The sequence below is a fragment of the Mesorhizobium sp. M0800 genome, assembly GCF_040320095.1.
Taxonomy (GTDB): Bacteria; Pseudomonadota; Alphaproteobacteria; order Rhizobiales; family Rhizobiaceae; genus Mesorhizobium.
This window is the reverse complement of the sequence record NZ_JAMYOZ010000036.1, coordinates 1-55,507: the sequence shown is the minus strand read 5'-3', so window position 1 is coordinate 55,507 and position 55,507 is coordinate 1. Positions and strand designations below refer to the sequence as shown.

Genomic DNA, 55,507 nt, shown 5'->3' with positions numbered 1-55,507 from the left:
CTCCCAAGCATTTTGCACGCATTGCCATTTTGCACGGCAATTGGTGCAACTTACTCAACGCGCCTCGGATTGCAAGCCTGATCTGACGCGATAACATCACTGTTGACGTAACTTACTCGCATCTGCGATACCAGCGTCGGTCTTCGTCCCGGCACCGGGACGTCCAAAGCCGTGGCCACGCGGCAGGTTTGTGGAGGAATTTCGATGACGATCAGTGCGGATGCGCAGGAACTGGCAGCGCTGCGGTCGCTTTCGGCCGCCATCGGCAGCGACCCGCATCTGACCCAGGCCGCCGGCGGCAACACCTCGCTGAAAGCCGGCGACACGCTCTGGATCAAGGCCTCCGGCACCTGGCTGAAGGACGCGCTCATCGCGGACATCATGGTGCCGGTCGGCATCCCGCCATTGCTCGACGCCATCGAACGGCGCGACCCGGCCGCCGAACAGCCGCAGGCCTTCACTGTCGGCGCCCTCAACGCGCGCGGCTTGCGCCCGTCGATCGAGACCACCGTGCATGCGCTGATGCCGCAGCGCATCGTTCTGCATGTTCACTGCGTCGAGACCATTTCGCTGGCCGTGCAGGCCGACTGCGAGGCCGAGGCCGCCAGGCGGCTCGACGGCCATCAATGGGCGTATGTTCCCTATCGCCGGCCGGGACTGCCGCTCGCGCAGGGTATCGCCGAGCGCCTTCGGCCAGGCGTGGATATGCTGATCCTCGGCAATCACGGCCTGGTCGTTGCAGCCGAGACCGTCGCCGCGGCCGACATGCTGCTGCGGCGCGTGACACGACTGTTGGCGCGGCCGCCGCGCCAGGTGGCGGAACCGGACATCGCGGCATTGACGGCGCGCGCCGGCGACAGCGACTACAGATTGCCGGCGGACGTTGAGGCCCACGCGGTGGCGATCGACCACGAAAGCTGCCGCATGGCTTCGGGTGGCAGCCTCTACCCCGACCACGTCATCTTTCTCGGCGAAGGCTCGGTCGTGGCGAGACCGGACGAGGGTGTGAAGCGCGTCATCGAGCGCTGCGGCGCCGCACCCGTGGCGATCTTGTTTCCTGGACTCGGCGTGTTGATGCGCGGCGACGCCGGCGCCGGTGCCGAAGCCATGCAGCGCTGCCTTTCCGACGTGACAGCGCGGATCGATGTCTCGGCGAAGCTGAATTATCTGACAGCGGCGGAGAATGACGAGCTGATCAACTGGGACGCCGAAAAATATCGCCAGAAACTCAATGCCGGAGGCAGCTGACATGCCGCGTTCGTCTGGTCCGCTTGCCATCGGCATCGACATCGGCACATCCGGCGCGCGCGCCGTCGCCATGCGTTCGGATTTTTCCGTTGCCGCGCATTCCGCTATTGCCCTCGAGCGATTTGGGCCGAACGGCCGCGACCCCGCCATATGGTGGGAGGCGGTCGGCGCGACGTTGGCGGAACTGCTCAAATGTATCGATCGCGCGGCAGTGCGCTCGATCGCCGTCGACGGTACGTCGGGCACGCTGCTGCCGGTCGACGGCGCCGGGCGGCCGCTGGCCGAACCGCTGATGTACAACGACAAGGTCGCTGACGACACGATTCTGACAGCAATAGCCGGCGCGGCACCGGCAACGAGCGCTGCACTTGGGGCGACCTCCGGTCTCGCCAAGGCGCTGTCTTTCCAGCACCTGCCCGGCGTCGCCACTGTGCTGCACCAGGCAGACTGGATCGCCGGACAGTTTTCCGGCCGCTTCGATGTCAGCGACGAGAACAACGCCCTGAAGACCGGCTACGACGTCGAGGCCCGGCGCTGGCCGGACTGGATCGCGGCGACCGGCGTGCGCATGGAATTCCTGCCCCGCGTCGTCCGGCCGGGCGATGTCACGGACACGCTCACCGCCAGCGCTGCGAAAATGTTCGGCCTGCCGCGCGACGTGGTTATCGTTGCCGGCACGACGGATGGCTGCGCCTCATTCCTGGCGACCGGCGCGAGTGCCGCGGGCGACGGCGTTACCGCGCTCGGCTCGTCGCTGACCATCAAGATCCTCTGCGACCGGCCGATCTCGGCGCCGCAATTCGGCATCTACAGCCATCGGCTGGGTGACACCTATCTGGCGGGCGGCGCCTCGAACTCCGGCGGCAAGGTGCTGGCCCAGCATTTCCCCGTCGCCCGCATTGTCGAACTCAGCAAAAAAATCGACCCGGCGACGAAGACCGGCCTCGATTATTACCCGCTGCCGGCGCCGGGCGAACGCTTCCCCATAGCCGATCCGGCGCTGCCGCCGCGCCTCGAGCCGCGGCCCGCCGACGATGCCGACTATCTGAAAGCGATGTTCGAGGGTATTGCGGCGATCGAAGCGCTCGGCTATCGCCGGCTTGCCGAACTCGGCGCCCCCCGGCTGACATCGGTCAGGAGCGTCGGCGGCGGTGCGGCCAATCCGGCCTGGACAGCGATCCGGCAGCGCAAGCTTGGCGTCGCTCTCGTGCCGGCTCTTTCGGAGGAGGCCGCTGCCGGCACGGCGCGGCTGGCGCTGATGGGCGCAAGCGCAGCGGGGCTTTTATGACGGCCAAGGCAATTCAACACCTCGACGGCATCGCCGCGCTGACCGACCGCTATCAGGTGTTCCTGCTCGACCAATTTGGTGTGCTGCACGACGGCACCAGCGCCTATCCAGGTGCTGTCGAAGCGTTGTCGGCACTCAAGCGCGCCGGCAAGACCATCGTACTGATCTCGAATTCCGGCAAGCGGGCGCAACCCAATGAGCGCCGCCTGCTGAAGCTCGGCTTCGAACCGGGAAGCTGGGATCACTTTGTCTCCTCCGGCGAGGTGGCGTGGCGCTCCTTCCACCAAATGGCAGCATCCGGAGCCCTGCGCCCGCAGACAAAATGCCTGCTGATCCGCCGCGACAATGACCGTTCGGCTGTCGACGGCCTGCCCTTCGTCCTGGCCAAGGACGGCGACGATGCCGAACTGGTGCTGATTTCCGCCAGCGAGGGCGATCGCTACGACCTCGACCATTATCGCCGGCTTCTTGGTCCGGCGGCGGCGCGGCGGGTGCCATGCTTCTGCACCAATCCCGACAAGATCATGTTGACTGCCGTCGGCCCTCGCTTCGGCGCCGGCCGGCTCGCCGATCTCTATGAGCGCCTCGGCGGCAGCGTGGCGCGCATTGGCAAGCCCAATCCGCAGATATTCGAGGCAGCGCTGGCACTGGCGGGCCACCCGGAGCGCGACAGCGTGGTCTGCGTCGGCGACAGCGTCGAGCACGACATCGCCGGCGGCAACGGCGTCGGCGTCGCGACGACGCTGGTCCTGTCGGGCATATTGGCGGGGGCGCCTGACCTGGAGGACGTTTTCGCCACGCTGAATGCCCGTCCCGACTACATCGCGGATAGCTTCAGGATTCGCTGAGTTGTTAAGGCGAGACAAAGCTAATCCAGGTTGAAACGCCCGATCACCGGCACATGGTCCGAGGGCCGTTCCCAGCCGCGCGCCGGCCGCAGGATTTCATAGCCGGCAAAATGCGGCACCAGGTTTGGCGACGACCAGACATGGTCGAGGCGGCGGCCGCGATTTGAGGCCTGCCAATCCTGGGCGCGATAGCTCCACCAGGTGTAGAGTTTCTCCTCGTAAGGCACATTGAGCCGCATCAGGTCGATCCAGTCGCCGGCGAGCCGCATTGCCTCGAAGTTTTCCGTCTCGACCGGCGTATGGCTGACGACATTGAGGAGCTGCTTGTGCGACCAGACATCGTGCTCGAGCGGCGCGATGTTGAGGTCGCCGACCAGGATCGAGCCGGAGTGCTCGTCATGCTCGGCGCGGACGGCGTTCATCTCGGCAACGAAATCGAGCTTGTGCTTGAACTTGCGGTTGACGGCCGCGTCGGGCTCGTCGCCGCCGGCCGGAACGTAGAAATTGTGCAGCAGGATCGTTTTGCCGCCGGCGTTGACGGTGACCGACAGATGCCGGCTGTCGTCGATCTCGCAGAAGCGGCGCTTTTCGACCACCTCGATCGGCCGCCGCGCTATGGTGGCAACGCCGTGATAGCCCTTCTGGCCATGGAAGGCGATGTGCTCGTAGCCGAGCTTGCGGAACGCCTTCTCCGGAAACAATTCGTCCGGAACCTTGGTTTCCTGCAGGCAGAGCACGTCCGGCGCCTGCTCGACCAGCAGGCGTTCGACGATCGGCATACGCAGCCGGACGGAGTTGATGTTCCAGGTAGCGACGGAGAACGGCATGTGGGGTTCCGGACAACGCAAGATCCGCCGGATGGCTCCGACGGAAGTCAATCGCGGAAACTACTGCCAGCCGCGCACCGCAAAAACAAGCCGCCCGCACCAACGCGGAAAAGCCATCCCGCAGCAGTAGCAAGTTACCGCGTCTTGGTGTTCAGCTCGCGGTTCGCCGTATAGTCGATGGCGAAGGTGTCGGGGGCGAAGCTGACGCCCTCCTTGGTGTTGAAGATCATCACCGTCGTGTCCTTGCCTTGCGCATCGGTGATGGTCCACTGCCGCAATTCATAAGATTTCGGATCGAACATCATGGTGATCTTCGAATTGCCGAACACCGATTTGTCGGCAAGCTGGATGGTGGTGAGATCGTCCTCTTCCTTGACGCTTCTGACGCGCCCGCCCGACAGATCGATCTTGTCGTCGAGCAGCAGCTTCAGCGGCGTCTTCGACAGCGGATAGAGGTCGGAGGTCTGCAGCTTCTTGTTGAGGATGACCACCGACTTGCCGTCGGAAATCACCCTGAAATTCGAGGCGCCGTCGTAATTGAAGCGGATCTTGCCCGGCCGTTCCAGAAAGAACTTGCCGCCGGTCTGCTCGCCCTTGGGTCCGAACTGCACGAACTCGCCGCTCATCGATTTGACCGAGGAGAAATGATCGGCGATCTTCTGCGCCGTCGCCGGAACCGCTGCTTGCGCCGACGCCAGTAACTGGAAGCCGGGCACGAGGTTGGCGGCCGCCGCACCGGCCAGGACCAGGCCGAGGCCGAGCACCTGCCGGCGGGTTGGGGCGAAATCCCTGCTTGGGGCGAGAGTTGCGTTTTTCATGCCGGTCACCATCATCTGATTGCTTGCTCGTTATATTGGTCTGGCCCCCCAGTTGGGCTTAAGTTTGGCGGGCCGCACGGCGCCCGCCCGCTGCAACGCGCCAAAAGGTTCAAAGTTGCCGGCGCGGACGCGCTCTAGAACTTGTCGTCCTCCGTCGGCACCAGGATTTCGCGTTTTCCGGCATGGTTGGCCGGGCCGACAATGCCTTCCTTCTCCATCTTCTCGATGATCGAGGCGGCGCGGTTGTAGCCGATGCCGAGCCGGCGCTGGATGTAGCTGGTCGAGGCCTTGCCGTCGCGCAGCACCACCGCGACCGCCTGGTCGTAGGGATCGTCGGAATCCTCGAAATTACCGCCGTCGCCGCCGCCACTGCCTTTGCCCGTCGGCTCATCGTCATCCTTGTCGTCGTCCTCGGTGATGGCGTCGAGATATTCCGGCACGCCCTGCAGCTTCAGATGCGCGACAATTTTCTCCACCTCGTCGTCGGAGACGAAGGGACCGTGCACGCGCTGGATGCGGCCGCCGCCGGCCATGTAGAGCATGTCGCCCATGCCGAGCAGCTGTTCGGCTCCCTGCTCGCCCAGGATGGTGCGGCTGTCGATCTTCGATGTCACCTGGAAGGAGATGCGGGTCGGGAAATTCGCCTTGATGGTGCCGGTGATGACGTCGACCGACGGCCGCTGCGTCGCCATGATGACATGGATGCCGGCGGCGCGCGCCATCTGCGCCAGGCGCTGCACCGCGCCTTCGATGTCCTTGCCGGCGACCATCATCAAATCGGCCATCTCGTCGATGATGACGACGATGTAGGGCATCGGCTCGAGGTCGAGGTTCTCCGTCTCGTAGATCGCCTCGCCGGTTTGGCGGTCGAAGCCGGTCTGCACGGTGCGCGAGATCCTTTCGCCCTTTTTCTCGGCCTGCTGCACGCGCGCGTTGAAGCCGTCGATGTTGCGGACGCCGACCTTGGACATCTTGCGGTAGCGGTCCTCCATCTCCCGCACGGTCCATTTCAGCGCCACCACCGCCTTCTTCGGATCGGTGACGACCGGCGTCAGAAGATGCGGAATGCCGTCATAGACCGAGAGCTCCAGCATCTTTGGATCGATCATGATCAGCCGGCAGTCCTGCGGCGTCAGCCGGTAGAGCAGCGACAGGATCATGGTGTTGATGGCGACGGACTTGCCCGAGCCGGTGGTGCCGGCGACCAGCACGTGCGGCATTTTGGCGATGTCGACGATCACCGCCTCGCCATTGATGGTCTTGCCCAGCGCCAGCGCCAGCTTGGCCTTGGTGGTTTCGAAATCGCGGCTGGCCATGATCTCGCGCAAATAGACCGTCTCGCGCCTGGCGTTCGGCAATTCGATGCCGATCGCGTTGCGGCCGGGCACCACGGCGACACGGCAGGCGATGGCGCTCATCGAGCGGGCGATGTCGTCGGACAGGCCGATGACCCGCGACGATTTGATGCCGGGCGCGGGTTCCAGCTCGTAAAGCGTGACGACCGGACCCGGACGGACATGGATGATTTCGCCCTTGACGCCGAAATCCTCCAGCACGCCCTCGAGCAGGCGGGCGTTCTGCTCCAGCGCGTCCTTGGACAGGCTGGCGTCGCGCACCACGTTCTTTGGTTCCGACAGGAAGTGCAGCGACGGCATCTCGAATTTCTCCGAGCCGATCAGCGAAGTCTGCGCCTCGCGCTGGACGCGGGCGCCGGGGGCCGGCCGCGGCGCCGGCGCCTCGACGCGTGTCGCCGCGTCGGAACGGAAGTTCTGCACCTTGGCCGTTGGCGCGGCGCGGCGCTGGCCGGCCGGCTCGGGCGCGAAATCCATGTCGTCGTCATTGTCGTCGTTATCGAAGACGTCGGCATCGTCAGGGTCGATCGAGGCACTGCGGTCGTTGACCATGGCGGCGAAGAATTCCGGCTCGACGCGGGCGCGCCCGCCCGGGCTCATCCGCGCCTCGGCGAACTCGGCCGATTCGACCCGTTCGGCCGCCCGCCGCCAGGCGCTGGGGCGCGGTTCTATCTCCGGCTCGAAATCGTCGCGCTCGCGCCGGCGCGCGGCGCGGCGGCGCAGATAGGCCCGCAGCGACAGCCACCAGTGGGTGATGGCGCCAAGCGCCAATATACCTTCGTCGCCCTCGTCCTCTTCATTGTCGAAAAGCAGGTCGTCCTGCGGATCGGGCACTGCAGGCTGTTCGAGTACCGCAAAGCCGTTCTTGCGCGAAATCAGCGCCGAGCCATACAAGAATACCCACAGCGCCGGCGCTGCCAGGAGCACGGCGAGCACGCTGGCGACGAGGCCGGTCGGATAGCCGCCGATGACCAGGCCCGGGATATTGAGCACCATGTCGCCGAAGACGCCGCCGAGGCCGGTCGGCAGCGGCCAGGTCTTGGGCGGCACCACGCAGCCGGCAATTGCCGCGCCAAGCAGCGAAAACCCGAACCAGGCCAGCGCCCGTTTCGGCAGCCGGTCGACGCCGCGCGCGGTAAACAGCAGAAATCCCCAGATCACCGCCGGCACCAGCGCCGCAACGGCGGCAAGTCCGAAGAACTGCATGGCAATGTCGGAAAAGACGGCGCCGGCATAACCCATTGCATTGGTGACGATATTGTCGGTGGCGTGCGAAAAGCTCGGATCGGCGACGTTCCAGGTGGCAAGGGCGGCGACGCCGAAGCCAACCAGAGCAAACAGCCCGGCACCGACCAGGCGCCCGACCTGGCGCCTCGCGAACGCCCGGATGCCGTGCCCCGTATCGGCCAGCGCAAGCGGTGCTGAAGCCCCTGAACGCATGCTCTTCCTCGTCTGTCGTTGCCCGGCCGGGCGCGGACGCGCAACACGGCAGATTCGGCTGTCAGACTAGCGGCGGGAAGGTTAAGGGCGCATTAACCATGGGCATTCTGCGTCACCGGAACGGGCGACCGCCACCACAGTTCGGAGCCGCTGCGGCCGCTGTTTCACGCCGCCGGCGGATCGAGCACCTTGATCAAGCGATTGTGATCGAGCCATAACGGCCGACTGCGCACAAAAAAGAGGCCCGGAAGGTTTCCGGGCCTCAAGGCGTGAGCCCTTTCGGGAGCATCACGACGGGATCTTCCCGGCACCGGCAAAACGCCGGTGCCAGCCAATAAACCTCACGGCACCACTTCGCCGTGCTGGCTGATGTCGAGGCCTTCGACCTCTTCCTGGGTGGAAGGACGCAGGCCGACCAGCGCCTTGACGATATAGAGGATCACGAAGCTCGCGATCGCCGTCCACAGGATGGTGAAGACGATACCGTAGAGCTGCTTGCCGACAGAGGCACCCGAGCCAAGGCTGTTGATCGCCGGATCGGCGAGCACGCCGGTCAGCAATGCACCGATGATGCCGCCGATGCCGTGCACGCCGAATGCATCGAGCGAGTCGTCATAGCCGAACGCGTGCTTGAGCTTGACGGCCGAGACGTAGCAGAGCACGCCGGCGACGATGCCGACGATGAAGGCGCCGGTCGGATTGACGAAACCGGAAGCCGGCGTCACCGCGACCAGGCCGGCGACGGCGCCCGAGATGATGCCAAGAATGCTCGGCTTCTTGGCGACGATCCATTCGGCGAACATCCAGGCGAGCGCCGCAGCGGCAGCGGCAACCTGGGTGTTCAGCATCGCGGCACCGGCAAGGCCGTCGGCGGCCAGTTCCGAGCCGGCGTTGAAGCCGAACCAGCCGACCCACAGCAGCGAAGCGCCGATGACGGAGTAGACGAGGTTGTGCGGCGCCATGTTGGTGGTGCCGTAGCCTTCACGTTTGCCGAGAACCAGCGCGCAGACCAGGCCGGCAACACCGGCATTGATGTGAACGACCGTGCCGCCGGCGAAATCGAGAACGCCGGCTGTGCCGAGGAAGCCGCCGCCCCACACCCAGTGCGCGATCGGGGCGTAGACCACCAGCAGCCACGCGCCCATGAAGATGAGCAGCGCCGAGAACTTCATGCGTTCGGCGAAGGCGCCGGCAATCAGCGCCGGCGTGATGATGGCGAAGGTCATCTGGAACATCGAGAAGACGAACTCAGGAATGTTCGCCACGCCCGGCAGCCACAGCGAGGAGGTGGTGATGCCGTTGTGGAAGAACTTCGAGAAGCCGCCGAGATAGGCATTCATGCCGCCGCCATCCGAGAAGGCCAGCGAGTAGCCGAACATGAACCACAGCACCGTCACCAGACAGGTGATGGCAAAGCTCTGCATGATGGTGGCGAGCACGTTCTTTTTGCGCACCATGCCGCCATAAAACAGCGCCAGGCCCGGTACGGTCATCATCAGCACCAGCGCCGTCGAGGTCAGCATCCAGGCTGTGTTGCCGGTGTCGAGCGCGGGCGCAGGGGCAGCCGGTGCCGCCGGTGCCGCTTCCTGCGCGAACGCAGCAACCGTGCCCAGTGCAGCGAGAGCGAGCGAACCTAAAACGGCCGCGCGTCCCGTTATCTTCAAGGTGGAAGGAATATTCATTGAACTCTCCATTGGAATACGTATCCGCAGCTCAAAGCGCGTCGGTGTCTGTTTCGCCGGTGCGAATGCGCACCGCCTGGTCGATGCCGAAAACGAAGATCTTGCCGTCGCCGATCTGGCCGGTCTTGGCCGCCGCGGTGATGGCTTCGACGGCCTTGTCGACCATGTCGACAGCGACCGCGACTTCGATCTTGATCTTCGGCAGGAAGCTGACCGCGTATTCCGCCCCGCGATAGATTTCCGTGTGCCCCTTCTGACGTCCGTAGCCTTTTACTTCGGTGACGGTCAGGCCCTGGATGCCGACTGCGGTGAGCGCCTCGCGCACCTCGTCGAGCTTGAACGGCTTTATGATTGCCATCACGATCTTCATAAGGTTTCACCCTTTGCTGTTGCGGGTCCCCGCGTTTGCACGACTTCGCCGATCCCCATGAGAGCCGGAGAGTGCCCGCTAGGATTCAAGCTCCGTGCCAATTGCCGAAGCAGGGTGTTAAGCTGTTGTTAAACAAGGAAATCGGGAAGGTTTGTCGACTGCCTGTTCACAGGCGCGGCAGTGCATATGCTTAAAAAATAGGCAAATTTCGAAAAATGCCTACTCCGCAGGCGGCCGCTTCAGCCGGATGAGTCCTTCTTGGGCAACCGAGGCGATCAAGGTGCCGTCGCGGGCAAACAGCGAGCCGCGGGTAAAGCCACGCGATCCTTGCGTCGACGGGCTGTCTTGCGTGTACAGCATCCAGTCGTCGAGCGGATGGCTGCGGTGGAACCACATGGCGTGGTCGAGGCTGGCTGCCTGGATATCACGATCGAAAATGGCGCGGCCATGGGCAAAGGTCGAGGTGTCGAGCAGCGTCATATCCGAGAGGTAAGCGAGCACGGCCGCCTGCGTGGCGCGGTCGGCCGGCACCGGGCCGGTGGTGCGGATCCAGATGTTCTGCTTCGGCTCGAGCTTTTCCCGGCTGGTATAATGCTTCAGCATCACCGGCTTCATCTCGATCGGCCGGTCGCGCTCCCAATAGCGCTTGATGCCGTCGGGCACGGCTTCGCCGAACTTGCCCAGCAATTCGCGCTGCGACAGCAACGTGTCGGGCGCCGGCACGTCCTGCGGCATCGGCACCTGATGTTCCAGGCCGACCTCATCCTGCTGGAACGAGGCTTCCAGCGAAAAGATCGCCTGGCCGTGCTGGATCGCCACGACGCGGCGCGTGGTGAAGGAGCCGCCGTCACGGATGCGGTCGACCTCGTAAATGATAGGCACCTTGGTGTCGCCCGGCCGCATGAAATAGCCATGCAGCGAATGCACGTGGCGCTCGGGCTCGACCGTTCGCTGCGCGGCGACCAGCGCCTGGGCGATGGTCTGGCCGCCGAAGATGCGCTGCCAATCGAGCTTGGGGCTGCGACCACGATACAGGTTGTGTTCCAGCTGCTCGAGGTCGAGAATGCCGAGAAGCTCGTCCATGGCTGCCGTCATCTTGACCTCGCCGCAAAATTACCATGGCGGTTTCCGACAGGAACAGCGGGCAGTCAAGGGCGGAATGCCCGGCGACAGTCAGGCTGCGAAAGGAATTGCCCATGGTCGACAGCAAGAATTCGCTCGACGTTCTGGTCGCCGGCGCCGGTTATATCGGCTTGGCCGCCGCCGTGTCGCTGAAGCAGGCGCGGCCGAGCCTCGCCGTCGCCATCGTCGATGCAGCACCCGCCGGCGTCTGGCAGCAGGACGGCCGCGCCTCGGCGATTGCCGCCGCCGCGTGCCGCATGCTCGACCAGCTCGGCGTCTGGAACGAGATCGCGCCGGAGGCGCAGGCAATCACCGAAATGATTGTCACCGATTCGCGCACATCCGATCCGGTCCGCCCGGTGTTCCTCACCTTCGACGGCGAGGTCGCGCCCGGCGAACCCTTTGCGCATATGGTCGCCAACAAGGATTTGAACGGCGCCTTGCGCCGGCGCGCCGAACAACTCGGCATCGGCATCATCGAAGGCGTCGCCGTCAGCGCCTTCGACATCAACGGCGCCGGCATAACCGTGCATCTTGCCGACGGCGCGACGCTGAAGGCGCGGCTGCTGGTTGCCGCCGACGGCGTCAATTCGAAGCTGCGCGACATGGCCGGCATCAAGACGGTGAAATGGGAGTATGGCCAGTCCGGCATCGTCTGCACGGTGGCGCACGAGCGGCCGCACAACGGCCGCGCCGAAGAGCATTTCCTTCCCGCAGGCCCGTTTGCCACGCTGCCGCTCAAGCCGGGCAAGGACGGCACCAACCGCTCGTCGATCGTCTGGGTCGAACGGTCGCAGGATGCCGAGAAACTGGTCAGTGGCGACGCGCTGGTCCTGGAATATGAGCTCGAGCAGCGCTTTGGCCTGAAACTCGGAGAAATCCATATCGCCGACAAGCCGCGTGCCTGGCCGCTCGGGCTGATCATTGCGCGCGCCTTCGTCGCGCCGCGCATCGCCTTGGCCGGCGACGCCGCCCACGGCATCCACCCGATCGCCGGCCAGGGTCTCAATCTCGGCTTCAAGGACGTGGCGGCGCTGGCCGAAGTGGTGGTCGAGGCCGACCGGCTCGGCCAGGACATCGGCGCGCTCGACGTGCTCGAGCGCTACCAGCAATGGCGGCGTTTCGACACGGTGCAGATGGGCATCACCACCGATGTGCTGAACCGGATGTTTTCCAACGATTTCGGCCCGCTGCGCACTTTGCGCGACATCGGCCTCGGCCTCGTCGAGCGCATGCCCCGGCTGAAGGGGTTTTTCATCCGCCAGGCGTCGGGTCTGTCCGGCGACACGCCGAAACTGTTGAAGGGCGAGGCGATCTAAACAGGCCCTGAAGCTTCCCAACTTCGTCATCCTTGGGCGTAGCGACGCGAAGCGAAGCGGAGAGAAGACCCCAGGATGACGAAGCGATCAGGCGTCTCGGCTTAATCGCCATGCGGTCTGCCAAATTTCCGTGTCAGGGAACTTAGTTGACCTCGAAGCCCAGCTTCTGGCGCAGCCGCAGCATGCGCTGGTCGGGAATCTGCAGGTTTTGTCCGCCGGCTTCCGCCGCACGGCTGACCATCCGCAGCAGATCGCTCCTTTCGGCCGCGTCGAGCCGTTCGCGCAGGAACGGCGCCAGCTTGTCGATGACGATCGTGGCATCATCGATCTGTGACGCCGCCCATTTGGCGTAGATCACGGCTTCATCGGTCTGCTTTTTGTCGGCGATCTCCGAGATCACCGATCGAATGGCGGCTTCGCGTTGCGGCAGCACAGGACCATGCTCGGAAACAATCGCGGTGATCAGCGTCGCAGCGGCGACGACCGGATCGTCGATCGCCGTCAGCGGCGAGAGCGCCGCCTGCTTGCGCAGTTTCTTGCGGCGGACATTGCCCTGGACGCGGCCAACGACGTCGGCAACCTCACGCGCCGCGTCGTTCATGGTCTTCAGCCGGTACCACCAGAACGCCGCTGCCCCCAGCAGGCCGATAGCAGCAATCAATATATGCATGCCCAAGATCCCCCAATCTCGGGCGACGATAGGAGAAGTATTGCTTCGCTTCAACACGCAAAAGTTGCGTCGATCTGCGCCAGTCATCGGCCGCCATCACTTTGCTAAGGATCTTATCGGGACATCCCTACGACCCCGGCACGTTGTAGATCGCCCGCACCTCGATCGTGCCGATTTCGGCGAGCGGAATCTCGCCCGCGATCTCCAGCGCCTCGTCGAGGCTCTCGGCCTCGATCATGAAGAAACCGAGCAACTGCTCCTTGGTTTCGGCGAAGGGGCCGTCGGTGACCAGCCGCTTGCCCTTGCGCCTGCGAACGGTTTTCGACGTTTTCACCGATTGCAGCGCCTGCGCGATGATTAGCATCCCGCGTTGGTCCAATGACCGGTCATGAGCCATCGAATCGGCGTCGAGCTTGGCCAGCGTCTCGGGCGTCATTGCGTAGAGATCTTTTTCTTCACCATAGACCAGGCAAACATACTTCATTTTTATCTCCATTCCTGGCTTGAAGCCGAAGACGAGGCTACGGAAATCTCCGCGGAGCCCTTGCCTGCCGCAGAATCGAGACCGGCCGCAGCATAGTCGAGAAGAGATACCGCAATCCCGATAATGGCAATCGCCGCAAGCAATCGGCCGAAGCCGGAAGGCTGCAGGCGCGACCAGTCGGCTTGTTGTTCACCGGCCCTGTGGCCGGTGCTTGTCCAGTGAGCAGAAAACAGATTGTTCATTTGATCCTCCATCCGGCCACCAAGTCCATGGCCGCCCGCAGGACGGCCGGGACAGATGGAAGTCGACATTTTGCACGCGTATTTTTTTCGAATTTTTTTTCGCTCGACATGATGTGTCACGCTGCCGCCGATACGAAAGCGTGGGTGGCCTTCGCCCCGGCGCGCGCTATAGTCGACTGGATGCCGATCACGGGCTCAATCACGACAATCAAGGAGGAATTGATGGACCGCACCGCCAACGCCGTTTGGAAAGGCAGTTTCAAGGAAGGCAAAGGCACGCTCGATACACAGAGCGGGACGCTGAAGGGCACGCCCTATTCCGCCAAGATGCGTTTCGAGGACGAGAGCGGCAAATCCGGCACCAACCCGGAAGAGCTGATCGCCGCCGCCCATGCCGGCTGCTACGCCATGCAGCTTTCGCATTTTCTCGCCGAGAACGGCACTCCGGCCGCCGAACTCGACGCCAAGGCCGTGGTAACGCTGGTTCCCGGCACCGGCATCACCGGCAGCGCGATCACCCTGGTCGGCAAGGTACCGGGCATCGATGCCGCCAAGTTCAAGGAATTGGCCGAGAAGGCCAAGGCCGAATGCCCGGTCTCGAAAGCGCTCGGCGCCATCAAAGTATCGCTCGACGCCAGGCTCGGCTGAGAGCTGGTCTGCGGAAAGCGGGCGATCCTTCGCGCCCCCCTCTGCCCTGCCGGGCATCTCCCCCACGAGTGGGGAGATTGGCCGTCATCCTGGCTTTCGCCAATCTCCAACGCTGAATGAGAGGCGGGACGGCGAAGCTGCCAATCTCCCCCCTCGTGGGGGAGATGTCCGGCAGGACAGAGGGGGGCGCTGTCCCGCCAACCTCTCGAATGATTATTGGCTTTTTTCGTCAACGAGTGCGTCGAGACGGGCGCGCAATGCCGCGACCTCCTCCTCGAGGGCCTGCACGCGCGTCTCCAGATCCGACGCCGGCGGGGACGACTGCAGGGGCGCTGCGGCAGCCGGCAGCTGCGGCGGCCCGCTGAGCAGATGGACATAGCGATCCTCGCGCTGGCCTGGGCCGCGATCGATCGGCTGCACCAGCGGTGGCCGGCGGCCGATCAGCAGATCGAGATTGCCGCGAAGCTCGTCGATCGATGGCAGCCGCGCCATGCGCTCGCTTCGCGCCAGCAATTCATAGGCCGTCTGCGGGCCGCGCAGCAGCAACAGGCCGAGCAGCGCGATCTGCGCCGAGGTCAGGGAAAAGCGCTGCGCCACCACATGCTCGTAGCGCTCGACGCGCGACGCGAACACCTGCCTGACTAGGCCCTTCTGCTCGAGCTGGCCAAGCGCTCTTCTGACCTCGCCAAGTTCGACCGACATCACCGGCTCGCGCGCCGTCTTCTGGTTGGCCGCCGCATGTGCCGCATTGAGCGTCAGCGGATAGACGTCCGGCGTCAGCTCCTTCTTCTCGATAAGGCAGCCGAGCACGCGGGCTTCGATGGGAGAGAGGATGGGAAGGTCGATATCGGTCATAAGTTTGCTATCCTTTCGAACTCGGCGGGACAGCGCCCCCCTCTGTCCTGCCGGACATCTCCCCCTCTAGTGGGGAGATTGGCTGTCATCACCGCTTCGCCACTTTTCAAGGCTGCAGAAAGGGCGCTGTCCTCCACGCTGCTAATCTCCCCCCTTGAGGGGGAGATGTCCGGCAGGACAGAGGGGGCGCGAAGGATCGCTACGGACGAGACGATCTCGGCTGCAACCCGCCCGCCGCCTAAACCCGTCGCTCCACCATCATCTTCTTGATCTCGGCGATCGCCTTGGCCGGGTTGAGCCCTTTGGGGCAAGTCTGGGCGCAGTTCATGATGGTGTGGCAGCGATAGAGCCGGAACGGGTCTTCGAGATTGTCGAGCCGCTCGCCCGTCGCCTCGTCCCTGGAATCGATCAGCCAGCGATAGGCCTGCAGCAGCGTCGCCGGGCCGAGATAGCGCTCGCCGTTCCACCAGTAGCTCGGGCAGGAGGTCGAGCAGCAGGCGCACAATATGCACTCGTAGAGCCCGTCGAGCTTTTCGCGGTCCTCATGGCTCTGCAGCCATTCCTTGGCCGGCTCGGGCGACACCGTCTTCAGCCACGGCTCGATCGAGGCGTGCTGGGCGTAGAAATTGGTGAGGTCGGGCACCAGGTCCTTGACCACAGCCATGTGCGGTAGCGGATAGACCTTGATCGCGCCGGAAATGTCGTCGCAGCCCTTGGTGCAGGCCAGCGTGTTCGACCCGTCGATGTTCATGGCGCACGAGCCGCAAATGCCTTCGCGGCAGGAGCGGCGCAGCGTCAGCGTCGGATCGATCTTGTTCTTGATCCAGAGCAGCGCGTCGAGCACCATCGGCCCGCAATCGTCCATGTCGACGAAATACGTATCCATGCGCGGGTTCTCGTCATCGTCCGGCGACCAGCGGTAGATGCGGTATTCGCGCAGGTTGGTCGCGCCCTCCGGCTTCGGCCAGGATTTTCCGGCCATGATCTTCGAGTTTTTCGGAAGCGTGAGTTCGACCATTACCTCAGGTCCTTTCGGATGACGAGCTTCAGCCCGGACCAGATCTCGTTCACGGCGGCGACCTTGACGTCGACGAGGTCGAGCTTCAGCGCCTCTGTGCGGATAACGTCCTCGGTGACGTCGGTCGGCACTTTCGATGCCTTCTTCGGCCAAGAGACCCAGACCATGCCGTCCCGCTTGATCGCCGCTTCGACGTCGCCAAGACGGTCCTCGATCTCGATGCGCTGCATGGTGAAGGCGTGAACGGCATCATATTTCTGGCGAATGCCCGAAATCGCCGACCAGTCGGCCAGTCGGTCGACACCGGCAAAATCGACGGCGTCGGCCAGATCGTCCAGTTCCGCCGGCAGCGCGATGAAGGCCGCAGTCATCCCGTCCTTCAGGCCGAGCTTGGCCGGAAGAGGCGTGCCGGAATATCCCGCAACCGCCAGCGCCATCGTCAATACACCCTGGCCTTTGGCGCGATCTTGGCCGGGTTGATGCCGCCGTCTGCTTCCTTAAGCAGCGTTTCGGTGTGCACCGGCCGGTAGGTGAGCGCCACCTCGCCGGCCTCGTTGAGCCGAGCCAGCGTATGCTTGCGCCAGTTGGCGTCGTCGCGGACCGAAAAGTCCTCCCGCGCGTGCGCGCCGCGGCTTTCCTTGCGCGCCTCGGCGCCGTAGACGGTGGTGATGGCGTTGGCCATCAGGTTTTCCAGCTCCAGCGTCTCGACCAGGTCGGAGTTCCAGATCATCGAGCGGTCAAACACCTTGACGTCGCCGAGTTCACCCCAGATCTGCGAAATGCGCCTGCAGCCGCTTTCCAGCGATTCCTGGGTGCGGAACACCGCCGCGTCCTCCTGCATCGCCTTCTGCATCTTTTCGCGCAAAACCGCTGTCGGCGTCGAGCCGTTGGCGTGACGCAGCCGGTCGAAGCGGTCCATGATCTTTTCGACGGCGGCCTCGTTGGGCGAAGGGATCGCCGATGTGCGGTCGATCACCTGGCCGGCCCGGATTGCCGCCGCACGGCCGAACACCACCAGGTCGATCAGCGAGTTGGAGCCCAGCCGGTTAGCACCGTGCACCGAGGCGCAGCCGGCTTCGCCGACCGCCATCAGCCCGGGCGACACCTGGTCCGGATTCGACGCCGTCGGGTTCAGCACCTCGCCCCAGTAATTGGTCGGCACGCCGCCCATATTGTAGTGGACCGTCGGCAGCACCGGGATCGGCTCCTTGGTCAGGTCGACGCCGGCAAAGATCTTTGCCGATTCCGAAATACCCGGAAGCCTCTCGTGCAGAACGGCCGGGTCGAGATGGTCGAGATGCAGGAAAATGTGATCCTTTTTCGGGCCGACGCCGCGGCCCTCGCGGATTTCCAGCGTCATGCAGCGCGAGACCACGTCGCGCGAAGCCAGATCCTTGGCCGACGGCGCGTAGCGTTCCATGAAGCGCTCGCCCTCGGAATTGACGAGATAGCCGCCCTCGCCGCGCGCGCCCTCGGTGATCAGGCAGCCGGCGCCGTATATGCCGGTCGGGTGGAACTGCACGAACTCCATATCCTGCAGCGGCAGGCCTGCGCGTGCGGCCATGCCGCCGCCATCGCCGGTGCAGGTATGCGCCGAGGTGGCCGAGAAATAGGCGCGGCCATAGCCGCCGGTCGCCAGCACCACCATCTTGGCCGAAAAGCGGTGGATGGTGCCGTCGTCGAGGTTCCAGGCGACGACGCCGGCGCAGGTGCCGTCCGGCTCCATGATCAGGTCGAGCGCGAAATACTCGATGAAGAACTGCGCATTGTGCTTCAGCGACTGGCCGTAGAGCGTGTGCAGCATGGCGTGGCCGGTGCGGTCGGCGGCCGCACAGGTGCGCTGCACTGGCGGCCCCTCGCCGAAATTCATCATCATGCCGCCGAACGGCCGCTGGTAGATTTTCCCGTCCTCGGTGCGGCTGAAGGGAACGCCGTAGTGCTCGAGCTCGTAGACCGCCGCCGGCGCTTCGCGCACCATGTATTCTTGAGCGTCGGTGTCGCCCAGCCAATCTGAGCCTTTGACGGTGTCGAAGAGATGCCACTGCCAGTTGTCGGGACCCATATTGGCGAGCGAGGCGGCGATGCCGCCCTGCGCCGCAACAGTATGCGAGCGCGTCGGGAACACTTTGGTGATGCAGGCGGTGCGCAGGCCCTGTTCGGCCATGCCGAGCGCGGCGCGCAGGCCGGCGCCGCCGGCGCCGACGACCACGACGTCGAATTTGTGATCGACATAGCTATAGGCGGAAGCCGTGTTGGCGTTCTTCGCGTCCTTGGCCAAAAAATCAGCCTCCAAATGCCAGTTTAAGCAGGGCGAAGACCGAAGCGACGCCGACGACTACGGGAAAGAATGTGTTGAGGGCGAGCAGCGCCAGCCTGGTGCCTTCGCCATGCACATAGTCTTCGATGATCGCCTGCATGCCGAGCCGCATGTGGTAGAGCACCGACAACAGCACCAGCGCCAGCACCAGTGCAACGAACGGATTGGCAAGTGCGGCGCGCACCTCGAGATAGCTGGCGCCGTTGAGTGCGATCAGGAAGCCGACGAAGAACAGGACCAGCGGGATGTTGGAGATCGCCGTCAGCCGCTGGCGCCAGAAATGGCCGGTGCCCTCGCGGGCGGAACCGAGGCCGCGGACCTTGGCTAGCGGCGTGCGCATGTCGGTGTTCTTGCCGTTCATGTCAGGCTCCCCGCGCCATGTAGCCGGCGATCCAGATCAGCAGCGTCAGCGTGACCGAGCCGGCAAGCGTCGCCCAGGCGATCTTCGATGCCGTATGCTTTTCCAGCCCTGCCCCAGTGTCCCAGATAAGATGGCGCACACCGCCCAGCATGTGGTGCATCAGCGCCCAGCTGTAGCCGAACAGCACCAGCCGTCCCAGCCACGAGCCGAAGGCCCAGTTGACGGCATTGAAGGTCGCCTCCGAGCTCGCCGCCGCCATCAGCCACAGCGCGACCAGCAGCGTGCCGAAATAGAGCGCCCCGCCGGTGATGCGGTGGACGATCGACATCGTCATGGTGATCGGCGGCCGATAGACGGTCAGATGCGGCGAAAGCGGCCGTTCACGTCTGGCAAATTCGCGGGTGGCTGGTGATTTGCTCATGGCTCCCCCAGTTCGGCGTCTCTGGAGCCTCAGGTAGGAATGCGGCATTACCGCTTCCGGTTGCGACTTCGGACAGCCGGTTTCTAATGCTCTTTTTGCACCGCGTCAAAGCCGGAAAACCGTTTCGAAAACGTAATTTAGTCTGATGAAAGCGAGGCTTTCAGCTTCAATCGATTAGCGCTGTCGCTTTGCGCCGGCACAATGTCGCCGCACTGCAAAATATGGCTGGCGTAACGGGCGCATCAGCGCTTGCAGGCCAGCGGTGATGCACCGCCCTTCATCACCAGCGCCTCACGCCCATCGATCACGATTGCGTCATGCGCCTCGCCGTAACGGCTGGTCTGATTGGCCGGTGACGCCGGCAGCTCGGCGCTGGCGCCGTTCTGGCCGAGGACGCGCACCGACGTGCCGAGATTCTCGATGGTCATCACGCTACCGTCGGCGCAGTTGTAAGTAGCTGTGCGCGGCTGCGGTGCCGTCGGTTCACTAGCGGCGGGAGCAAGCGACACGGAAGCGGCGGCCGTGTTGCCGAGCTTGGGCGCGCTGGTCTGCGGCGCGCAGGCGGCTGCAGCCAGCAGCGGCGGAATGGCCAGCGCCATCCGAAACGTGCGGCGTAATCTCATTTGCTGCTTTCCCCACCGCGTATCGAGCCCGCCGCGATGCTCCGGCAAGCCACCGGATTTCATGCTTTTTGAGTCGCGCCCGATGCCGGGGATGGTGGGAACAAGGCATGGCCGAATGATGGCCGGTGGGCGATCGAGTATTAACCATATTTTCCGAGACCTCGCCCCTGCTGCGGTTGCCCTCTTAACAAAGGTTAATAAAAGGTTAATTTCTGATTCGAGGAGGCTTGCCTCTCAGCAATGGAGCAGCACGCCATGCATTCGAATTCAGCAGGATCGCGCCTTCCCTGGTTCCTATTGGCGGCGCTCGCCGTCGGCGTCGTCGCACCGGCATTCGCCGGGACGCGCCATCATGACCGCGTCTATGCCGATTCCTTCGGCAATCTCGTCATCGACAGCGCCGCCGGCTACAAGCGTATCATCGTTGGCGAGGGCAAGCTGGCCAAGGAATTGTCCGACTACACCAGCGCCGGCCAGCCCGACGTGATCTACGAAGACGAATCGGACGATGTCCGCGGCGGCGACTGCTATAGGCCGCCGGTTTTCGTCAAGGGCCGCAGCTATATGTACGGCCTCTCCGACGGCGAAATGCCGGAGCTCAGCCCCTGCCGCTGACGGCCACGCCGCCCTTGGTTGACGGCGCCGGCAGGGCAACAGCCGGCCCCACCGAGACACGCACGCAATCGCGACCGCTGCCCTTCGCCTGATAGAGCGCTTTGTCGGCGCGCCGCAGCAGGTCGGAAAAGCTTTCGCCCGGACCAAGCTCGGCAACGCCGAAGCTGGCGCTGCAGCGGTGATCCGTGGGCAGGCAGTCGATCGGCGTGGCACCGAAGGCGCTACGCGTGCCCTCGGCAAAGAGCCGGGCGGCGGCTAGATTGGTCCCCGGCAGGAAAATAGCGAATTCCTCGCCGCCGATGCGGCCGGCGACATGATGGTCGGCCGCGGCATCGCGGAGAAAACCGGCAAAGGTCTCGATGACCCGATCGCCCGACGCGTGGCCGTAAGTATCGTTGATGCGCTTGAAATGGTCGAGATCGGCAATGACCAGTGCCGCCGGAACGGCGCGCCGCATGGCGTCACGCAGTGCGATCTCGGCATGGCGCTCGAAGCCGCCACGGTTGAGCAGCCGCGAAAGCGTGTCGGTTTCCGATTTCGACGTCGCCTCGGCGAGCACGTCGCGGACCAGGATAGCCAATGTCACCAGCGCAAGCGCCAGGCCGAACACGGTGCCGACCGACTGCGACACCAACGCATAGCTGGTCTGCGCATAAGATTGCGGGTTGGCGCCCCAGCCACCAAGCGCATGGGCGATGAAGGGTTTGCTGGCGAACTGCAAGGTGCTGGCCGCCAGGACAGCCATCAGCATATAGTCGAGCCGCTCGCGTCTTTGCCTGGACGACAAGACGATCGCCAGCCCGGTGAACTGCATGGCCGCATAGGGAAGCTGGTAGGCCGCCATTCGCACAAAGGATTGGCGTGGCAGGTCCTGCACGAAGTAGACCGCGAGGGTGGCGAAGACCAGGAAGAACAGCATCGGCGGCCAAGGCGGCGAAACGCGGTATTTATGGGCAAGCCCGCCATTGAAGGCGACGGTAGCGCCAAGGAAGGCGGCAAAGGCGGCGACAACCACGGGGCGCGCATTGTCGAAGGCAGGAATGCTGAACTCGATCGCGAAATAAGCCGTGCCGAGCACATAGCCGAACGCCAGCCAGCGTGCCGACACCCGGCCGGCGTCATAGACCGCGATCGTCATGAAGGCCGCCGCCAGCAGCCCGGCAACGAACAGGTTGATCATCAGGATGAAATTAGCGCTGCCCATGGCGTTTTGGCACTCCCCCCGAACAGCAAATCACCAACGCGCGAAAAAGACGTTAATTCGAAGCCGCCGCTGACGCTCAGCCAGCACTGGTCCGATTGGGAAGGACGACCGTTTCAGGCCGCTGATAGGACAGGTATACGCTGTCGCGGCCACTCCTTTTGGCTTTGTAGAGCGCTTCGTCGGCGCGGCGCATCAGCGGGTCCAGCCCTTCGTCGCTGGTGCGGGCGGCCACGCCGAAGCTCGCGGTCACTCTTGTGTGGGCGGAAGTCCGTCGATTCTGCCCGCCGAATAGACCGTGCGAATGGCTTCGGCAAACAGTCTTGCCGCGCCAAGGTCGCTGAGCGGCAACAGCACGGCGAACTCTTCGCCGCCGATACGGCCGGCAACGCCGCGCGTACCTGCAGCCGACAGAAGCTTGGCAGCGAAGTCGGCGATGACGCGATCGCCGGCCGCGTGGCCATGCTGATCGTTGAGCGCCTTGAAATGATCGAGATCGGCAAGCACCAGCGCAACCGGCAATTGCGCCGTGGCACAGTGCTGCAGGACAAGCATGGCGCGCTCCTCGAAGCCGCGGCGGTTGAGCAGGCCCGACAGCGGGTCTGTCAGGGTTTCGGTCTTCAGGGCCTTCATCACATCGAGCGCGGCGGCGCCGAACAGGCAAAGCGCAATAAGCAGCGACAGCAATGCATGCGACAGCAGAGCCGTCGTCCAGTAGGACGAGGAGTAAAGCCCTTCATAGCTGGTGAACGGCCCATGCGCGATGACGACGGCAAGCGTCCGCGCCAGGAAGTTCAGGCCGGAAAGCAGCGACAGCACGAACAGGATCATTTCTGTCGGGCCGTTGTTGCGCACCACGCGCAACTCGGCGGCGACAACCAGGCTGATGCCGCCGAAGCTGAAATTGATGGCAAGGATGCGCCAGGTGAGATCCGGCCGGGCAAAAAGAAACCACGAGAACGCGGCCAGGCCGCCGCAGGCCAGAATGCCGACCGCCGGGTAAGGCACGCGCCGCCCATAGCGCGCAATGACCGCGCCGGCGAGACAGCAGGTGGCGAAGGTGAAGCACAGGATCGAGATGAGCTTGGTCGGCACCATGCCGACCGGCAGCGTGAAATACTGGAGCAGGAAGCCTGCGGCCGAGGCCGAGTAGCCCGCCGCCAGCACAGCCAGATAGGGACGGTGGCGCTGATAGAACCACAGCACGAGAAATGCCGCGCCGAGTGTGAGGGCGATGCCTGGATTGAGCAGCGCTATGAGCAGGCCGGTGTCCAAGCGCTGTAATTTCCCCTCGCTTCCTCTTGGAGGACCTTAGAGCGGAAGCCCAAACAAGCGGTTAAGCGAGAGCGAATATACGACAGGTGCGTCGACAAAGCCGCTGGGCGGAACCGCGAACGGCGAGCGGCGTTTCACGACGGCAACCAGGAGACGCTCCGATGGCCGACACGATCATGCTGACCGATCACGATGCAATTCGCTCATGGGCCGCGGCACGCGCCGGCTTTCCGGCGATCGTCGACGTGTCGCCCGAAGCCGGAACGCAGCCCATGCTGAGGCTGGTCTTCGGCCAGCATGCCTACCAGGACCAGGATGAGGCCGAACGCCCGGTCAATGCCGGCGGCTACGAACTGGTCGAATGGGACGAATGGTTCAAACTCTTCGACGAGCGCCAATTGGCGCTGGTCGTCGCAAAGGACCAACCCGGCCGCCGTGAGGGATTCCACGAATTCGTCAGGCGGCCCGACTGAAGAATGCCCGAACCGCATTGCGGCTCGGGCTCCTCGTATCCGACTGCGCGCGCCTGCCCTATTTCCACTCGCGGATGTCGACGAAATGGCCGGCGATCGCCGCCGCCGCGGCCATTGCCGGCGACACCAGATGCGTCCGGCCCTTGAAGCCTTGGCGCCCCTCGAAATTGCGATTCGAGGTCGAGGCGCAGCGCTCATGCGGCTTCAGCCGGTCGTCGTTCATGGCAAGGCACATCGAGCAGCCCGGCTCACGCCAGTCAAAGCCGGCGGCGACAAAGATCTTGTCGAGGCCTTCGGCCTCTGCCTGTTCCTTGACCAGGCCGGAGCCCGGCACGATCATCGCACTGACCCGCGGATTGACCTTCTTGCCCTCGATCACCTTGGCGGCGGCGCGCAGATCCTCGATGCGGCCATTGGTGCAGGAGCCGATGAAGACGCGATCGAGTTCGATATCGGTGATCTTGGTGCCCGGCTTCAGGCCCATATAGTCGAGTGCGCGCTGCTTGGAGGTGCGCTTGTTCTCATCAGTGATGTCGTCCGGGTTCGGCACGATGCCTTGCACCGAGACCACGTCCTCGGGCGAGGAGCCCCAGGAGACGATCGGCGGCAGCTTTGCCGCGTCGAGCACGACCACCTTGTCGAAATGCGCGCCTTCGTCGGACTGCAGCGTCTTCCAGTAGGCGAGCGCGGCGTCCCAGGCTTCGCCCTTGGGGGCGCGCGGCTTGTCCTTGACATAGGCGAAGGTGGTTTCGTCGGACGCGATCAGGCCGGCGCGCGCGCCGGCTTCGATCGACATGTTGCAGATCGTCATGCGGCCTTCCATCGACAGCGCACGGATTGCCTCGCCGGCATATTCGATGACATAGCCGGTGCCGCCGGCCGTGCCGATCTCGCCGATAATGGCGAGGATGATGTCCTTGGCGGTGACGCCTTCCGGCAGTGCGCCGTCGACGCGCACCAGCATGTTCTTGGCCTTGCGCTGGATCAGCGTCTGCGTCGCCAGCACATGCTCGACTTCCGAGGTGCCGATGCCATGCGCCAGCGCCCCGAACGCGCCATGCGTCGAGGTGTGGCTGTCGCCGCAGACGATGGTCATGCCGGGCAGCGTAAAGCCTTGTTCGGGACCGATGATGTGGACGATGCCCTGGCGGATATCCTTCTCGGAATAATATTCGATACCGAAATCCTTGGCGTTTTTGGCCAGCGCCTCGACCTGGATGCGGCTTTCCTCGTTCTTGATGCCGAACTTTCGCTCCGGCGAAGTCGACACATTGTGGTCGACCACGGCCAGCGTCTTTTCCGGATGCCGAACCTTGCGGCCGGTCATGCGCAGGCCTTCGAAAGCCTGCGGGCTGGTGACTTCGTGGACGAGGTGGCGGTCGATATAGAGCAGGCAGGTGCCGTCGTCCTGGCGGTCGACGACATGGTCGTCGAAAATCTTGTCGTAGAGGGTGCGCGGTGCGCTCATTTGCGTAAATCCGTCGGTATGAAATGGGAGGGGGCAGGCGCCGGGTCGGCCCGGCGAAAACGGTTCAGCGAAGTCGGCTGGTCAGCGCGCCGGAAACGCGCGCAGAGAATCGCGACGGCAGGCGTTTTCTGTCCTGCAGCACGAAACCCTTGTAGGCCGGATCGCCAAAAAGCTCTTCCATGGCGTGGCTCATACCAATGTTTTGGCTTTTCAGCAATCGCGTCTGCCTTCGCAGGCGCTTCACAGCACCTCGAACACGAAGGTCTTCACCAGCGCGTCGGGCTCGGCGATTGCGTAGCAGCGGAACCACGGGCTCTCCTCGACCGGCCGCCACTTTTTCGCCTGCTCCAGTTCGCCAAATACGGCTTGAAACCCGCCGCTTTCAAAAACCTGGTCGCGGACCGTGAAGATGGCGTGGCCGCCCGTCCTGGTGATGCGTACCAGTTCATGCAGGCCCGACGCCGGTGCGTGGCTGATGGTGAACACGCCGGTCGAGAAAAAGGCGCGGAAATACCCGTCCGCCCAAGGCAATGGCCCGCCGAGCATCGCCTGTTTCAGCTCGCTATAGGCCTGCCGGCTGCCGGCGATTTTCAGCATGTCCTGCGACAGGTCGAGCCCGGCAATATCGTGGTAGCCGAGTGCCTTCAGGGACGGCCCCGACAGGCCGGTGCCGCAACCGGCGTCGAGCAGCGGCCCTTCGCCCGGCGGCGCATGGCGCGCCACCCAGGCGGTTATCAGGAACGGCAGGAGATAGCCGAGCGCCGCGGTTTCGCCGTCATAGGTCGCGGCCCATTGCGCATAGGCCTTGGCGAGCGTCTCAGGCGTGTCGGCCGTATAGACCGCTTCCAGCGCCGCATTGGCCTTGTCGATGATCATGGGTCCTCCCCGGTCGCGTCCGCTCGATGGTAGCGCCGTTTTCGCCTGCCTTCTATTCCCCATGCTGGTTGCGGAGCCGCTTCTCCAGCGCCCGCAAGGCCAACGACAGGCCGACGGTCAGGATGAGATAGATATAGGCGACGATCGAATAGGTTTCGAAGAAGCGGAACGAGCCGGCGGCGTAGATCTTGCCCATCTGGGTGATGTCGGCGACGCCGAGCACCGAGACCAGCGAGGAATCCTTGACCATGGCGACGAAATCATTGCCGAGCGGCGGCAGGATGGTGCGGATCGCCTGCGGAAAGATGACCAGCCGGAAGCGCTGGGTGCGCGTCAGCCCGAGCGCCTTGGCCGCCTCGATCTGCCCCTTCTCGACCGCCTGGATACCGGCGCGGAACACCTCCGAGATGAAGGCGGAATAGCCGATGGTCAGCGCCATGACGGCGCGCCAAAGCAACGACACGTCGCGTACCAGCAGCTCACCGAAGAGGCCGGCGCTTTGCAGCGGCGCCGTCAGCGCGTTCCATGCCGCGACGAAGGCCGGCGCCCCGGCAAAGGCGATCCAGAACAACAGCACCAGCATCGGCACGCCGCGGATGATCTCGACGTAGAAGCGGCCGATCTGGCTGAGCCAGCGTGAGCCCGACAGGCCCATCAGCGCGACGCCGAGGCCGATCGCGCAAGCCAGCGCGAAGGCGACCACTGTGACGAAGATGGTGACGCCGATGCCCTTGGCGACGGTTGCGAAGACCTGGGCATAGAGATCGCTGGCAGCGATGAAGATGGCGGCGGCCAAGGCGATCGCCACGGCCACGGCAAGCCACCAGGGGAAGTCGGATTTGGCTGAGGCGAGAGGCGCCGACGGCATCAAGCGGTACCGGTGACAGAGTCACGAAGGCAGCGTTCTGTCACACCCCTCTCTGGCCTGCCGGCCATCTCCCCCTCAAGGGGGGAGATTGGCAGCTTTGACCTCGCGGCCCGTTCTGCAACACTGAAAATTGGCGAAAGCCGATGCGAAATCAGATCTCCCCCCTTGAGGGGGACATGTCCGGCAGGACAGAGGGGGGTGTACGAGCGCAGAGTCAGCGCGAGTTCCCGCGCACAATCGTCATGAAATGCGCGCAACAAGCGGGCCTACTGCCCCATCTTGTAATCAAGGAACCACTTCTTGTTGAGCGCGTCGAGCGTACCGTCGGCCTTGAGCGCGGCGATTGCGGCGTTGACCGGCTTCACCAGGTCGGAGCCCTTGGGGAAGATGAAGCCGAAATCCTCGGTGCCGAGCGGGCCGCCGATCAGCTTCAGCCCGCCATTGGACGCATCGACATAGCCCTTGCCGGCAGTGCCGTCGGTGAGCACGACGTCGACGTCGCCGGCCTTCAGCGCCTGCACCGTCGCGCCGAATGTCTCGAACAACTTGATGCGCGGGTTCTGCTCGTTACCGTCGAGCACGCTGTAGACGGCGGTGTAGAAGGGCGTGGTGCCGGCCTGCGCGCCGATCAGCCCGTCCTTGAAGGCGGCGAACGTCTTTGCGTCGGTGAAGCGCTTCTCGTCGCCGCGCACCAGCATGAACTGTTCCGAGCGCATATACGGATCGGAGAAATCGACCTTCTGCTTGCGGTCGTCCTTGATGGTGATGCCGGTCATGCCGATGTTGTACTGATTGTCGGAAACCGCCTGGATCATCGCGTCCCAAGAGGTATTCTGGTACTCGACCTCGAAATTCAGCCGTTTGGCGATCTCGTTCATCGCGTCATATTCCCAACCGATCTGCTTGCCGGTCTTGGCATCGATGAACTGCAGCGGCGGATAGGCGTTTTCGGTCACCACCACCACCTTCTTGCCGCCGAGGTCGGGCAGCGCCTGCGCCAGAGCCGCGACCGGCACGAGAAGGCAAGCCAGCAGGCCGGCCAGCAGCAGTTTCGAATTGATCATGACTATGCTCCCCAGGAACTGAACCGCCTCGATCGACCGAGGCATGCAGGAAATCCGGCGCCGACTTTAGCTTTCCGCAGGCGCCTTGCAAGCCGCTCCGATGCGGCGTTCGGCACGAAAATGGATTCCAATGCTTTCAACGGCGGCATTACGCAACGATCCGTATCGATTGCGGCCGCCGACGCAGCCCGGCAAAATAGAATCCGCCTCGCGAAACAAAAAGGCGGCCGAAGCCGCCTTTCCGAAAATACGTTCTTGAAGAGCCTTATTCGGCGGCAGCTGCTTCCGCGGCCTTGGCGGCCTCGTCGGCGGCCTTCTTCTCGGCAGCGTCCTGCGCGGCCTTCTCGGCGGCCAGCGCCTGGGCGGCGGCCACTTTCTCGGCCTCGATGCGCCCCTTCTCGGCGTTCAGCGCATCGCGCTCTTCGTCGTTGAGCTTGCGGGCGCGCACGCCGGTGTTTTCCGAAATGCGGGCCGATTTGCCGCGACGGTCACGCAAATAGTACAGCTTGGCGCGACGCACCTTGCCGCGGCGCACGATCTCGACGCCTTCGACCATCGGCGAATAGACCGGGAACACCCGCTCCACGCCTTCGCCGTAGGAGATCTTGCGGACGGTGAAGTTTTCCTGGAAGCCGGCGCCGGCGCGGGCGATGACGACGCCCTCATAGGCCTGAACGCGGGTGCGGGTGCCTTCGGTCACACGGACCTGGACGCGCACGGTATCGCCGGGCTGGAATTCGGGGAGCTTGCGCTTGGCTTCGATCTTGGCGGCCTGCTCGGCCTCGAGCTGACGGAGGATGTCCATCTCAATAATCCACTTCTTGTTCTTCCGACAGTCAGAGCGTCCGACACTCGCCTTGCAGTCGCATCGACCGCTCGGCTATGCCCTTCGTTCGAGAACTTCTGTTCGAGAACATCGGGCAGGGGCGACTACACCGTCATTGTTGACGGGCCAGAAGATCGCTCTTGGCATATTCTCTTCCGGTTCGGCGCGCACATACAGCTATTTCGGCGCTTTGTCACGCCTTCGCTGTTTCTTTTTTGGCGCTGCTTCTTTTTGGCTGAGGCCGCTGTGGCAATCCCGTGATCGCTTGTGGTCCAGGGGGTTGCGCCCGCGCGTCAAGCTTCCTAAGCCGGAAGATAAGCATTTTCCTCCAGCGACGACACCCCTCATGCCAATCTTGGACGCGGTCCTGCTCTTTCTCGCCGGCTTTGTATCAGGCGCGGTCAATGCCGTTGCCGGCGGCGGCACGTTCATAACCTTTGGCGCCATGACCCTGGCCGGCCTGCCGCCGATCGTCGCCAATGCGACATCGTCGGTGACGCAGTTCCCCGGCTACATCACCTCGACGCTCGCTTATTGGCACGACATCAAGCATTTTTGGCGCGGCGCACTGCTGCTCAGCCTCATTTCGGCTCTCGGTGCGCTGTCTGGCGCGCTCATCCTTCTAGGGCTCGACAACCCGTCGTTCCGCGCCTTGGTGCCGTGGCTGCTGCTGGCGGCAACCGCATTGTTCGCTGCCGGGCCATGGCTGAAGCCGGCGCCCAAGCCGGAGCATGAGGCCGCGGTAGGTTCGCTGGTCGGGTCGCTGGCGCAGTTCGCCACCGCCGTCTATGGCGGCTTTTTCGGCGCCGGCATGGGCGTCATGATGCTGGCGACGCTCGGTCTCACCCAGTCCGGCGACTATCACCGGCTGAACGCACTGAAGAACATGCTGGCCGTGGTCATCGCTGCTGTTGCCATCCTCGTCTTCGTCTCGGGCGGCGTCATTGCCTGGCTGCAGGCGATCATCATGATCCCGGGTGGCGCGCTGGGCGGCTATGCCGGTGTCTGGATCGCCAGGCGCGTGCCGCAGAACGCGGTGCGCGGCTTCGTCATCGCCGTCGGCCTGTTCCTGGCTTTCTACTATTTCGATAAGGGCTGAGAGGCTGAAAGATCCGGCCGTCGCTCCTTCGTCAGCCTCTCCGCTTCGGCCCGCCGCCACGCCGCGATCTTCCTGTGATTGCCCGAAATCAGCACTTCGGGAATCGGCCGGCCCTCGAACTCCTGCGGCCGCGTATAATGCGGATGTTCGAGCAGGCCGTTTTCAAAACTCTCTTCCTCGCCCGATACCGCATTGCCCATGACGCCGGGCAGCAGGCGCACCACGGCGTCGAGCAGCACGAGTGCCGCCGGCTCGCCGCCGGACAGGATGAAATCGCCGATCGAGACTTCCTCGAGGCCTCGCGATTCAATGACCCGCTGGTCGACGCCTTCGAAGCGGCCGCAGACGATCACCGCACCCGGCCCAGCGGCGAGTTCGCGCACGCGTGCCTGGTTCAGCGGCTTGCCGCGCGGGCTCATCAGCAGGCGCGGACGTGGATCGGCTGCCGGCGAGGCATGGTCAATGGCGCTCGCCAGTACGTCTGCCCGCATCACCATGCCGGCGCCGCCGCCGGCCGGCGTGTCATCGACGGTACGGTGACGATCGCTGGCAAAGTCGCGGATCTGGATCGTTTCGAGCGACCAAATGCCGGTCTCGAGCGCGCGACCGGCCAGCGACAGGCCAAGCGCGCCGGGAAACATCTCGGGATAGAGCGTCAGCACCGAAGCCGAAAAACTCACCGGTTGCCTCCGGCGTCCCTCGGCCCGCGCGGCCTGCCCTTGGGGTCGAAGCTGTCGCGGTCGGCAGACTCTCCGTCCTCGTCCTCGACCAACCCTGCGGCGGCTGGATCAACGCGGACAAAGCGGCCGGCGATCGACACTTCCGGAACGGCGGCCTGCGTGAACGGGATGAGCACGCCTTTGCGCCCCGCCAGCGTCACGTCGAGAATGTCGCCGCCGCCGAAATTGTGCACGGCGACGACCTTGCCGATGATGGCACCGATATCATCCTTGACCTCCAGCCCGACGAGATCGGCGTGGTAGAATTCGTCCTCTTCGCCCTCATCAGGCAACACCGAACGGTCGACGAACAATTCGGTGCCGGCCAGCGCCTCGGCGGCATTGCGGTCGTTGACGCCTTTGAACCGCACCACCACCACGGTGTTGGCGGGCCTGATGTCGACGATCTGGAAGGCGCGGCCATCCCTGGCGTAGAGCGGACCGTAATCGGCCAGCGCCAGCGGGTCGCCGGTAAAGCTCTTGACGCGCAATTCGCCCTTGATGCCATGCGCGGCACCGATCACGGCCATCTGGACGGGGTTTTGCGGCTTGATCATCTGCGGAAAATCCTTTGCCTTGCTCTAACCCCAGCCCGTCGTCATTTCAATGACGCCGCTCTTCACCGCTTCCTAACCCGCGTGCCGGAAGATGGCGGGGAACTGGAAGAGTGCAATGCAGGAATTCCTCATACCGGCAAAACCCGACCTGCAGGCGGCGCGCGAGGCCTGGCTGAAGATGCTGGCGCGCGAACGCCGGCTGTCGCCCGAAACCGTCGAGGCCTATGAGCGCGACACACGCCAGTTCCTGCATTTCCTGACCGGCCATTGCGGCGGCTCGCCCGGCATTTCCGACATCGCCGATCTGCGCCCCGCCGATCTGCGCGGCTTTCTCGCTGCCCGCCGTGCCGAGGGCGCCGGCGCCCGCACGCTCGGGCGCGGGCTGGCCGGCATCCGCTCGCTGCTGCGTTTCCTGGAACGGCGCGGCCTCGCCAATGCGGCAGGTGCGACAGCCTTGCGCGCGCCGCGGCAGCCGAAATCGCTGCCCAAGCCGCTGACCGCAAGCGATGCAAAACACGTCGTCTCGGTGGAAGGCCAACTGGCGGAGGAGCCGTGGATTGCCGCGCGCAACGCCGCCGTGCTGACCCTGCTCTATGGGTCCGGCTTGCGGATCTCCGAGGCGCTCGGCCTGTCGGGCGCCGATCTTTCCTCACCTGGTGATACCGTGCTGCGCGTCACCGGCAAGGGTGGCAAGACCCGGCTGGTGCCGGTGCTGCCGGTAGCGCTGCGGGCGATTGCCGAATACCGCCGCTTGTGTCCCTGGCATCTCGATCCCAAGGGCCTGCTGTTCCGCGGTGCCCGCGGCGGCCCGCTGAACCCGGCAATCGTCCAGCGCGACATGGCCAAGCTGCGCTCGGCGCTCAACCTGCCCGACACGGCGACGCCGCATGCGCTGCGCCATTCCTTCGCCACGCATCTGCTAGGGCGGGGCGGCGACCTGCGCACCATCCAGGAGTTGCTCGGCCACGCCAGCCTGTCGACAACCCAGATATACACCGGCGTCGACACCGCCAGGCTGCTCGAGATTTACGAAGCAGCTCATCCTCGTGCGTGATCGATGCATGTGTCGGTGGCCATCTCGCAAAAATTTTGATGCGCCGGTTAACCGTTTTGCCGCTTTTTGCGCCTAGAACCGCAGCATGAAACGCCTCATCGCCATCGCCGACCGCGCGACCCATATGTCGCTGAAGCTGCTCGTCGCGCTCAACGCCCTGTTTTTCCTCTCTTTCCTCATCGTCGCGCTGCTCGCCGCGGGCAAGGCACGCGCCGAGACTTCGGCCTGCGCCGGTAGCGATATGCTGAGCGCGCTGCAAAAGGACGACCCGGCTGCCTACCGCAAGATCGAGGCAGACGCGGCAGCGACGCCGAACGGCAAGGGCCTGCTGTGGAAGCTCGAAAAATCGGGCGAAAAACCGTCCTTCCTGTTCGGCACCATGCACGTTACCGACCCGCGCGTCACCACGCTGCCACCCGCCGCGCAGAAGGCATTCGATGCGGCTGGCACTGTCATCATCGAGACCACCGAAGTGCTCGACAAGCAGAAGATGATGGCAGCACTGCTGAAAGAGCCGGATCTGATGATGTTCACCGACAAGACGACGCTTTCGTCGCTGCTGTCGCCGGAGGATGCGGCGGTGGTCAACAAGGCGCTCGATGCGCGTGGCATCCCGCCAGCGACCGTCGCCAAGATGAAACCTTGGTTGCTGTCGGCGATGGTGGCGCTACCTGCATGCGAAGTCGCCCGCCAGGCTGGCGGTGCGCCGGTGCTCGACGTCAAGCTTGCCAAGGACGCCGAGGCTTCGGGCAAATCGGTCGAGGGGCTGGAGACAATCGCCGACCAGCTGCGCGCCATGGCTTCGCTGCCGATCGCCTTTCACCTGAAGGGGCTGGTCGATACGCTGAAGCTTGGCGACAAGGTGAACGACGTCAACGAAACCATGATCGTGCTTTACCGGCGTGGCGACACTGGCATGTATGTACCGCTGTTTCGGGCCGTCATCCCCGAACAGGTCGACGACCAATCGGGTTACGCCGAATTCGAGCAGACCATGATCACCAGCCGCAACAAGGTGATGGTCGATCGTGCAGCGCCGATCCTCGCCCACGGCAATGTCTTCATGGCGGTCGGCGCCATGCACCTTCCCGGAGCGCAAGGCTTGGTCGAGGGTTTCCGCAAGACCGGCTATACGGTGACCGCCGTCAACTGAACGACACGGCGGAGTTGCACACCGAATCATTGCCGAGGCGGGACCAGCCCTTACTCGTGGCGCGACGGCGGACCAGCCGCGCTTCGTGCCAAGAAACTGAAAAAGGTTCGGTTTGGCTCGATCGAAACCCATTTTGCGGTGGAAATGCATGCCTGCAAGCGATTCCGGATCAGAATTGCCCTGTTTTCGGCGTTTTCAACGCCTAATGTGAAACCGATTCAACGATTGTACGTTGATGGCTATTACTTGATGTTTTTCATCCACGGAGGACACTTTTATGGCGAACACACCCAATCCGAACGACCCATTCACCTCACCGGGTACCGCACGGCCACGCGGCGGCGGCAGCGGCTGGCTGATTGCACTGGTCGTCGTTATCCTGGCAATTGTCGCCTATTATGTTTTTGGAAGACGTAGCGAGGCACCTGCGCCTGCCGAACCGCCCGCAGCCAGCACACCGGCTCCGGCCCCAGCACCTGCCGAGCCGATGAAGCCAGCCGAACCGGCTCCTGCGCCAGCTCCGGCGACACCCGCTCCGGCTCCGGCTCCGGCAGAACCTGCACCCGCTCCGGCCCCTGCGCCAGCCCCGGCTCCCGCACCAGCACCGGCCCCGGCTCAGTGATCAGACTGCTCATTTAATATATGAACGGCCCGCTGAAAGGCGGGCCGTTTTGTTTTTGGGAGCAGCCGTCGATGGTCTGAGCTGCGATTAGCCATGGGCTAACTTCATCTTCGTCATCCAGCGCGGAGCAGGAGCGAAGCGACATCGCGGAGACCCTGGAATCCATCTGCGGTTCAGAATGGAAGCCGTCTGTGGTGATCCTTCGCGCCCCTCTCTGTCCTGCCGGACATCTCCCCCACTTGGGGGGAGATTGGCTATCAGCCCCGCTTTCGCCAATCGCCACCGTCGCCTGCGATTCAACCGCTCAGATATGGATCGGCTTGAAGAACGTCGCCAATGCCGCCTCCTTTACCGCTTCCGACATTGTCGGATGGGCGTGACAGGTGCGGGCTAGGTCTTCCGACGAGCCGCCAAATTCCATCAGCACGGCCGCCTCGTGGATCATCTCGCCGGCGCCGAAGCCGACGATGTGGACGCCGAGCACACGGTCGCTGGCCTTGTCGGCCAGGATTTTCACAAAGCCGTCGGTGTGCAGCATGGCGCGCGCGCGGCCATTGGCGCTGAACGGGAATTTTCCGGCCTTGTAGTCGATGCCGGCCTTCTTCAATTCTTCTTCGGTCTTGCCGACCGAGGCGATTTCCGGCGTGGTGTAGACGACGCTCGGAATCACGTCATAGTTCACATGGCCGGCCTGGCCGGCGATGGTTTCGGCTACCGCCACGCCCTCGTCTTCGGCCTTGTGGGCAAGCATCGGCCCGGCGATGACATCGCCGATGGCGTAGATGCCGGGCACGTTGGTCCTGAGATGACCGTCGGTCTTGACCCGGCCGCGCTCATCGACATCGACGCCGGCATCCTTCAGCCCGAGAGCGTCCGAATAGGCCCGTCGTCCCGTCGAAATCAGCACCGCGTCCGCCTCGATCGTCTCGGCCGCACCGCCTTTGACCGGTTCGAAGGTGACCGTCGCCCCCTTCTTGGCCTTGGCGACGCCGGTCACCTTGGCGCCCAGCCTGAACTCAAAGCCCTGCTTCGACAGCAGGCGCTGGAATTGCTTGGCGACCTCGCCGTCCATGCCGCCCAGGATGGTGTCGAGGAACTCGACAACGGTGACCTTGGCGCCGAGCCTCGCCCATACCGAGCCGAGCTCCAGACCGATGACACCGCCGCCGACCACCACCAGATGGCCCGGCACTTTGTCCAGCGACAGCGCGCCGGTCGACGAGATGATCACCTTCTCGTCGAAATCGACCTTGACGCCGGGAATGCCGGCGACGTCGGAGCCGGTGGCGATGACGATGTTCTTGGCCTCGATCTCCTCGACCTTGCCGTCATCGGAGGTCGCCGACACCTTGCCGGCCGCAACCACCTTGCCGGTGCCACGAAAACTGTCGATCTTGTTCTTCTTGAACAGGAAGGCGACGCCATTGACGTTGGCCGTCACCGTCGCATCCTTGTGTGCCATCATCTTCCCAAGATTGAGCTTGGGCGCGCCGATCTCGACGCCGAGCGCCTCGAAGGAATGGCCGGCCTCGGCAAACATCTCGGACGCATGCAGCAGCGCCTTTGACGGGATGCAGCCGATGTTGAGGCAGGTACCGCCGAAGGTCGGGTTCTTTTCGACTACCGCCGTCTTCAGACCGAGCTGCGCCGCCTTGATGGCGCAGACGTAGCCGCCTGGTCCCGATCCGATGATAACGACGTCATAGGCCATGATACTGTCCCTTTTGCTTTAGCGGCCGCCGCCGATTTCCAGACTGGCGCCTGTTGTGTAGGACGCCTCGTCCGACAGCAGCCAGAGAATTGCGGCTGCGACTTCCTCGGCGGTGCCGACGCGCTGCATGGGCACCACCCTGCGCATTCTCTCGACGCGATCCGGCTGCCCGCCGGAGGCATGAATTTCGGTGTCGATGATGCCCGGGCTGACCGCGTTGACACGAATGCCTTCGCCGGCCACTTCGCGGGCAAGCCCGATGGTGAAGGAATCGACCGCGCCCTTCGAGGCGGCGTAGTCGACATATTGACCCGGCCCGCCAAGCCTTGCCGCGATCGAAGAAACATTGACGATGGCGCCGCCCTTGCCGCCATGCCTGGTCGACATCCGCTTCACCGCCTCACGGGCGCAAAGCATCGGCGCGATCACATTGATGCGCATCATGCGCTCCAGCCTTGCAGCGCTAAGCTCGTCGACGCGCGCGCTCTGGTCGACCACGCCGGCATTGTTGACGAGCGCGTCGAGCCGACCGAAACGGCCATCGACAGCCTCGAACATGGCCAATACGTCCGTCTCGCTGCCGACATCGGCCTTGACTGTGAAGGCTTCTCCGCCAGCGGCCTCGATGTCGGCGACCACCGCTTCGGCGGCTTTTGCATTCGACGCGTAATTGACCGCAATGCGATAGCCGGCCTTGGCGGCAAGCCTGCATGTAGCGGCACCAATGCCGCGGCTGCCGCCGGTCACCAGCAGGATCTTTCCGCTCGCGCTCATTCCTGACATCCCTTCAGGGCAAAGACGTCCCAGGGCACCTTGGAAAAGCCGTTGGCGCCATAGGCCGCCGACATCTGCAGCGACGCTCCCAGATCAGGCAAGATCAGCTTCTTCGGCGCATCCTTTCCTTCGCCCGGCAGCAACGCGATATTGCCCTGGTCGTCGGCAGTGTAGATGACGCCCTCCCACACAGTGCAGGCGGCGAGCTCGTCGCCGGTGACGTCGCCGGCCGGGCATTTGTACATCAGCGAGCCATGCGGCCGCGCCGCGCCCTCCGTCCACATGACGATGCCGTCGAGCACGACGCCGTTGTCGAGCACCATCTTGAAGCTGTTGGTGATGGCAGCCGACTCCATGGTCGGCCTGAAATCGATCTCGGCGGCGTTTTCAGGATCGCCATAGACGGCGAGCTCGAGCGGGCAGGCGGCGAGGGCCGCGGAGACCGTCTGCACGCCGAGTGCGCAGATTGTGACAAACAAACCGGACCGGAAACGAGACGAACTCATCCGGCGGCGCAGATCCATGCTCCGGCTCACGTCGGCCGCCCCTAGAGGTCGAGCACTAGCCGTTCCGGATCCTCGAGGCTTTCCTTGACCCGCACCAGAAACGTCACCGCTTCCTTGCCGTCGACGATGCGGTGGTCGTAGGACAGCGCCAGGTACATCATCGGCCGGATGACGATCTGGCCGCCGACCACCATCGGCCTCTCCTGAATCTTGTGCATACCCAAAATGCCGGACTGCGGCGCGTTGAGAATCGGCGTCGACATCAGCGACCCGTAAACGCCACCGTTGGAAATCGTAAACGTGCCGCCTTGCATATCCGCAACCGACAGCTTGCCGTCGCGCGCCGCAAGCCCCAGCCTGCCGATTTCCTTCTCGATTTCGGCGATGGACATCTGGTCGGCATTGCGCACGACCGGCACGACGAGGCCTTTCTCTGTACCGACGGCAACGCCGATATGGGCGTAGTTCTTGAAGATGATGTCGGTGCCGTCGATCTCGGCATTGACCGACGGGATCTCCTTCAGCGCATGGGTGACGGCCTTGGTGAAGAAGCCCATGAAGCCGAGCTTCACGCCGTGCTTCTTCTCGAACACGTCCTTGTATTTGCTCCTCAGCGCCATCACCGCGCTCATGTCGACCTCGTTGAAGGTGGTCAGCATGGCGGCGGTCGATTGCGCTTCCTTGAGGCGGCGCGCGATGGTCTGGCGCAGCTTGGTCATGCGCACGCGCTCCTCGCGCGACGCATCGTCGGCCGGGGACGGCGCGCGCGCGGCAACGGGTGCCGGTACAGGCGCTGCCTTCGGCATTTCGGCCGGCTGCGACGGCGCGCCCCTGGCGATCAGGTCGAGCACGTCGCCTTTCAGCACCTGGCCGCGCTTGCCCGAGCCCGACACCTGGTCGACTGCAAGATTGTGCTCGGCCAGCAGCTTTGCCGCCGACGGCGCCGGCGGCATGGTGCGCGTTTCGATCGCGCCGGCGTCGCCGGCGATCTTGGCCGTCTCGGCAGCGGCCTGCTTGACGCTCGAGGCCGCAGTCGGAGCCGAGGCCTGCGACACCGCCTCCTGCTTCGTTGCCGGAGCGGCGGCATTGGCTGCCGCGCCGGCGCCTGCCGAAATCGTGCCGAGCAGTGCGCCGACGCCGACCGTCTCGCCTTCCTTGACGGCGATCTCGGCGAGCGTGCCCGCGGTGGCGGCCGGCACTTCCACCGTCACCTTGTCGGTTTCGAGCTCGACCAGCGGCTCATCGGCGGCGATCGCGTCGCCGACCTTCTTGAACCATTTGCCGATGGTCGCCTCGGTGACGGATTCACCAAGTGTCGGGACGCGGATTTCGGTTGCCATTGTGCCTGTCCGTTTCTTTCGGTTCTGTTCTATTCACCAAGCGCGTCGTCGAGCAAGGCGGCAAGCTGGGCGAGATGCTTCGACATCAATCCGGTCGCCGGCGAGGCGGCCGCCGGCCGGCCGGTATAGCGCACCCGCTGATGCTTGGCGTCGATATGCGCCAGCACCCATTCGAGATACGGATCGATGAACGACCAGGCGCCCATGTTCTTGGGCTCCTCCTGGCACCACACCATCTCGGCATTGCGGAAGCGCGACAGTTCGGTGATCAGCGCCTTGGCCGGGAACGGATAGAGCTGCTCGACGCGCAGCAAATAGATGTCGTTGATGCCGCGCTTCTCGCGCTCCTCGTAGAGGTCGTAATAGACCTTGCCCGAACAGAGCACGACACGGCGGATCTTCGAATCCTTGGTGAGCTTGATGGCCTGGCCCGACAGCAGCTGGGCATCGTCCCACAACAGCCGGTGAAAGGCGCTTTCGCCCGACATTTCCGGCAGCGTCGACACCGCCCGCTTGTGGCGCAGCAGCGACTTCGGCGTCATCAGGATCAGCGGCTTACGGAAGTCCCGCTTCAATTGCCGGCGCAAGATGTGGAAGTAATTGGCCGGCGTCGTGACGTTGGCGACCTGCATATTGTCTTCGGCGCAAAGCTGCAGGAAGCGCTCGAGCCGGGCCGACGAGTGCTCCGGGCCCTGGCCTTCATAGCCGTGCGGCAGCAGGCAGACGAGGCCCGACATTCTGAGCCATTTGCGCTCGCCCGACGAGATGAACTGGTCGAACACCACCTGGGCGCCGTTGGCGAAGTCGCCGAACTGCGCTTCCCACAGCGTCAGCGCCTTCGGCTCGGCCAGCGAGTAGCCATATTCGAAGCCGAGCACGGCCTCTTCCGACAGCATCGAGTTGATGACCTCGAAACCGGCCTGCGCCGCCGACAGATTGTTGAGCGGGATGTAGCGTGTCTCGTCGCGCTGGTCGTAGAGCACGGAATGGCGCTGCGAGAAGGTGCCGCGCTCCGAATCCTGTCCGGACAGCCGGATCGGATTGCCGTCGAGCAGGATGGCGCCGAAGGCCAGCGCCTCGGCCGTCGACCAGTCGATGCCTTCGCCGGACTCGATCGCCTGGCGGCGGTTGTCGAGGAAGCGGATGATCGTCCTGTGCGCCTCGAAATCCTTCGGCACCTCGGTTAGCTTCTTGCCGATCTCCTTCAGGGTCTTGACCGGCACCGCGGTCTTGCCGCGCCGCTGTTCGTCCTGGTTGTCGGCCGAGCGCAGGCCGGACCAGGCGCCGTCCAGCCAGTCGGCCTTGTTCGGCTTGTAATGCTGGCCGACCTCGAATTCCTGCTCGAGATGCGCCCGCCAATCGGCCTTCACCTTTTCGAGCTCGGCCTGGGTGATGTGGCCTTCGGAAATCAGCCGGTCGGCATAGATCTGCATGGTCGTCTTCTGGTTGCGGATCTTGCGATACATGATCGGCTGGGTGAAGGCCGGCTCGTCGCCCTCATTATGGCCGAACCGGCGATAGCAGAACATGTCCACCACCACCGGCTTGTGGAACTTCATGCGGAATTCGATCGCCACCTTGGTGGCATGGACCACCGCTTCCGGATCGTCGCCGTTGACGTGGAAGATCGGCGCCTCGATCATCTTGGCCACGTCGGACGGATAGGGCGACGAGCGCGAGAAGCGCGGGTTGGTGGTGAAGCCGATCTGGTTGTTGATGATGAAATGCAGCGTGCCGGCGACGCGGTGACCGCGCAGGCCCGACAGGCCGAGGATTTCGGCAATCACGCCCTGGCCGGCAAAGGCCGCGTCGCCATGCAACAGCAGCGGCAGCACCTTGGCGCGCTCTTCCAGCGGCACGATCTCCTCGCGGCTGCGACCGAACAGATAGTCCTGCTTGGCGCGCGCCTTGCCCATCACCACCGGGTCGACGATTTCCAGATGCGAAGGATTTGCAGTCAGCGACAGATGCACCTTGTTGCCGTCGAACTCGCGATCCGACGAGGCACCGAGATGGTACTTCACGTCGCCCGAGCCTTCGACCTCGTCGGGCGCGGCGGACCCGCCCTTGAACTCATGGAAAATGGCGCGGTGCGGCTTGGCCATCACCTGCGACAGCACGTTCAGCCGGCCGCGATGCGCCATGCCGAGCACGATCTCCTTCATGCCGAGCTGGCCGCCGCGCTTGATGATCTGCTCCAGCGCCGGGATCAGCGACTCGCCGCCATCGAGGCCGAAGCGCTTGGTGCCCTTGTACTTGACATCGATGAATTGCTCGAAGCCTTCCGCCTCGACAAGCTTCTGCAGGATCGCCTTCTTGCCGGCGGCGGTGAAGGAGATCTCCTTGTCGGTGCCCTCGATGCGCGCCTGGATCCAGGCCTTCTCCTCGGGATCGGAAATATGCATGAATTCGACGCCGAGCGTCGAGCAATAGGTCCGGGTCAGGATATCGAGCATCTGCCGGATGGTGCCGAATTCCAACCCGAGCACATTGTCTAGGAAGATCGGCCGGTCGTAGTCGGCTTCGGTGAAGCCGTAATTCTCCGGCGACAGCTCGTTATAATCCTCGAGCGGCTTGGCAATGCCAAGCGGATCGAGATTGGCGTGCAGGTGGCCGCGCATGCGGAAGGCGCGGATCATCATGATGGCGCGGACGGAATCGCGCGTCGCCTGATGCACGTCGGCGTCGGAAAGCGCTGCGCCGTTGCCGACGGCCCTGTCCTTGACCTTCTTTTCGATGTGCTTTTCGACCAGGCCCCAATTGCCGTCGAGCGCCGAGACCAGTTCGCCATTGGCCTGCATCGGCCAGGAGGGCTTGGCCCACGAAGCGCCCTTGGCGTTCCTGCGCACATCGCCGGCGTCGTCCTTCAGCGCCGCGAAGAAGTCCTGCCATTCGGGATCGACCGACGCGGGATCGTCCTCATAGGCGGCATAGAGCGCGTCGATATAATCGGCATTGCCGCCATAGAGGAAAGAGGTAAGCGAAAACTGGTCGTTGGCCTGATCTTGTCTTGCCATGTCACTGTCGAAGCCTTTGCTTCGTCTCCTTTGTTGGAGGGGAGTAAGGGAATAGGGGAGTAAGGGAGTAGGGCAAATGCCCTCGTCTTGTTCCCTACTCCCCTATTCCCGTACTCCCATACTCCCCTAACCCTTGATCGCCTCGACCAGCGTCGTGCCGAGCCGGGCCGGCGATGGCGAAACCTTGATGCCGGCCGATTCCATCGCCGCGATCTTGTCTTCCGCGCCGCCCTTGCCGCCGGAGATGACCGCGCCCGCATGGCCCATAGTGCGGCCCGCCGGTGCGGTGCGCCCGGCGATGAAGCCGGCCATCGGCTTGCTGCGGCCGCGCTTTGCCTCGTCCTTGAGGAACTGCGCGGCGTCTTCCTCGGCCGATCCGCCGATCTCGCCGATCATGATGATCGACTTGGTCTCGTCGTCGGCGAGGAACATCTCCAGCACGTCGATGAACTCCGTGCCTTTGACCGGATCGCCGCCGATGCCGACGGCGGTGGTCTGGCCGAGGCCGACATTGGTGGTCTGGAACACCGCCTCATAGGTAAGCGTTCCCGAGCGCGAAACAACGCCGACCGAGCCCTTGCGGAAGATGTTGCCGGGCATGATGCCGATCTTGCATTCGTCCGGGGTCAGGACGCCTGGACAGTTGGGGCCGATAAGCCGCGATGTCGAGCGGTCGAGCCTCGCCTTGACTTTGATCATGTCCATCACCGGTATGCCCTCGGTGATGCAGACGATCAGCGGGATCTCGGCCTCGATCGCTTCCAGGATCGCTTCCGCAGCACCCGCCGGCGGCACGTAGACGACCGAAGCGTTGGCGCCAGTCTTCGCCTTGCCTTCGGCTACAGTGGCGAAGATCGGGAGCGCCTCGCCCTTGGCGCCGGTCCAGGTTTCGCCGCCCTTCTTGGGGTGGATGCCGCCGACCATTTTCGTGCCGTGATAGGCCAGCGCCTGTTCAGTGTGGAACGTGCCGGTCTTGCCGGTCAGGCCCTGCACCAGCACCTTGGTGTTCTTATCGACGAGAATGGACATGGTGGTCCTTTTCAAAAACCGTTGATCGGGGAAGCCGCGCGCTCATGGTCACAACCGCTTCAGCTCGGCGACGGTAAGGTCGCTTTTGGCATTGCCGGTGTTGAGCGTCGTTGCCGGCTCGAACATCAGCACCACCGGCTCCTCGCTTAGCGAGCGCGGCCGGTGCTCGACGGCGCGCGGCACGACAATGAACTCGCCGCTGCCAAGCTCAACCGTGCCGTCGCGGAAATCGATGGCGATGCGCCCGCGCAGCACCAGGAACGCCTCGTCCTCATTGTCATGCGCGTGCCAGTCGAAGACGTCGCCGAACTTGGCGATCTTGACCTGGCTGTCGTTCACGTCGCCGGCGATATGCGGATCGAAGACCTTCTTGATCTTCTGATCCGCCGCCTCGACGAGGTTTATCTTGTGCGGAGGCATCGCCTATCGACCTTGACCCTGAAGTTCTGTTTTCAAGCTGGGCATTTTTGGTTTCCGTGAACGACAGCACCGATCCATCGGCCCCCGGCGCGCCGGATCGTCACGATCTGCACCGATAAATTGCCGTTAGATGTTCTCAATTCACCAAGGGACTTGGGGTCATCATCGGCTTGGAAACTGCTGCCATATTTGGTCAGAAGCCTTTTCAGGATCATGTTGGCGGCCAGCTTCGGATCGTTGGTGCCGAAGGAGACCAGGCAGTCGCAGCGACCGTTCGAACTCTTGATTGAGGCAACGATTTCCGTAGCCTTGTAGACTTGCAGCCCGTCGGATCCGGCCTTGAACCCGCTTTGCCGGGCAACCGCGTTGAACCGGCCGAAGCTGGGCGCCGTTGCCGGACATAAGTTCATGAAGAGATTGACCCTCTTGCCGATCCAGGCGGGCGACTTCGAACTATCCGCGGCCGCAGCAGCGCTGGCCCAAAAAGCCATGCCGCAGAGCGCTATGGCCAGCAACCGATGCATCAGTCGCCCTTCACCGCCGCGACGATCTTCTTGGCTGCATCGTCGAGATCGTCTGCCGACACCACGTTCAGTCCGCTGTCGTTGATGATCTTCTTGCCGAGCTCGGCATTGGTGCCTTCCAGCCGCACCACTAGCGGCACTTGCAGGCCGACCTCCTTGACCGCTGCGATGACGCCCTCGGCGATGATGTCGCATTTCATGATGCCGCCGAAGATGTTGATCAGAATGCCTTTGACCGCCGGATCCTTGGTGATGATCTTGAACGCCGCCGTCACCTTCTCTTTCGACGCGCCGCCGCCGACATCGAGGAAGTTGGCCGGCTCGGCGCCGTAAAGCTTGATGATGTCCATCGTTGCCATGGCGAGGCCGGCGCCGTTGACCATGCAGCCGATATTGCCGTCGAGCGCGACATAGGCGAGGTCGTATTTCGACGCCTCGATCTCCTTTTCGTCCTCTTCGGTGGTGTCGCGCAATTCGAGCACGTCCGGGTGGCGAAACAGCGCATTGTTGTCGAACGACACTTTGGCGTCGAGCACGCGCAGCCGGCCGTTCTTCATGACGATCAACGGGTTGACCTCGAGCAGGCTCATGTCCTTCTCGACAAACGCCTTGTAGAGGATCGGAAACAGCGTGCCACCATCCTTGGCGGCGTCGCCGTCGAGCCTCAGTGCGGCGTTGAGCTTCTTCACATCGTCGGCCGTAACGCCCTTTTCCGGGTCGATGGCGACGGTAATGATCTTTTCCGGCGTGTCGTGGGCGACCGCCTCGATGTCCATGCCGCCCTCGGTCGAGACGACGAAGGCGACGCGCCCGACCGAGCGGTCGACCAGGACCGACAGATAGAGCTCGCGCTCGATGTCGGCGCCGTCCTCGATATAGAGCCGGTTGACCTGCTTGCCGGCCGGGCCGGTCTGCTTGGTGACCAGCGTGTGGCCGAGCATCTCCTTGGCATTGGCGACGACCTCGGCTACCGACTTTGCCAGCCTGACACCGCCCTTGGCATCGGCGCCGAGCTCCCTGAATTTGCCCTTGCCGCGGCCGCCGGCATGGATCTGGCTCTTGACCACATAGAGCGGGCCGGGCAGCGCCTTGGCGGCGGCCTCCGCCTCGCTCGCCTTGAACACCGGCACGCCCTCGGCCACCGGTGCGCCAAAGCCCTTCAGCAGCGCCTTGCCCTGATATTCATGGATGTTCATGCGCTATGTCTCCAGCTTGCTTGGCGGGCTTGGTTGCCGGCTTATTTGGCCGCGAGATGCGGAGCGATCTTGACGCAGGCATCGCACAGGCCCTGCACCGCTGCGACCGAACTGTCGAACATCTTCTGCTCACTCTTCGCGAGCTCGATCTCGATGATACGCTCGACGCCGCCGGCGCCGATCACCACGGGAACGCCGACATAGGTGTTCTTGACGCCATATTGGCCCGAAAGATACGCCGCACAGGGCAGCACCCGCTTCTTGTCCTTGAGATAGGCTTCGGCCATGGCGATGGCCGAGGCGGCCGGCGCATAAAAGGCAGAGCCGGTCTTGAGCAGGCCGACGATCTCGGCGCCGCCGTCGCGGGTGCGCTGCACGATCTGGTCGAGCCGCTCTTTCGAGGTCCAGCCCATCTTGATGAGGTCGGGCAGCGGGATGCCGGCAACCGTCGAATAGCGGATCATCGGCACCATGGAATCGCCGTGGCCGCCGAGCACGAAGGCCGTGACATCCTCGACCGAGACCTTGAATTCCTCGGCAAGGAAATAGCGGAAGCGCGAACTGTCGAGCACGCCGGCCATGCCGACGACATGGCTCTTGGGCAGGCCGGAAAACTTCTGCAGCGCCCAGACCATGGCGTCGAGCGGATTGGTGATGCAGATGACGAAGGCTTTCGGCGCGTATTTCTTGAGGCCGGCGCCGACCTGCTCCATCACCTTCAGATTGATGCCTAGAAGATCGTCGCGGCTCATGCCGGGCTTGCGCGGCACGCCGGCGGTGACGATGCAGACGTCGGCGCCCTCGATACCGGCATAGTCGTTGACGCCGGTCAGCCTGGAGTCGAACCCATCGACCGGCGACGACTGCGCGATGTCCAGCCCCTTGCCTTGCGGGATGCCTTCGGCGATATCGAACAGCACGACGTCGCCGAGATCCTTGAGGCCGACCATGTGGGCGAGGGTGCCGCCGATCATGCCCGAGCCGATGAGCGCTATCTTGTTGCGTGCCATGTCAGGATATTTTCCCTTTGACTATGACGGCGCCCAAATCCTTGACGATTTGATGACGGCGTCGGAGGAAGAGGCCGGAATGCTGCGGAACCGCGAAATTCGCCGCACGCAATAGCCCCGGCCGCACAAAAATTCAAACGATTATTTCGGAGTGAGTAATTTCAATCGGTTAGAAACAATGGGAATTACGTAAACGTCAAAATTCTGAAGCCGACTAGAGGAATTCTACACAATGGCACTGGAAATCAGAAGGCTGTTTCCTGGCGATGACGCCCTTGTGATGCGGGTTGCCGATGAAGTCTTCGACGAGCCGGTCAGGCCGGATCGGCTCTCCGCCTATATCGCGGAGCCCTGTCATTTCATGGTCGTGGCCCTCGCCGACGGCATCGTCGTTGGCCAATGCGCAGCCGTCATCCACCGCCTCTACATAGACGAGGTCGGCGTGGCGCCGGCCTTTCAACGCCAGGGCATTGCGACGAGGATGCTCGGCGCCATGTTCGCACTCGGTCGCGAGCATGGCTGTGAGGAGGCGTGGGTCGGCACCGAGCCGGACAATGTTGCTGCTCGCGCACTTTACGAGTCGCGAAAAGAGCCGCATGGGCCGGCGGAGGGGTTCGTCATGTATGTTTATCGATTATAGGCGCCGGCGGCGGCGCCCCCTTCTGTACTATCCCTCACGCCTGTGCCTGCCGTGCCTCCGTCGATGATCCCTGCGCCCTCTGCCTCTCCGCCCAGTCCTCCAGCCAGTCGTGGCTCTGCATCTCGATCAGCCGCGATGCGGTGCGCTCGAACTCGAAGACTTCGTTGCCGCGCTTGGCCGTATAGAGCTGCGCCGGCGGTGCCGCGGCGCTCATCACCAGTCGTACATGATGATCGTAGAGCGTATCGACCAGCAGGATGAAGCGCTTGGCTTCGTTGCGCTTGCCTTCGCCGAGCACCGGCACATGGTCGATGAAGATGGTCGAGAAACGGCTGGCAATGGCAAGATAGTCGCGGGCGCTGAGCGGCCTCTCGCAGAGATCGGCGAAGGAAAAACGCGCCGCCTCGCCGGCAGCACGCGGCACTACGACGTGCCGGCCCTTCACCGTCAGCATCGTCTCGGCCGTCGGCCTGCCATGCGTCATCACCGCCCACGCGTCGTCGAGCGCGTGGTCGGCGGCGGCATCGGCCGGGGTGACGTAGACTGGCATGCGGCTGAGCTTGTCGAGGCGGTAATCCTTGTCGGCGTCAAGCGCCAGCACCTGCGCGTGGCGCTCCAGGATAGCGACAAACGGCAAAAACAACTGACGGTTCAGGCCGTCGCGGTAGAGATCCTGCGGCGCGACATTGGAAGTGGCAACCAGCACCACGCCATTGGCAAACAACGCCGAAAACAACCTTGACAGGATCATCGCATCGGCGATGTCGGTGACGGAGAACTCGTCGAAGCATAGCACCCAGGCTTCCTCGGCCAGCGCGCGCGCCACCGGCGGGATCGGGTCGTCCTCCTTGGCCGTGCCGTTCTTGCGAGCCTGCCGGTGCTTCTGGATGCGGTCCTGCACGTCGGCCATGAAGTCGTTGAAATGCACCCGGCGCTTGCGCCGCACCGGCAGCAGCTCGAAAAACATGTCCATCAGCATGGTCTTGCCGCGGCCGACGCCGCCATGGATATAAAGGCCCTTGACCGCCTCGTGCACCTCGCGCTTGCGGGCGAACAACCACCCCAGCGCGCTTGATTTCTGCGCCAGCCGCTTTGCCGATATCTCTTCGATCAGCCGGTCGAGCGCAGCGGCGATCCGCTCCTGCGCCGGATCGCGCCCGATGGCGCCCGTCTCGACCAGATGGTCATAGCGCTGCTTGACGGTCGCATGGGTCTGGAGGCCGTCACGCAGATGCATTGGTCACGTCGTTCCGGAGCAATTCCAAGAAAAGTGTGTAGCGGTTTTCTGCCCGGAATTGCGTAAAAAACAAAAGAGGCAATTCCAGGAAAAGTGTGTAGCGGTTTTCTGTCCGGAATTGCGTAACAATGGGGGCCGTTCTCTTACCTTGTAAGCGAGATCGGCAGGCCGTTGGAAGTCTGGCCGTCGAATTTCTCGCCGCCCGAGGAATAGAGCCGTGCCAGCGTGCCGCCATTCTCGTCAAAGAGCGTCAGCTGTTTGCCGGCGACGTTCCAGGATTTGATGCCGTCGAGCGGCGCCGGGCAATGCAGCGGTCCGGCGCGGTAGCCCGAACCGAATTTGGTCTGCGGCGTCGCCACCTGACAGCTCTGGCCGGACACGCTTGCCTTCCACACGCCGGCGACGCTGGAGGCGGTCAGATCGGCCGCACCGGCCGGCGCCGTCCCGTCGGGCGGCAGCGAGGCGACCTGCGTGTTCTGCGGCGCGGTCGGAAATTTCGACGGGTCGGCCGGGCCGGGTGTCGCCGGTGGCGGCAGCTGGTTTGCAGTCACCTTGCCGGCGGGCGCAGCTTCCAGCGGCGCCGGCTGCTGCTCGTCCATCGATGAGAACCGTGAGGTTGAACAGCCGCTCGCAACGAGCACGGCCAACGATACGGCCAGCAGGCCGGTTTTCGAAAATTTCATTCTTCAACCTCCGTCGGATCGGGCTGGGGATGCCGTCCGCGCAATGTCCCCCTCACCAAGATGGAGAAGGTGGCGAAATTTCAACCCGATATGGTTAAAATACGGTTTGCGCCGCTAATGTTGCAAATTTGTCGCAAAATGCACATTGCCTGAATTGCGCTACGCCTTGGCCGTTTGGCCGGCACCTCCGGTTGATGCGATACGGCGCGCTGGCGCCAAATCCTTGGCGTTCACCTCAAATGCTTGTGCGGGCCGGCTCCGGCATTATCTCTTGGGATCAGCAAACTGCAGGGAGCCGATTTCTTGGCCGCGAGAAAGAGAGCCGCCAACCGCTATTACAGCGGGCCGCCCAGCGATCATTTCGACGGCACCTTGTTCTTCAATCCCAACGGACGGCCGCCGGGTCGCTTTGCCGATCTGTTGAAATGGCAATTGAGCCGCGAGCGCTCGAAATGGCCGGCGGCGGATCCGAGCCCGTTTCCACCGGCAAGACCGGTCGAGCGCATCGATGGTGCAGCGCTCCGCCTCACCATGGTCGGTCATTCCTCGCTGCTCGTCCAGACAGCCGGCCTGAACATCCTGACCGACCCGGTCTGGTCGCGGCGTGTCTCGCCGCTCTCCTTCGCGGGGCCGAAACGCGTCAATCCGCCGGGGATCGCCTTTTCCCATTTGCCGCCGATCGACCTCGTGCTGGTCAGCCACAACCACTACGACCATCTCGACCTCGCCACGCTGAAGCGCCTGAAGTCAAGACACGACCCGCTGCTGCTGACGCCGCTCGGCAACGACACGATCATCGGCGCTTCCGTGCCCCGTATGCGGCTTTCCGCGCATGACTGGGGCGACCGGGTCGATATCGGCGATGGCGTCGCCGTCCATGTCGAGCCGGTGCACCACTGGTCGGCCCGCGGTACTCGCGACCGGCGCATGGCGCTGTGGGCGGGTTTCGTCGTCGAGACACCCGACGCGAAGATCTATTTCGCCGGCGATACCGGCTTCCACGGTGGCATCAATTACCGGCTGATGGCGCAAAAGCACGGCGGGTTCCGCCTCGCCATCCTGCCGATCGGCGCCTACGAGCCGCGCTGGTTCATGGCGCCACATCACCAGGATCCGGAGGAGGCGGTGCAAGGCATGCTTTTGTGCAACGCCGCCTATGCCGCCGGCTGTCACTGGGGCACGTTCCGGCTCACCAACGAGCCGATCGACGAGCCGCCCAGAAAGCTCGGCGAAGCGCTCGATGCTGCCGGCCTGCCGCGGCAACGTTTTCGCGCCTTGCTGCCGGGCGAAGTCTGGGACGTGCCGGCGGTCTAGCGCGGCGGAACCTGAGGCATCACATAGACGTTTGTAGGTGTTCAAACCTGTCGGCTGCGAGGTGTCTCTCATGATCAGGTGGATCATCATTCTTTTGATTATCGCGGCCGCGGCGAGCCTGCTCGGCATGCCGGCACTGGCCGGAGCCGCCGCCACCGGCGCGCGCATCCTCATCGGCATCGTGCTGATCATCTTCCTGCTGATCGTGCTTGGCGTCTTCGCGGTGACTTGAAAATCACGCCGCGCTGGTAATTTCTGCCGCTATCCGCCATATAGGCGCCAAACCGGCAAGAGACCTTTCGATCGATGGCAAGCGCGGCCCCTTTCGCCAAGATGAACGGCATCGGCAACGAAATCATCGTTGCCGATATGCGTGGCCGTGCCGATCGCGTGACGCCTGCGGCAGCCGTCGCGCTTAATGCCGATGCGGCGACCAGGTTCGACCAGATCATGGCGATCCACGACCCCAGGACGCCGGGCACCGCCTTTTTCATCGACATCTTGAATTCCGACGGCACCAGGGCGCAAGCCTGCGGCAACGGCATGCGTTGCGTCGTCCAGGCGCTCGCCGCCGAGACCGGCCAGAAGACATTTGCCTTTGAAACAGTCGCCGGCATCCTCAATGCCGAGGAACATGCCGACGGAATGATCTCGGTCGACATGGGCAGGCCGCGCTTTGGCTGGCAGGACATCCCGCTGGCCGAGGAATTCCGCGACACCCGCATGATCGAGCTGCAGATCGGTCCGATCGATGCCCCGGTGCTGCATTCGCCGTCGGTCGTCTCGATGGGCAATCCGCACGCCATCTTCTGGGTCGACCGCGACGTCTGGTCGTACGAGCTCGAGCGCTTCGGCCCGTTGCTCGAAAACCACCCGATCTTCCCCGAGCGCGCCAACATCACCATCGCGCAGGTGACCTCGCCGGAGACCATGGTCATCCGCACCTGGGAGCGCGGCGCCGGCCTGACCAAGGCCTGCGGCACGGCTGCTTGCGCCGCTGTGGTCGCCGCGTCCCGCACCCGGCGTACCGGCCGCGGCGTCACGCTGATGACGCCCGGCGGCGGCTCGCTGCATGTTTTGTGGCGCGACGACGACCACGTCATCCTGACCGGTGCCGCCGAATGGGAATTTTCCGGCAGCTTCGATCCGTCGACCGGGGCGTGGGCGCGCGACACCGAAAGCGCCGCCTGATGGCTCCTCTTGGCAACAAGGGTATCGAGGTCGTCACCTTCGGCTGCCGGCTGAACACCTATGAATCCGAGGTGATGCGGCGTGAAGCCGAAAGTGCGGGCCTCGGCGGGCTCGAAGGCGGTGCCATCATCTTCAACACCTGCGCCGTCACCGGCGAGGCTGTACGCCAGGCCAAGCAGTCGATCAGAAAAGCCCGCCGTGAGAACCCGGCTGCCCGCATCATCGTTACCGGCTGCGCCGCGCAGGCCGGCCCGCAGGATTTCGTCGCCATGGACGAGGTCGATCTCGTCCTCGGCAATGAGGAAAAGCTGAAGGCGCATTCCTATCGCGCGCTGCCGGATTTCGGCGTCAACGACACTGAGAAGGCGCGCGTCAACGATATCTTTTCGGTGCGCGAGACGGCCGCCCACATGGTCGACGCCATCGAGGGCCGGGCGCGCGCTTTTGTCCAGGTGCAGAACGGCTGCGACCACCGCTGCACCTTCTGCATCATTCCCTACGGTCGCGGCAATTCGCGCTCGGTGCCGATGGGCGCCGTGGTCGAGCAGATCAAGCGACTCGTCGGTAATGGTTATGCCGAGATCGTGCTGACCGGTGTCGATATGACCAGTTTTGGCGCCGATCTGCCGGGCGCACCGAAGCTCGGCAAATTGGTCAAAACCATCCTGAAGCAGGTGCCAGACGTGAAACGCCTGCGGCTTTCCTCCATCGACTCGATCGAAGCCGACGACGATCTGCTGGACGCCATCGCCACCGAGCCGAGGCTGATGCCGCATCTGCATCTGTCGCTGCAATCGGGTGACGACATGATCCTGAAGCGGATGAAGCGCCGGCACAGCCGCGACCAGTCGATCCGCTTTTGCGAGGATGTGCGCAAACTGCGCCCCGGCATTGTTTTCGGCGCCGACATCATCGCCGGCTTCCCGACCGAGACGGACGCCATGTTCGAAAACTCGCTGGAGATCGTCGAGGAATGCGGCCTGACGCATCTCCACGTCTTCCCGTTTTCGCCGCGCCAGGGCACGCCCGCCGCGCGCATGCCGCAGCTCCGCCGCGACGTCGTCAAGCAACGCGCGGCACGCCTGCGCGCCGCCGGCGAGGCCGCCTATCGCCGCCATCTTGCCTCGCTCGCTGGAACGCATCAGTCGATCCTGGTCGAGCGTGACGGCCTTGGCCGCACCGAAGGGTTTACGCTGGCCGCGGTCTCTGCCGGCGCTCCGGGCGACATCGTCGAGGCTGATATCGCCGGCCATGACGGTATCCGACTGATCGCCGCGCCGCTTGCCGCCCGCGCCGCCTGAGAACGCAAGACATGGCTGGTTTTTTCAAGAAGATATTTTCGTTCGGCAAGAAGGAAGTCGTCGAGGAGCGGCCCGACGAGACCGCACCGCTGCCGCCGATCAAATGGGACGAACTGGAGGCGCTGAAACCGGCCGCCGAGCAGGCCGTCCCGGAGTTTTTGAAACGCGACGAGTCGCGACCCGAAGTCGAAGCCGTACCTCCACCGCCAGTCGAACCAGAGTTGCCTCCGGCACCCCAACCGGCGCCGGAATCGCAGAAGCCTGAGCCGCCGCCGACCATTCCACCCGAGCTGGAAACGCCTGCTGAGGAACCGGAGGAGATCCGGGCCGAGCCGCAGCAGCCAGAAATCGTCCCCTCCCAGCCAGAACCTGCACCCGTCGAAGTGCCGGTAGTGCCCACCGAGGCTCCCTCTGCAGCGCCAGCGCGCGAAGTCCCTCCCGCCGAAATACCGCCCCCGATCCGCCAGCCAGCGCCGACCGAGACGAAACCGATCTTGACCGAGATCGCGCCCGAACCGGAGGTCGTGCCGGCGCCCCACCCTCCCATCGAGGGGGAGGTAAAGCCCGAGCCGGAAGCCGTTCCGCAACCATCGCCGGAGCCAAAGCCCGCCCCCGGCAAAGTCACCGTAACCAAGAAGGTCGAGCAGAAAGCCGAGCCGCAGAAGGCGCCCGAACCGGCGCCGAGGCGCTCCTGGTTCCAGCGCATGCGAGACGGGCTTGCCCGCTCTTCCAAGGAGTTGTCGGGCAACATCGCCGGCGTCTTCACCAAGCGGAAACTTGACGAGGACACGCTGCAGGACCTGGAGGATGTGCTGATCCGCGCCGATCTCGGCATGGAGACGGCTTTGCGCGTTACCGACGCGCTCTCCGCCAGCCGCTACGGCAAGGACGTCTCCGACACCGAAGTCCGGGCCATCATGGCGGCCGAGGTTGAGAAGGTGCTGACCCACGTCGCCATGCCGTTGGAGCTCGACCTCAGCCACAAGCCGCATGTCATCCTGGTGGTCGGCGTCAACGGCACGGGGAAGACCACGACCATCGGCAAGCTGACGGCGAAGCTCACCGATGGCGGTCTCTCGGTGATGCTCGCCGCCGGCGACACCTTTCGCGCAGCCGCGATCGAGCAGCTGAAGATCTGGGGCGAGCGTACCAACTCGCCGGTCATTGCCTCGAAGCTCGGCGCCGATGCCGCTGGCCTCGCCTACGATGCATTCGAGCGCGCGAAGGAGGCCGGCTCCGACGTGCTGATCATCGACACCGCCGGGCGGCTGCAGAACAAGACCGAACTGATGGCGGAACTGGAAAAGATCGTCCGGGTGCTGGGCAAGCTCGATCCGGAAGCGCCGCACACCGTGCTGCAGACGGTCGATGCCACCACCGGCCAGAATGCGCTCAACCAGGTCGAGATCTTCCGCAATGTCGCCGGCGTCAACGGCCTGGTGATGACCAAGCTGGACGGCACGGCGCGCGGCGGTATTCTGGTGGCGATCGCGGCAAAGCATAAATTGCCGGTCTATTTCATCGGCGTCGGCGAACAGGTCGACGACCTCGAACCCTTTTCCGCAAGCGAATTCGCCAGGGCGATCGCTGGCGTGGCTTGACGAGCATGATTCCAAAAAGTTGCAGGCTTTTTGGATTGAATCATGCGTAAGAAGGACCCTATGAGCCCACCCATCCTCGAACGCGACCTGTCCGATCCGCGTCGCAAGGCATTGAACCCCGGCCTGAAATTCCTGCTCGAACTCGGGCCTGGCCTGGTGTTCTTTTTCACCACCATCCGCGGTGCGTGGCTTGTCGGGAAGTTTCCGATCCTCGGCCATATCGGCGAGCCTATCCTGATTGCCACGGCGTTCTTTATGATGGCGACGGCGCTATCGCTCAGCGTTTCGTGGATTTTGACGCGCAGCTGGCCGATCATGCCGTTGGTCTCGGCCATCGTGGTGTTTGTGTTTGGCGCGCTGGCGCTGTGGCTGCAGGACAAGACCTTCGCTTTCATGAAGCCGACAATCATCAACAGCCTGTTCGGCATCACGTTGCTTGGCGGGTTGGCGTTTGGCAGATCGCTGTTGGGCTATGTCTTTGATTCCGCCTTCAATCTCGACGCCGAAGGCTGGCGCAAGCTCACTTTCCGATGGGGGCTCTTCTTCCTTTTTCTGGCTGCGCTGAACGAGGTCGTGTGGCGCAACTTTTCTGAGGAAGCCTGGCTTTATTTCAAGGTCTGGGGCACGATTCCCATTACCCTTGTCTTCACGTTAAGCCAAATGCCGTTGATCCTGCGCCATTCGCTCGAGGACAAGACCGGCAAGGAAGAGAAGGCCGGCAAATAGAGCAATTCCAGGAAAGTGTGTAGCGGTTTTCCCGGGAAAAGCGCGTAGCGCTTTCCCTAGGGAATTGCGTCAGAATAAGAGGAGAGGGGCATGGAATTCATCACCACACGCGACGAGTTGAGGACGATCTACAAGACGCCTCGGCCGACTGACGGCTCGATCCGCAAGGAACTGAAGGCATTGGACGGCCACTGCCGTTCCTTCATCGGCAAGAGCCCTTTCGTGCTGATCGGCTCGTCCGACGGCGCCGGCAATGCCGATGTGACGCCCAAGGGCGACAGGCCGGGCTTCGTAACAGTGCTCGACGAGAAGACCATCGCCATCCCCGACCGTCCCGGCAATAACCGGCTCGACACGCTGGAGAACATCCTTCTCAATCCCTCGATCGGGCTGCTCTTCCTCATTCCCGGCATGAACGAAACGCTGCGTGTCAATGGCGATGCCCGCATCACCGTCGATGCGGCATTGCGTGAGCGGCTGGCGGTCGAGGGCAAGGCACCGCAAAGCGTCGTCGTGGTGACGGTCAAGGCCGCCTACATGCATTGCGCCAAGGCCTTCATGCGCTCCGAATTGTGGAAGCCGGAGAGCTGGTACGACCGCGCGACGCTGCCGACGCTCGGCCAGATCCTGCGCGACCAGTTGGCGCTCGCCGATTCGGCCGAGGCGACCGACCGCTGGCTGGACGAGGAATACAGGGAGACCATGTGGTAGCGTGATCGGCAACGAATCGCCCAAGCCGGTCTCCATTCCTTTGCTCAACATCCTCGCCATCTCCGGCAGCCTGCGCGCCGCCTCGACCAATTCGGCCCTGCTCGCGGCACTCGCGCAAAACGCGCCGCCGGACTGTCACGTCTCCGTCTACGATGGGCTTGGCCGGCTGCCGATTTTCAACCCCGACGAGGAAGGCGAGCGAACGCCGCCGCAAGCAGCGGCGCTGATCGATGCGGTCACCGCCGCCGACGGCGTCATCGTTTCCTGCCCGGAATATGCCCACGGTGTGCCAGGCGGCCTGAAGAACGCGCTTGACTGGCTGGTGTCGCGCGATGCCGCCGTCGGCAAGCCGGCCACGGTGGTCCACGCCTCGCCGCGCTCGCTGTTTGCCCGCGCCGCACTGGCCGAGGTCATGCGGACAATGTCTTTCGCGCTCCATGAGGAAGCAGCGCTCGAAATCGCGCTGCTCGGCAAGAGGCCGCCGGAGGTGGAGGATATCTTATCGCAGCCGGAAAACCGGCTGACGATGCGCCGCGCCGTTTCGGCCTTCGCGGGCTTCATCCGCTCGCGGTGAACGCCGGACCGTGCTTTCGTCATCCCAGGGTCTCCGCGACGGAGCTTCGCTCCTGCTCCGCCCTGGGATGACGACGCTAGAGCGGTTCCTGATTTGACGGAATCGAAGGGGATTCCGGATCAGTCGGTTTTGTGATTCAAGATGCTGGCTGGAGTGGAGGCCAGCATCGGATGACGCGA

General features: G+C 63.8%; 56 protein-coding genes and 1 pseudogene. 19 read left to right on the top strand and 38 right to left on the bottom strand.

All coding sequences use genetic code 11. The features are described from left to right. Positions 1–204 precede the first annotated feature (204 nt). From NKI18_RS29000 to NKI18_RS28990, 3 genes are read left to right on the top strand one after another with little or no spacing between them, the layout of a single operon-like run. Positions 205–1,248, top strand: a complete 1,044-nt coding sequence (locus NKI18_RS29000) for a class II aldolase/adducin family protein (protein ID WP_352620407.1) — start codon at positions 205–207, stop codon at positions 1,246–1,248. A 1-nt stretch (position 1,249) separates the two neighbouring features. Then, a complete protein-coding gene (locus NKI18_RS28995; RefSeq protein ID WP_352620405.1) occupies positions 1,250–2,536 on the top strand; it encodes an FGGY-family carbohydrate kinase in 1,287 nt (428 codons plus the stop codon). Beyond that, a complete protein-coding gene (locus NKI18_RS28990; RefSeq protein ID WP_352620403.1) occupies positions 2,533–3,384 on the top strand; it encodes a TIGR01459 family HAD-type hydrolase in 852 nt (283 codons plus the stop codon). Before NKI18_RS28995 ends, NKI18_RS28990 begins: the two co-directional genes overlap by 4 nt. A gap of 20 nt (positions 3,385–3,404) precedes the next feature. Here the strand turns inward: NKI18_RS28990 and NKI18_RS28985 are convergent, their stop codons facing one another. The 6 genes from NKI18_RS28985 to tesB all read right to left on the bottom strand — a co-directional run bounded on the left by NKI18_RS28985 (position 3,405) and on the right by tesB (position 10,968). Then, positions 3,405–4,211 (bottom strand): exodeoxyribonuclease III, encoded by an 807-nt coding sequence (locus tag NKI18_RS28985; RefSeq protein ID WP_352620401.1) that lies wholly within the window; start codon positions 4,209–4,211, stop codon positions 3,405–3,407. A 134-nt stretch (positions 4,212–4,345) separates the two neighbouring features. Continuing rightward, entirely contained in the window at positions 4,346–5,029 is a 684-nt protein-coding gene (locus tag NKI18_RS28980; protein WP_352620399.1) for an outer membrane lipoprotein carrier protein LolA, read from the bottom strand. Positions 5,030–5,163: 134 nt separating this feature from the next. After that, positions 5,164–7,821, bottom strand: a complete 2,658-nt coding sequence (locus tag NKI18_RS28975; RefSeq protein ID WP_352620397.1) for an FtsK/SpoIIIE family DNA translocase — start codon at positions 7,819–7,821, stop codon at positions 5,164–5,166. Between the two features lie 341 nt (positions 7,822–8,162). Next, positions 8,163–9,485, bottom strand: a complete 1,323-nt coding sequence (locus NKI18_RS28970) for an ammonium transporter (protein ID WP_352620416.1) — start codon at positions 9,483–9,485, stop codon at positions 8,163–8,165. A gap of 49 nt (positions 9,486–9,534) precedes the next feature. Continuing rightward, positions 9,535–9,873 (bottom strand): P-II family nitrogen regulator, encoded by a 339-nt coding sequence (locus NKI18_RS28965; protein ID WP_023679755.1) that lies wholly within the window; start codon positions 9,871–9,873, stop codon positions 9,535–9,537. Positions 9,874–10,092: 219 nt separating this feature from the next. Then, positions 10,093–10,968 carry an acyl-CoA thioesterase II gene (tesB, locus tag NKI18_RS28960; RefSeq protein WP_031212697.1) on the bottom strand — a complete coding sequence of 292 codons (876 nt, stop codon included), beginning with the start codon at positions 10,966–10,968 and terminating at the stop codon, positions 10,093–10,095. Between the two features lie 101 nt (positions 10,969–11,069). Between tesB and NKI18_RS28955 the strand changes: the two genes are divergently transcribed. Then, on the top strand, positions 11,070–12,314 hold the full coding sequence (locus NKI18_RS28955) for a ubiquinone biosynthesis hydroxylase (RefSeq protein ID WP_352620395.1): 1,245 nt from the start codon (positions 11,070–11,072) through the stop codon (positions 12,312–12,314). 142 nt (positions 12,315–12,456) lie between these two features. Here NKI18_RS28955 and NKI18_RS28950 read toward each other — a convergent pair whose 3' ends face one another. The 3 genes from NKI18_RS28950 to NKI18_RS28940 form a co-directional block, all read right to left on the bottom strand. Beyond that, a complete protein-coding gene (locus NKI18_RS28950) occupies positions 12,457–12,984 on the bottom strand; it encodes a hypothetical protein (protein ID WP_352620393.1) in 528 nt (175 codons plus the stop codon). Between the two features lie 127 nt (positions 12,985–13,111). Continuing rightward, entirely contained in the window at positions 13,112–13,468 is a 357-nt protein-coding gene (locus NKI18_RS28945) for a YciI family protein (protein ID WP_352620391.1), read from the bottom strand. Between the two features lie 2 nt (positions 13,469–13,470). Then, positions 13,471–13,710, bottom strand: a complete 240-nt coding sequence (locus tag NKI18_RS28940) for a hypothetical protein (RefSeq protein ID WP_352450153.1) — start codon at positions 13,708–13,710, stop codon at positions 13,471–13,473. Between the two features lie 222 nt (positions 13,711–13,932). On the opposite strand from NKI18_RS28940, the gene NKI18_RS28935 reads away from it, so the two are divergent. Further along, a complete protein-coding gene (locus NKI18_RS28935) occupies positions 13,933–14,358 on the top strand; it encodes an OsmC family protein (RefSeq protein WP_031212702.1) in 426 nt (141 codons plus the stop codon). Between the two features lie 213 nt (positions 14,359–14,571). Here NKI18_RS28935 and NKI18_RS28930 read toward each other — a convergent pair whose 3' ends face one another. From NKI18_RS28930 to NKI18_RS28900, 7 genes are all read right to left on the bottom strand, one after another. Next, positions 14,572–15,213 (bottom strand): YceH family protein, encoded by a 642-nt coding sequence (locus NKI18_RS28930; RefSeq protein WP_352620389.1) that lies wholly within the window; start codon positions 15,211–15,213, stop codon positions 14,572–14,574. A gap of 238 nt (positions 15,214–15,451) precedes the next feature. After that, positions 15,452–16,231, bottom strand: coding sequence for a succinate dehydrogenase iron-sulfur subunit (locus tag NKI18_RS28925; protein ID WP_023679764.1), 780 nt, complete (start codon positions 16,229–16,231; stop codon positions 15,452–15,454). Then, positions 16,231–16,668, bottom strand: coding sequence for a DUF3052 domain-containing protein (locus tag NKI18_RS28920; protein WP_352620387.1), 438 nt, complete (start codon positions 16,666–16,668; stop codon positions 16,231–16,233). Before NKI18_RS28920 ends, NKI18_RS28925 begins: the two co-directional genes overlap by 1 nt. A gap of 2 nt (positions 16,669–16,670) precedes the next feature. Beyond that, positions 16,671–18,509, bottom strand: a complete 1,839-nt coding sequence (gene sdhA / locus NKI18_RS28915; protein WP_352620386.1) for a succinate dehydrogenase flavoprotein subunit — start codon at positions 18,507–18,509, stop codon at positions 16,671–16,673. A gap of 4 nt (positions 18,510–18,513) precedes the next feature. Next, positions 18,514–18,909, bottom strand: coding sequence for a succinate dehydrogenase, hydrophobic membrane anchor protein (gene sdhD / locus NKI18_RS28910; protein ID WP_292663226.1), 396 nt, complete (start codon positions 18,907–18,909; stop codon positions 18,514–18,516). Position 18,910: 1 nt separating this feature from the next. Beyond that, positions 18,911–19,330 carry a succinate dehydrogenase, cytochrome b556 subunit gene (sdhC, locus tag NKI18_RS28905; protein WP_352620385.1) on the bottom strand — a complete coding sequence of 140 codons (420 nt, stop codon included), beginning with the start codon at positions 19,328–19,330 and terminating at the stop codon, positions 18,911–18,913. 242 nt (positions 19,331–19,572) lie between these two features. Beyond that, complete coding sequence (locus tag NKI18_RS28900) at positions 19,573–19,953, bottom strand: hypothetical protein (protein WP_352450157.1); 381 nt, start codon at positions 19,951–19,953, stop codon at positions 19,573–19,575. A 255-nt stretch (positions 19,954–20,208) separates the two neighbouring features. Between NKI18_RS28900 and NKI18_RS28895 the strand changes: the two genes are divergently transcribed. After that, complete coding sequence (locus tag NKI18_RS28895) at positions 20,209–20,568, top strand: hypothetical protein (RefSeq protein WP_352620384.1); 360 nt, start codon at positions 20,209–20,211, stop codon at positions 20,566–20,568. On the opposite strand, the gene NKI18_RS28890 is transcribed toward NKI18_RS28895, so the two are convergent. Together NKI18_RS28890 and NKI18_RS28885 are read right to left on the bottom strand one after the other, a co-directional pair. Continuing rightward, positions 20,552–21,772, bottom strand: coding sequence for a GGDEF domain-containing protein (locus NKI18_RS28890; RefSeq protein ID WP_352620383.1), 1,221 nt, complete (start codon positions 21,770–21,772; stop codon positions 20,552–20,554). The genes NKI18_RS28895 and NKI18_RS28890 overlap by 17 nt on opposite strands. Positions 21,773–21,848: 76 nt before the next feature. Then, positions 21,849–23,044 (bottom strand): annotated as a pseudogene (locus NKI18_RS28885) (GGDEF domain-containing protein). A gap of 161 nt (positions 23,045–23,205) precedes the next feature. Here NKI18_RS28885 and NKI18_RS28880 point away from each other — a divergent pair. Continuing rightward, entirely contained in the window at positions 23,206–23,517 is a 312-nt protein-coding gene (locus NKI18_RS28880; protein ID WP_023679773.1) for a hypothetical protein, read from the top strand. A 58-nt stretch (positions 23,518–23,575) separates the two neighbouring features. Here the strand turns inward: NKI18_RS28880 and leuC are convergent, their stop codons facing one another. The 5 genes from leuC to rplS form a co-directional block, all read right to left on the bottom strand. Then, positions 23,576–24,985: a 3-isopropylmalate dehydratase large subunit gene (gene leuC, locus NKI18_RS28875; protein ID WP_352620381.1), complete on the bottom strand. Its 1,410-nt coding sequence runs from the start codon at positions 24,983–24,985 to the stop codon at positions 23,576–23,578. A 240-nt stretch (positions 24,986–25,225) separates the two neighbouring features. Further along, a complete protein-coding gene (locus tag NKI18_RS28870) occupies positions 25,226–25,861 on the bottom strand; it encodes a class I SAM-dependent DNA methyltransferase (RefSeq protein WP_352620380.1) in 636 nt (211 codons plus the stop codon). Between the two features lie 52 nt (positions 25,862–25,913). Further along, positions 25,914–26,729: an amino acid ABC transporter permease gene (locus tag NKI18_RS28865; protein WP_352620379.1), complete on the bottom strand. Its 816-nt coding sequence runs from the start codon at positions 26,727–26,729 to the stop codon at positions 25,914–25,916. A 266-nt stretch (positions 26,730–26,995) separates the two neighbouring features. Further along, entirely contained in the window at positions 26,996–27,793 is a 798-nt protein-coding gene (locus NKI18_RS28860) for a transporter substrate-binding domain-containing protein (RefSeq protein ID WP_352620377.1), read from the bottom strand. A 265-nt stretch (positions 27,794–28,058) separates the two neighbouring features. Continuing rightward, positions 28,059–28,598: a 50S ribosomal protein L19 gene (rplS, locus tag NKI18_RS28855; protein WP_353021419.1), complete on the bottom strand. Its 540-nt coding sequence runs from the start codon at positions 28,596–28,598 to the stop codon at positions 28,059–28,061. A gap of 367 nt (positions 28,599–28,965) precedes the next feature. Between rplS and NKI18_RS28850 the strand changes: the two genes are divergently transcribed. Next, the gene (locus NKI18_RS28850) at positions 28,966–29,718 is read left to right on the top strand and encodes a sulfite exporter TauE/SafE family protein (RefSeq protein WP_352456323.1); all 753 of its coding nucleotides are present in this window, start codon (positions 28,966–28,968) and stop codon (positions 29,716–29,718) included. Here NKI18_RS28850 and trmD read toward each other — a convergent pair. Further along, entirely contained in the window at positions 29,700–30,398 is a 699-nt protein-coding gene (trmD, locus tag NKI18_RS28845) for a tRNA (guanosine(37)-N1)-methyltransferase TrmD (protein ID WP_352620375.1), read from the bottom strand. The two genes, NKI18_RS28850 and trmD, sit on opposite strands and share 19 nt — an antisense overlap. Further along, positions 30,395–30,994, bottom strand: a complete 600-nt coding sequence (gene rimM / locus NKI18_RS28840) for a ribosome maturation factor RimM (RefSeq protein WP_352620374.1) — start codon at positions 30,992–30,994, stop codon at positions 30,395–30,397. The genes trmD and rimM overlap by 4 nt, the downstream gene beginning before the upstream one ends. Positions 30,995–31,109: 115 nt before the next feature. Here rimM and NKI18_RS28835 point away from each other — a divergent pair, with 115 nt between their 5' ends. Together NKI18_RS28835 and NKI18_RS28830 are read left to right on the top strand one after the other, a co-directional pair. Then, positions 31,110–32,048 (top strand): tyrosine recombinase XerC, encoded by a 939-nt coding sequence (locus tag NKI18_RS28835; protein ID WP_352456326.1) that lies wholly within the window; start codon positions 31,110–31,112, stop codon positions 32,046–32,048. Between the two features lie 85 nt (positions 32,049–32,133). Beyond that, a complete protein-coding gene (locus NKI18_RS28830) occupies positions 32,134–33,201 on the top strand; it encodes a TraB/GumN family protein (RefSeq protein WP_023679785.1) in 1,068 nt (355 codons plus the stop codon). 374 nt (positions 33,202–33,575) lie between these two features. Here the strand turns inward: NKI18_RS28830 and NKI18_RS28825 are convergent, their stop codons facing one another. From NKI18_RS28825 to mdh, 11 genes are all read right to left on the bottom strand, one after another. Next, the gene (locus tag NKI18_RS28825) at positions 33,576–33,836 is read right to left on the bottom strand and encodes a hypothetical protein (RefSeq protein WP_352620371.1); all 261 of its coding nucleotides are present in this window, start codon (positions 33,834–33,836) and stop codon (positions 33,576–33,578) included. 291 nt (positions 33,837–34,127) lie between these two features. Continuing rightward, positions 34,128–35,534 (bottom strand): dihydrolipoyl dehydrogenase, encoded by a 1,407-nt coding sequence (lpdA, locus tag NKI18_RS28820; protein ID WP_352620369.1) that lies wholly within the window; start codon positions 35,532–35,534, stop codon positions 34,128–34,130. A gap of 18 nt (positions 35,535–35,552) precedes the next feature. Further along, a complete protein-coding gene (locus NKI18_RS28815; protein ID WP_352620367.1) occupies positions 35,553–36,308 on the bottom strand; it encodes an SDR family oxidoreductase in 756 nt (251 codons plus the stop codon). Continuing rightward, positions 36,305–36,814: a hypothetical protein gene (locus NKI18_RS28810; RefSeq protein WP_353021414.1), complete on the bottom strand. Its 510-nt coding sequence runs from the start codon at positions 36,812–36,814 to the stop codon at positions 36,305–36,307. Before NKI18_RS28810 ends, NKI18_RS28815 begins: the two co-directional genes overlap by 4 nt. A gap of 41 nt (positions 36,815–36,855) precedes the next feature. Next, the gene (gene odhB, locus NKI18_RS28805) at positions 36,856–38,154 is read right to left on the bottom strand and encodes a 2-oxoglutarate dehydrogenase complex dihydrolipoyllysine-residue succinyltransferase (protein WP_352620363.1); all 1,299 of its coding nucleotides are present in this window, start codon (positions 38,152–38,154) and stop codon (positions 36,856–36,858) included. Between the two features lie 29 nt (positions 38,155–38,183). Beyond that, complete coding sequence (locus NKI18_RS28800) at positions 38,184–41,171, bottom strand: 2-oxoglutarate dehydrogenase E1 component (RefSeq protein ID WP_352620361.1); 2,988 nt, start codon at positions 41,169–41,171, stop codon at positions 38,184–38,186. A 126-nt stretch (positions 41,172–41,297) separates the two neighbouring features. Then, positions 41,298–42,200 carry a succinate--CoA ligase subunit alpha gene (gene sucD, locus NKI18_RS28795; RefSeq protein WP_352620359.1) on the bottom strand — a complete coding sequence of 301 codons (903 nt, stop codon included), beginning with the start codon at positions 42,198–42,200 and terminating at the stop codon, positions 41,298–41,300. 48 nt (positions 42,201–42,248) lie between these two features. Then, positions 42,249–42,620 carry a cupin domain-containing protein gene (locus tag NKI18_RS28790; RefSeq protein ID WP_352620357.1) on the bottom strand — a complete coding sequence of 124 codons (372 nt, stop codon included), beginning with the start codon at positions 42,618–42,620 and terminating at the stop codon, positions 42,249–42,251. Between the two features lie 32 nt (positions 42,621–42,652). Further along, entirely contained in the window at positions 42,653–43,144 is a 492-nt protein-coding gene (locus NKI18_RS28785) for a hypothetical protein (protein ID WP_352593781.1), read from the bottom strand. Then, a complete protein-coding gene (sucC, locus tag NKI18_RS28780) occupies positions 43,144–44,340 on the bottom strand; it encodes an ADP-forming succinate--CoA ligase subunit beta (protein ID WP_352620355.1) in 1,197 nt (398 codons plus the stop codon). The genes NKI18_RS28785 and sucC overlap by 1 nt, the downstream gene beginning before the upstream one ends. A gap of 41 nt (positions 44,341–44,381) precedes the next feature. Continuing rightward, the gene (gene mdh, locus NKI18_RS28775) at positions 44,382–45,350 is read right to left on the bottom strand and encodes a malate dehydrogenase (protein ID WP_292660644.1); all 969 of its coding nucleotides are present in this window, start codon (positions 45,348–45,350) and stop codon (positions 44,382–44,384) included. A 232-nt stretch (positions 45,351–45,582) separates the two neighbouring features. On the opposite strand from mdh, the gene NKI18_RS28770 reads away from it, so the two are divergent. Then, the gene (locus NKI18_RS28770) at positions 45,583–45,990 is read left to right on the top strand and encodes a GNAT family N-acetyltransferase (protein WP_352620353.1); all 408 of its coding nucleotides are present in this window, start codon (positions 45,583–45,585) and stop codon (positions 45,988–45,990) included. Between the two features lie 34 nt (positions 45,991–46,024). On the opposite strand, the gene zapE is transcribed toward NKI18_RS28770, so the two are convergent. Beyond that, positions 46,025–47,227 carry a cell division protein ZapE gene (gene zapE, locus NKI18_RS28765; protein ID WP_353021410.1) on the bottom strand — a complete coding sequence of 401 codons (1,203 nt, stop codon included), beginning with the start codon at positions 47,225–47,227 and terminating at the stop codon, positions 46,025–46,027. A 143-nt stretch (positions 47,228–47,370) separates the two neighbouring features. Beyond that, a complete protein-coding gene (locus tag NKI18_RS28760; protein ID WP_023679800.1) occupies positions 47,371–47,910 on the bottom strand; it encodes a protease inhibitor Inh/omp19 family protein in 540 nt (179 codons plus the stop codon). Positions 47,911–48,213: 303 nt separating this feature from the next. On the opposite strand from NKI18_RS28760, the gene NKI18_RS28755 reads away from it, so the two are divergent. The 8 genes from NKI18_RS28755 to NKI18_RS28720 all read left to right on the top strand — a co-directional run bounded on the left by NKI18_RS28755 (position 48,214) and on the right by NKI18_RS28720 (position 55,328). After that, positions 48,214–49,224, top strand: coding sequence for an MBL fold metallo-hydrolase (locus tag NKI18_RS28755; protein ID WP_352620349.1), 1,011 nt, complete (start codon positions 48,214–48,216; stop codon positions 49,222–49,224). Positions 49,225–49,294: 70 nt separating this feature from the next. Beyond that, complete coding sequence (locus tag NKI18_RS28750; RefSeq protein ID WP_031195454.1) at positions 49,295–49,456, top strand: DUF1328 family protein; 162 nt, start codon at positions 49,295–49,297, stop codon at positions 49,454–49,456. A gap of 74 nt (positions 49,457–49,530) precedes the next feature. Next, positions 49,531–50,415 carry a diaminopimelate epimerase gene (gene dapF, locus NKI18_RS28745; protein WP_352620347.1) on the top strand — a complete coding sequence of 295 codons (885 nt, stop codon included), beginning with the start codon at positions 49,531–49,533 and terminating at the stop codon, positions 50,413–50,415. After that, positions 50,415–51,716 (top strand): tRNA (N(6)-L-threonylcarbamoyladenosine(37)-C(2))-methylthiotransferase MtaB, encoded by a 1,302-nt coding sequence (gene mtaB, locus NKI18_RS28740; RefSeq protein WP_352620345.1) that lies wholly within the window; start codon positions 50,415–50,417, stop codon positions 51,714–51,716. Before dapF ends, mtaB begins: the two co-directional genes overlap by 1 nt. Before the next feature lie 11 nt (positions 51,717–51,727). After that, the gene (ftsY, locus tag NKI18_RS28735; protein WP_352620343.1) at positions 51,728–53,317 is read left to right on the top strand and encodes a signal recognition particle-docking protein FtsY; all 1,590 of its coding nucleotides are present in this window, start codon (positions 51,728–51,730) and stop codon (positions 53,315–53,317) included. A gap of 60 nt (positions 53,318–53,377) precedes the next feature. Next, positions 53,378–54,043 (top strand): septation protein A, encoded by a 666-nt coding sequence (locus NKI18_RS28730; protein WP_352620341.1) that lies wholly within the window; start codon positions 53,378–53,380, stop codon positions 54,041–54,043. Between the two features lie 90 nt (positions 54,044–54,133). Beyond that, complete coding sequence (locus NKI18_RS28725; protein ID WP_352620339.1) at positions 54,134–54,754, top strand: pyridoxamine 5'-phosphate oxidase family protein; 621 nt, start codon at positions 54,134–54,136, stop codon at positions 54,752–54,754. A 40-nt stretch (positions 54,755–54,794) separates the two neighbouring features. Further along, positions 54,795–55,328 carry an NADPH-dependent FMN reductase gene (locus NKI18_RS28720; protein ID WP_352456367.1) on the top strand — a complete coding sequence of 178 codons (534 nt, stop codon included), beginning with the start codon at positions 54,795–54,797 and terminating at the stop codon, positions 55,326–55,328. Positions 55,329–55,507 lie beyond the last annotated feature (179 nt).

What these genes read in the sequence shown, in the direction of transcription:
- NKI18_RS29000 (WP_352620407.1), top strand. Translation starts at nt 205, where the DNA reads ATGACGATCAGTGCGGATGCGCAGGAACTGGCAGCGCTGCGGTCGCTT.
- NKI18_RS28995 (WP_352620405.1), top strand. Translation starts at nt 1,250, where the DNA reads ATGCCGCGTTCGTCTGGTCCGCTTGCCATCGGCATCGACATCGGCACA.
- NKI18_RS28990 (WP_352620403.1), top strand. Translation starts at nt 2,533, where the DNA reads ATGACGGCCAAGGCAATTCAACACCTCGACGGCATCGCCGCGCTGACC.
- NKI18_RS28985 (WP_352620401.1), bottom strand. Translation starts at nt 4,211, where the DNA reads ATGCCGTTCTCCGTCGCTACCTGGAACATCAACTCCGTCCGGCTGCGT.
- NKI18_RS28980 (WP_352620399.1), bottom strand. Translation starts at nt 5,029, where the DNA reads ATGAAAAACGCAACTCTCGCCCCAAGCAGGGATTTCGCCCCAACCCGC.
- NKI18_RS28975 (WP_352620397.1), bottom strand. Translation starts at nt 7,821, where the DNA reads ATGCGTTCAGGGGCTTCAGCACCGCTTGCGCTGGCCGATACGGGGCAC.
- NKI18_RS28965 (WP_023679755.1), bottom strand. Translation starts at nt 9,873, where the DNA reads ATGAAGATCGTGATGGCAATCATAAAGCCGTTCAAGCTCGACGAGGTG.
- tesB (WP_031212697.1), bottom strand. Translation starts at nt 10,968, where the DNA reads ATGACGGCAGCCATGGACGAGCTTCTCGGCATTCTCGACCTCGAGCAG.
- NKI18_RS28955 (WP_352620395.1), top strand. Translation starts at nt 11,070, where the DNA reads ATGGTCGACAGCAAGAATTCGCTCGACGTTCTGGTCGCCGGCGCCGGT.
- NKI18_RS28950 (WP_352620393.1), bottom strand. Translation starts at nt 12,984, where the DNA reads ATGCATATATTGATTGCTGCTATCGGCCTGCTGGGGGCAGCGGCGTTC.
- NKI18_RS28945 (WP_352620391.1), bottom strand. Translation starts at nt 13,468, where the DNA reads ATGAAGTATGTTTGCCTGGTCTATGGTGAAGAAAAAGATCTCTACGCA.
- NKI18_RS28940 (WP_352450153.1), bottom strand. Translation starts at nt 13,710, where the DNA reads ATGAACAATCTGTTTTCTGCTCACTGGACAAGCACCGGCCACAGGGCC.
- NKI18_RS28935 (WP_031212702.1), top strand. Translation starts at nt 13,933, where the DNA reads ATGGACCGCACCGCCAACGCCGTTTGGAAAGGCAGTTTCAAGGAAGGC.
- NKI18_RS28930 (WP_352620389.1), bottom strand. Translation starts at nt 15,213, where the DNA reads ATGACCGATATCGACCTTCCCATCCTCTCTCCCATCGAAGCCCGCGTG.
- NKI18_RS28925 (WP_023679764.1), bottom strand. Translation starts at nt 16,231, where the DNA reads ATGGTCGAACTCACGCTTCCGAAAAACTCGAAGATCATGGCCGGAAAA.
- NKI18_RS28920 (WP_352620387.1), bottom strand. Translation starts at nt 16,668, where the DNA reads ATGGCGCTGGCGGTTGCGGGATATTCCGGCACGCCTCTTCCGGCCAAG.
- sdhD (WP_292663226.1), bottom strand. Translation starts at nt 18,909, where the DNA reads ATGAACGGCAAGAACACCGACATGCGCACGCCGCTAGCCAAGGTCCGC.
- sdhC (WP_352620385.1), bottom strand. Translation starts at nt 19,330, where the DNA reads ATGAGCAAATCACCAGCCACCCGCGAATTTGCCAGACGTGAACGGCCG.
- NKI18_RS28900 (WP_352450157.1), bottom strand. Translation starts at nt 19,953, where the DNA reads ATGAGATTACGCCGCACGTTTCGGATGGCGCTGGCCATTCCGCCGCTG.
- NKI18_RS28895 (WP_352620384.1), top strand. Translation starts at nt 20,209, where the DNA reads ATGCATTCGAATTCAGCAGGATCGCGCCTTCCCTGGTTCCTATTGGCG.
- NKI18_RS28890 (WP_352620383.1), bottom strand. Translation starts at nt 21,772, where the DNA reads ATGGGCAGCGCTAATTTCATCCTGATGATCAACCTGTTCGTTGCCGGG.
- NKI18_RS28880 (WP_023679773.1), top strand. Translation starts at nt 23,206, where the DNA reads ATGGCCGACACGATCATGCTGACCGATCACGATGCAATTCGCTCATGG.
- leuC (WP_352620381.1), bottom strand. Translation starts at nt 24,985, where the DNA reads ATGAGCGCACCGCGCACCCTCTACGACAAGATTTTCGACGACCATGTC.
- NKI18_RS28870 (WP_352620380.1), bottom strand. Translation starts at nt 25,861, where the DNA reads ATGATCATCGACAAGGCCAATGCGGCGCTGGAAGCGGTCTATACGGCC.
- NKI18_RS28865 (WP_352620379.1), bottom strand. Translation starts at nt 26,729, where the DNA reads ATGCCGTCGGCGCCTCTCGCCTCAGCCAAATCCGACTTCCCCTGGTGG.
- NKI18_RS28860 (WP_352620377.1), bottom strand. Translation starts at nt 27,793, where the DNA reads ATGATCAATTCGAAACTGCTGCTGGCCGGCCTGCTGGCTTGCCTTCTC.
- rplS (WP_353021419.1), bottom strand. Translation starts at nt 28,598, where the DNA reads ATGGACATCCTCCGTCAGCTCGAGGCCGAGCAGGCCGCCAAGATCGAA.
- NKI18_RS28850 (WP_352456323.1), top strand. Translation starts at nt 28,966, where the DNA reads ATGCCAATCTTGGACGCGGTCCTGCTCTTTCTCGCCGGCTTTGTATCA.
- rimM (WP_352620374.1), bottom strand. Translation starts at nt 30,994, where the DNA reads ATGATCAAGCCGCAAAACCCCGTCCAGATGGCCGTGATCGGTGCCGCG.
- NKI18_RS28835 (WP_352456326.1), top strand. Translation starts at nt 31,110, where the DNA reads ATGCAGGAATTCCTCATACCGGCAAAACCCGACCTGCAGGCGGCGCGC.
- NKI18_RS28830 (WP_023679785.1), top strand. Translation starts at nt 32,134, where the DNA reads ATGAAACGCCTCATCGCCATCGCCGACCGCGCGACCCATATGTCGCTG.
- NKI18_RS28825 (WP_352620371.1), bottom strand. Translation starts at nt 33,836, where the DNA reads ATGAGCAGTCTGATCACTGAGCCGGGGCCGGTGCTGGTGCGGGAGCCG.
- lpdA (WP_352620369.1), bottom strand. Translation starts at nt 35,534, where the DNA reads ATGGCCTATGACGTCGTTATCATCGGATCGGGACCAGGCGGCTACGTC.
- NKI18_RS28815 (WP_352620367.1), bottom strand. Translation starts at nt 36,308, where the DNA reads ATGAGCGCGAGCGGAAAGATCCTGCTGGTGACCGGCGGCAGCCGCGGC.
- NKI18_RS28810 (WP_353021414.1), bottom strand. Translation starts at nt 36,814, where the DNA reads ATGAGTTCGTCTCGTTTCCGGTCCGGTTTGTTTGTCACAATCTGCGCA.
- odhB (WP_352620363.1), bottom strand. Translation starts at nt 38,154, where the DNA reads ATGGCAACCGAAATCCGCGTCCCGACACTTGGTGAATCCGTCACCGAG.
- NKI18_RS28800 (WP_352620361.1), bottom strand. Translation starts at nt 41,171, where the DNA reads ATGGCAAGACAAGATCAGGCCAACGACCAGTTTTCGCTTACCTCTTTC.
- sucD (WP_352620359.1), bottom strand. Translation starts at nt 42,200, where the DNA reads ATGTCCATTCTCGTCGATAAGAACACCAAGGTGCTGGTGCAGGGCCTG.
- NKI18_RS28790 (WP_352620357.1), bottom strand. Translation starts at nt 42,620, where the DNA reads ATGCCTCCGCACAAGATAAACCTCGTCGAGGCGGCGGATCAGAAGATC.
- NKI18_RS28785 (WP_352593781.1), bottom strand. Translation starts at nt 43,144, where the DNA reads ATGCATCGGTTGCTGGCCATAGCGCTCTGCGGCATGGCTTTTTGGGCC.
- sucC (WP_352620355.1), bottom strand. Translation starts at nt 44,340, where the DNA reads ATGAACATCCATGAATATCAGGGCAAGGCGCTGCTGAAGGGCTTTGGC.
- mdh (WP_292660644.1), bottom strand. Translation starts at nt 45,350, where the DNA reads ATGGCACGCAACAAGATAGCGCTCATCGGCTCGGGCATGATCGGCGGC.
- NKI18_RS28770 (WP_352620353.1), top strand. Translation starts at nt 45,583, where the DNA reads ATGGCACTGGAAATCAGAAGGCTGTTTCCTGGCGATGACGCCCTTGTG.
- zapE (WP_353021410.1), bottom strand. Translation starts at nt 47,227, where the DNA reads ATGCATCTGCGTGACGGCCTCCAGACCCATGCGACCGTCAAGCAGCGC.
- NKI18_RS28760 (WP_023679800.1), bottom strand. Translation starts at nt 47,910, where the DNA reads ATGAAATTTTCGAAAACCGGCCTGCTGGCCGTATCGTTGGCCGTGCTC.
- NKI18_RS28750 (WP_031195454.1), top strand. Translation starts at nt 49,295, where the DNA reads ATGATCAGGTGGATCATCATTCTTTTGATTATCGCGGCCGCGGCGAGC.
- dapF (WP_352620347.1), top strand. Translation starts at nt 49,531, where the DNA reads ATGGCAAGCGCGGCCCCTTTCGCCAAGATGAACGGCATCGGCAACGAA.
- mtaB (WP_352620345.1), top strand. Translation starts at nt 50,415, where the DNA reads ATGGCTCCTCTTGGCAACAAGGGTATCGAGGTCGTCACCTTCGGCTGC.
- ftsY (WP_352620343.1), top strand. Translation starts at nt 51,728, where the DNA reads ATGGCTGGTTTTTTCAAGAAGATATTTTCGTTCGGCAAGAAGGAAGTC.
- NKI18_RS28730 (WP_352620341.1), top strand. Translation starts at nt 53,378, where the DNA reads ATGAGCCCACCCATCCTCGAACGCGACCTGTCCGATCCGCGTCGCAAG.
- NKI18_RS28725 (WP_352620339.1), top strand. Translation starts at nt 54,134, where the DNA reads ATGGAATTCATCACCACACGCGACGAGTTGAGGACGATCTACAAGACG.